The 43491-nt window shown below is 70.4% G+C and carries 46 protein-coding genes; 30 read left to right on the top strand and 16 right to left on the bottom strand.

Features of this window, described 5'->3' with window-relative positions:
• A partial coding sequence (locus tag AB0J46_RS42625) for a hypothetical protein (protein ID WP_364340773.1) occupies positions 1–602 on the bottom strand: 602 nt, incomplete at its 3' end.
• A 1903-nt stretch (positions 603–2505) separates the two neighbouring features.
• Between AB0J46_RS42625 and AB0J46_RS42620 the strand changes: the two genes are divergently transcribed.
• From AB0J46_RS42620 to AB0J46_RS42590, 7 genes are all read left to right on the top strand, one after another.
• Complete coding sequence (locus AB0J46_RS42620) at positions 2506–2697, top strand: hypothetical protein (protein WP_352356176.1); 192 nt, start codon at positions 2506–2508, stop codon at positions 2695–2697.
• A gap of 240 nt (positions 2698–2937) precedes the next feature.
• Entirely contained in the window at positions 2938–3381 is a 444-nt protein-coding gene (locus tag AB0J46_RS42615) for a S26 family signal peptidase (RefSeq protein ID WP_364340771.1), read from the top strand.
• 51 nt (positions 3382–3432) lie between these two features.
• Positions 3433–4305, top strand: coding sequence for a winged helix-turn-helix domain-containing protein (locus AB0J46_RS42610; protein ID WP_364340769.1), 873 nt, complete (start codon positions 3433–3435; stop codon positions 4303–4305).
• Between the two features lie 96 nt (positions 4306–4401).
• A complete protein-coding gene (locus AB0J46_RS42605; RefSeq protein ID WP_125645566.1) occupies positions 4402–4581 on the top strand; it encodes a hypothetical protein in 180 nt (59 codons plus the stop codon).
• Between the two features lie 67 nt (positions 4582–4648).
• The gene (locus tag AB0J46_RS42600; protein ID WP_364340767.1) at positions 4649–5146 is read left to right on the top strand and encodes a MauE/DoxX family redox-associated membrane protein; all 498 of its coding nucleotides are present in this window, start codon (positions 4649–4651) and stop codon (positions 5144–5146) included.
• Entirely contained in the window at positions 5146–5631 is a 486-nt protein-coding gene (locus AB0J46_RS42595) for a hypothetical protein (protein WP_364340765.1), read from the top strand. Before AB0J46_RS42600 ends, AB0J46_RS42595 begins: the two co-directional genes overlap by 1 nt.
• Positions 5628–7427, top strand: a complete 1800-nt coding sequence (locus AB0J46_RS42590) for an ABC transporter ATP-binding protein (protein ID WP_364340763.1) — start codon at positions 5628–5630, stop codon at positions 7425–7427. Before AB0J46_RS42595 ends, AB0J46_RS42590 begins: the two co-directional genes overlap by 4 nt.
• Before the next feature lie 126 nt (positions 7428–7553).
• Here AB0J46_RS42590 and AB0J46_RS42585 read toward each other — a convergent pair whose 3' ends face one another.
• On the bottom strand, positions 7554–8342 hold the full coding sequence (locus AB0J46_RS42585) for a helix-turn-helix domain-containing protein (protein ID WP_364340761.1): 789 nt from the start codon (positions 8340–8342) through the stop codon (positions 7554–7556).
• Positions 8343–8514: 172 nt separating this feature from the next.
• On the opposite strand from AB0J46_RS42585, the gene AB0J46_RS42580 reads away from it, so the two are divergent.
• Both AB0J46_RS42580 and AB0J46_RS42575 read left to right on the top strand, forming a co-directional pair.
• Positions 8515–8916, top strand: coding sequence for a hypothetical protein (locus AB0J46_RS42580; protein WP_364340759.1), 402 nt, complete (start codon positions 8515–8517; stop codon positions 8914–8916).
• Between the two features lie 730 nt (positions 8917–9646).
• Positions 9647–9901, top strand: a complete 255-nt coding sequence (locus AB0J46_RS42575; protein WP_357971564.1) for a MerR family transcriptional regulator — start codon at positions 9647–9649, stop codon at positions 9899–9901.
• Between the two features lie 151 nt (positions 9902–10052).
• Here AB0J46_RS42575 and AB0J46_RS42570 read toward each other — a convergent pair whose 3' ends face one another.
• Entirely contained in the window at positions 10053–11729 is a 1677-nt protein-coding gene (locus tag AB0J46_RS42570; RefSeq protein WP_364340757.1) for a protein kinase, read from the bottom strand.
• Positions 11730–11923: 194 nt separating this feature from the next.
• Here AB0J46_RS42570 and AB0J46_RS42565 point away from each other — a divergent pair, with 194 nt between their 5' ends.
• Both AB0J46_RS42565 and AB0J46_RS42560 read left to right on the top strand, forming a co-directional pair.
• Positions 11924–13108 (top strand): histidine kinase, encoded by a 1185-nt coding sequence (locus AB0J46_RS42565; protein WP_364340755.1) that lies wholly within the window; start codon positions 11924–11926, stop codon positions 13106–13108.
• Positions 13105–13794: a response regulator transcription factor gene (locus tag AB0J46_RS42560; protein WP_364340753.1), complete on the top strand. Its 690-nt coding sequence runs from the start codon at positions 13105–13107 to the stop codon at positions 13792–13794. Before AB0J46_RS42565 ends, AB0J46_RS42560 begins: the two co-directional genes overlap by 4 nt.
• An 8-nt stretch (positions 13795–13802) precedes the next feature.
• On the opposite strand, the gene AB0J46_RS42555 is transcribed toward AB0J46_RS42560, so the two are convergent.
• Positions 13803–14699: a type II CAAX endopeptidase family protein gene (locus tag AB0J46_RS42555; RefSeq protein ID WP_364340751.1), complete on the bottom strand. Its 897-nt coding sequence runs from the start codon at positions 14697–14699 to the stop codon at positions 13803–13805.
• A gap of 638 nt (positions 14700–15337) precedes the next feature.
• Here AB0J46_RS42555 and AB0J46_RS42550 point away from each other — a divergent pair.
• Complete coding sequence (locus tag AB0J46_RS42550; protein WP_364340749.1) at positions 15338–16819, top strand: alpha/beta fold hydrolase; 1482 nt, start codon at positions 15338–15340, stop codon at positions 16817–16819.
• Positions 16820–16968: 149 nt separating this feature from the next.
• Here the strand turns inward: AB0J46_RS42550 and AB0J46_RS42545 are convergent, their stop codons facing one another.
• The gene (locus tag AB0J46_RS42545) at positions 16969–17811 is read right to left on the bottom strand and encodes a helix-turn-helix transcriptional regulator (RefSeq protein ID WP_364340747.1); all 843 of its coding nucleotides are present in this window, start codon (positions 17809–17811) and stop codon (positions 16969–16971) included.
• A 181-nt stretch (positions 17812–17992) separates the two neighbouring features.
• Here AB0J46_RS42545 and AB0J46_RS42540 point away from each other — a divergent pair, with 181 nt between their 5' ends.
• Positions 17993–18760, top strand: coding sequence for an SDR family oxidoreductase (locus AB0J46_RS42540; RefSeq protein WP_364340746.1), 768 nt, complete (start codon positions 17993–17995; stop codon positions 18758–18760).
• A 106-nt stretch (positions 18761–18866) separates the two neighbouring features.
• Here the strand turns inward: AB0J46_RS42540 and AB0J46_RS42535 are convergent, their stop codons facing one another.
• From AB0J46_RS42535 to AB0J46_RS42525, 3 genes are all read right to left on the bottom strand, one after another.
• On the bottom strand, positions 18867–19751 hold the full coding sequence (locus AB0J46_RS42535; protein WP_364340745.1) for an NAD(P)-binding domain-containing protein: 885 nt from the start codon (positions 19749–19751) through the stop codon (positions 18867–18869).
• Between the two features lie 35 nt (positions 19752–19786).
• Positions 19787–21235: an MFS transporter gene (locus AB0J46_RS42530; protein ID WP_364340744.1), complete on the bottom strand. Its 1449-nt coding sequence runs from the start codon at positions 21233–21235 to the stop codon at positions 19787–19789.
• A gap of 69 nt (positions 21236–21304) precedes the next feature.
• A complete protein-coding gene (locus AB0J46_RS42525; protein ID WP_364340743.1) occupies positions 21305–21751 on the bottom strand; it encodes a carboxymuconolactone decarboxylase family protein in 447 nt (148 codons plus the stop codon).
• Positions 21752–21879: 128 nt separating this feature from the next.
• On the opposite strand from AB0J46_RS42525, the gene AB0J46_RS42520 reads away from it, so the two are divergent.
• The 3 genes from AB0J46_RS42520 to AB0J46_RS42510 are packed head-to-tail and all read left to right on the top strand — an operon-like array spanning position 21880 to position 23337.
• Positions 21880–22827 (top strand): LysR family transcriptional regulator, encoded by a 948-nt coding sequence (locus AB0J46_RS42520; protein WP_364340742.1) that lies wholly within the window; start codon positions 21880–21882, stop codon positions 22825–22827.
• 46 nt (positions 22828–22873) lie between these two features.
• Entirely contained in the window at positions 22874–23056 is a 183-nt protein-coding gene (locus tag AB0J46_RS42515) for a hypothetical protein (RefSeq protein ID WP_364340741.1), read from the top strand.
• Complete coding sequence (locus tag AB0J46_RS42510; RefSeq protein WP_364340740.1) at positions 23032–23337, top strand: hypothetical protein; 306 nt, start codon at positions 23032–23034, stop codon at positions 23335–23337. The genes AB0J46_RS42515 and AB0J46_RS42510 overlap by 25 nt, the downstream gene beginning before the upstream one ends.
• Here AB0J46_RS42510 and AB0J46_RS42505 read toward each other — a convergent pair.
• Both AB0J46_RS42505 and AB0J46_RS42500 read right to left on the bottom strand, forming a co-directional pair.
• A complete protein-coding gene (locus tag AB0J46_RS42505; protein WP_364340739.1) occupies positions 23329–24387 on the bottom strand; it encodes an FAD-dependent monooxygenase in 1059 nt (352 codons plus the stop codon). The genes AB0J46_RS42510 and AB0J46_RS42505 overlap by 9 nt on opposite strands.
• A 281-nt stretch (positions 24388–24668) precedes the next feature.
• Positions 24669–25007: a hypothetical protein gene (locus tag AB0J46_RS42500; protein WP_364340738.1), complete on the bottom strand. Its 339-nt coding sequence runs from the start codon at positions 25005–25007 to the stop codon at positions 24669–24671.
• 540 nt (positions 25008–25547) lie between these two features.
• On the opposite strand from AB0J46_RS42500, the gene AB0J46_RS42495 reads away from it, so the two are divergent.
• Positions 25548–26246, top strand: a complete 699-nt coding sequence (locus tag AB0J46_RS42495) for a hypothetical protein (RefSeq protein ID WP_364340737.1) — start codon at positions 25548–25550, stop codon at positions 26244–26246.
• A 149-nt stretch (positions 26247–26395) separates the two neighbouring features.
• Here AB0J46_RS42495 and AB0J46_RS42490 read toward each other — a convergent pair whose 3' ends face one another.
• On the bottom strand, positions 26396–27913 hold the full coding sequence (locus tag AB0J46_RS42490) for an RtcB family protein (RefSeq protein ID WP_364340735.1): 1518 nt from the start codon (positions 27911–27913) through the stop codon (positions 26396–26398).
• A 261-nt stretch (positions 27914–28174) separates the two neighbouring features.
• Here AB0J46_RS42490 and AB0J46_RS42485 point away from each other — a divergent pair, with 261 nt between their 5' ends.
• Positions 28175–28768, top strand: a complete 594-nt coding sequence (locus AB0J46_RS42485) for a DUF6461 domain-containing protein (RefSeq protein ID WP_364340733.1) — start codon at positions 28175–28177, stop codon at positions 28766–28768.
• A gap of 127 nt (positions 28769–28895) precedes the next feature.
• On the opposite strand, the gene AB0J46_RS42480 is transcribed toward AB0J46_RS42485, so the two are convergent.
• Positions 28896–29621, bottom strand: coding sequence for an alpha/beta hydrolase (locus tag AB0J46_RS42480; RefSeq protein WP_364340731.1), 726 nt, complete (start codon positions 29619–29621; stop codon positions 28896–28898).
• A gap of 138 nt (positions 29622–29759) precedes the next feature.
• Between AB0J46_RS42480 and AB0J46_RS42475 the strand changes: the two genes are divergently transcribed.
• Positions 29760–30617: a helix-turn-helix transcriptional regulator gene (locus AB0J46_RS42475; RefSeq protein ID WP_364340729.1), complete on the top strand. Its 858-nt coding sequence runs from the start codon at positions 29760–29762 to the stop codon at positions 30615–30617.
• A 1-nt stretch (position 30618) separates the two neighbouring features.
• Here the strand turns inward: AB0J46_RS42475 and AB0J46_RS42470 are convergent, their stop codons facing one another.
• A complete protein-coding gene (locus AB0J46_RS42470; RefSeq protein ID WP_364340727.1) occupies positions 30619–31392 on the bottom strand; it encodes an IclR family transcriptional regulator in 774 nt (257 codons plus the stop codon).
• Between the two features lie 125 nt (positions 31393–31517).
• Here AB0J46_RS42470 and AB0J46_RS42465 point away from each other — a divergent pair, with 125 nt between their 5' ends.
• From AB0J46_RS42465 to AB0J46_RS42425, 9 genes are read left to right on the top strand one after another with little or no spacing between them, the layout of a single operon-like run.
• Entirely contained in the window at positions 31518–32492 is a 975-nt protein-coding gene (locus AB0J46_RS42465; protein ID WP_364340725.1) for an ABC transporter substrate-binding protein, read from the top strand.
• Positions 32485–33480, top strand: a complete 996-nt coding sequence (locus tag AB0J46_RS42460; protein ID WP_364340723.1) for an ABC transporter substrate-binding protein — start codon at positions 32485–32487, stop codon at positions 33478–33480. The genes AB0J46_RS42465 and AB0J46_RS42460 overlap by 8 nt, the downstream gene beginning before the upstream one ends.
• Positions 33477–34316, top strand: a complete 840-nt coding sequence (locus tag AB0J46_RS42455; protein WP_364340721.1) for an ABC transporter permease subunit — start codon at positions 33477–33479, stop codon at positions 34314–34316. Before AB0J46_RS42460 ends, AB0J46_RS42455 begins: the two co-directional genes overlap by 4 nt.
• Positions 34313–35023 (top strand): ABC transporter ATP-binding protein, encoded by a 711-nt coding sequence (locus AB0J46_RS42450; protein WP_125629991.1) that lies wholly within the window; start codon positions 34313–34315, stop codon positions 35021–35023. Before AB0J46_RS42455 ends, AB0J46_RS42450 begins: the two co-directional genes overlap by 4 nt.
• Positions 35024–35043: 20 nt before the next feature.
• Positions 35044–36168 (top strand): hypothetical protein, encoded by a 1125-nt coding sequence (locus tag AB0J46_RS42445; RefSeq protein WP_364340719.1) that lies wholly within the window; start codon positions 35044–35046, stop codon positions 36166–36168.
• 20 nt (positions 36169–36188) lie between these two features.
• A complete protein-coding gene (gene ssuE / locus AB0J46_RS42440) occupies positions 36189–36686 on the top strand; it encodes an NADPH-dependent FMN reductase (protein WP_364340717.1) in 498 nt (165 codons plus the stop codon).
• A complete protein-coding gene (locus AB0J46_RS42435) occupies positions 36683–37471 on the top strand; it encodes an LLM class flavin-dependent oxidoreductase (protein WP_364340715.1) in 789 nt (262 codons plus the stop codon). Before ssuE ends, AB0J46_RS42435 begins: the two co-directional genes overlap by 4 nt.
• Positions 37461–38558: an LLM class flavin-dependent oxidoreductase gene (locus tag AB0J46_RS42430; RefSeq protein WP_364340713.1), complete on the top strand. Its 1098-nt coding sequence runs from the start codon at positions 37461–37463 to the stop codon at positions 38556–38558. Before AB0J46_RS42435 ends, AB0J46_RS42430 begins: the two co-directional genes overlap by 11 nt.
• Positions 38558–39439 (top strand): ABC transporter substrate-binding protein, encoded by an 882-nt coding sequence (locus AB0J46_RS42425; protein WP_364340711.1) that lies wholly within the window; start codon positions 38558–38560, stop codon positions 39437–39439. The genes AB0J46_RS42430 and AB0J46_RS42425 overlap by 1 nt, the downstream gene beginning before the upstream one ends.
• Before the next feature lie 47 nt (positions 39440–39486).
• Here the strand turns inward: AB0J46_RS42425 and AB0J46_RS42420 are convergent, their stop codons facing one another.
• The 3 genes from AB0J46_RS42420 to AB0J46_RS42410 all read right to left on the bottom strand — a co-directional run bounded on the left by AB0J46_RS42420 (position 39487) and on the right by AB0J46_RS42410 (position 42018).
• Positions 39487–40014 (bottom strand): ferritin-like domain-containing protein, encoded by a 528-nt coding sequence (locus AB0J46_RS42420; protein WP_364340709.1) that lies wholly within the window; start codon positions 40012–40014, stop codon positions 39487–39489.
• A gap of 17 nt (positions 40015–40031) precedes the next feature.
• Entirely contained in the window at positions 40032–41459 is a 1428-nt protein-coding gene (locus tag AB0J46_RS42415) for a DEAD/DEAH box helicase (RefSeq protein ID WP_364340780.1), read from the bottom strand.
• A 352-nt stretch (positions 41460–41811) separates the two neighbouring features.
• Positions 41812–42018 (bottom strand): cold-shock protein, encoded by a 207-nt coding sequence (locus tag AB0J46_RS42410; RefSeq protein ID WP_020545593.1) that lies wholly within the window; start codon positions 42016–42018, stop codon positions 41812–41814.
• A gap of 536 nt (positions 42019–42554) precedes the next feature.
• Here AB0J46_RS42410 and AB0J46_RS42405 point away from each other — a divergent pair.
• Entirely contained in the window at positions 42555–43025 is a 471-nt protein-coding gene (locus AB0J46_RS42405; RefSeq protein ID WP_364340707.1) for a sortase, read from the top strand.
• 152 nt (positions 43026–43177) lie between these two features.
• Positions 43178–43459 carry a hypothetical protein gene (locus AB0J46_RS42400; RefSeq protein WP_364340705.1) on the top strand — a complete coding sequence of 94 codons (282 nt, stop codon included), beginning with the start codon at positions 43178–43180 and terminating at the stop codon, positions 43457–43459.
• The last annotated feature ends 32 nt before the right edge of the window (positions 43460–43491 follow it).

Genomic DNA, 43491 nt, shown 5'->3' with positions numbered 1-43491 from the left:
CGCGCCGCCTGCCACTCCGACCACGGACCGGCCACATCCGAGGAAGTGGATGCCCTGACACGCCAACGGACCAGCCAACCATCCTTCAGCTTGCCAGACGTGACCGCAGGCGTCTGCAACCAGCACTTCGTCGTGGTGTAACAACCACTCGACGACACCTCACCGCTACCGGACCAGATCAGCCCAGTACCCTGATCAGTCTTCCCCGGATCGTGCTCAACCTGCGCCTCCAACCGCAACGGCCGAGAATCAGAATCCCCGCCATAGGCCGAGAACGACGGCTGGGTGGATGCCAGCGTCCACAGCCCCGACGCCAATTGTCCTAGGGAGGCCGACGCCTCCGACACCACCGGCTTGGAGGTGTCCACCCTCGTGGCCTGCCATGCCGACCACGCGCCCGCCACCCCTGAAGAGGTCAGCACGCGTACCCGCCAGCGGACCAGCCAACCGTCCTTCAGCTTGCCGGACGCGACCGCAGGCGTCTCCAGCCAGCACTTCGTGGTGGTGTAACAACCACTCGACGAGACCTCGCCGCTACCGGACCAGATCAGCCCAATACCCTGATCGCTCTTACCCGGATCGTGCTCGACCTGCGCCTCCAACCGCAACGGACGCGAATCCGCATCCCCGCCATAGGCAGAGAAGGAAGGCTGAGTCGACGGCAACGTCCACAACCCGGACGTCGCCTGCCCCGGAGATGCCGATACCCCCGACACCACGGGAAGTGCGGCGGCTATAGCGGCCGGCACGGTCGACGCCTGAGTGAAGGATGCCGCTGTCGCCTTCGTACCACCAGATGCCGCGTTTCCTCGGCCGTTCGTCACCGGTGTTGATGCAGAGGCATCGGGGGACGACCCCCATTTCAACGGCGGTGGGCTGTTCAGCCCGTTCGTGGCCGGCTCGCCAACCACCTCGCGCGGCTTCTCCAACGGAAGCGACCCTATGGGCCGCTTGCCGACCCCGCTGGTCTTGCCCTCACCTCTTGGCTGGGTCGCGTCTGGCCCAACGAGGTGCGGCAGGTTCGCCGCCGACCCCGAACTCTGGACAGGGGCCCTGTTGGCGGAGCCTGCCGATGGTGAACCGGGAATCGTCAGCCGGCTCGGAGAGAGGGATGCGGCGAACGCTTGCACCCCCAGATCGAGGACACCTGGCATGAGAGCCACAGTCACCGCCAAGGCGACACGACTCGCCCACCTCGATGGCGCACTCCGTCCGAGCCCCAACCGGCTCCGACCCAGCACCCTTGCACCTGCTTGAGCACGCCTCATGGCCACGCCCGCACTTCCCCGTAGACCGAAACACCAGGGCCTTGGGCGCAACCCCGTAAGCGCCACATAAGAACGTCACAGATATACACAGACGAGACGAACCAGAAATAGATCTTGACAATCTGGATAGTGCTGGTGCAGGAGGCTGGTCGGATCGAATCGATTCAGCTGTCCTAGCAGCTCACGCGCCTGCAACACCCGCGAACCGAACAAAAGTGTGTGACGCAGATCACATAGGAATTCTTGATTACCCAATCCACTCCGGAGTCAATACTTCATGAGCCGATTCTTCGGCGCGTAAGAAGGGGGGCGACAGGTGCGCCGCATCGGCAATTTCATCGACGTTCCCCGGGGAATCGAGGGACGCACCCGAATAGATGTTTGCGGATACGGTTGCGTTGACAGCATCAAGCACAAAGAGCGCCACCATGACTCTGGGCGCCAGGAGGTAAAAAGAGGGCCTGATAGCGCCGTTAAGGCCGAATATTCGATTGTAATGGCGGTTGACCTGCGATGATCAGATCGCCACACCCGATGGTGATATGACGACCTACACGCCACGCGATAACCGGAAATGCGACGCGGCCGTAATACCCAGGCGATACTCGCCGCATCATCATGAAGACTTTCCGAGGAATCGCGGCCGACCTCTTCAATCTGGCGATGCACCACTGGACCCGAACTCAAGCGTCATGGCCACCCATCGGACACGAGTAGTGGATCACGAAACTGTCCGGCCCGGAGAATCCCTTACGCGCCCTGCCTCGAAACCACGGTTCCGTACTGTCAGCTGGCATGTTCCTGGGCAATCAGGGCGGGGTCTGCAACCGTCGCGAATTGTTGTCGCCTGGCTACCCGTTGTTGAGGTGTTTGTTCGAACTGCAACAGTGCCACTTGGTCCTAGGACGTTCAGGTCACCCAGCGCGCACCTCACCTGTAGGGCACGAGTGGACCTTCTCCGATCGGCCGCGTCCGGGACGGCGTGGCACCCGGCGACCGGCCTGTGACCGTCGGCCGCTTCCCGGTTGGTTCACTCGTCGGAGGTATCCGATCGCGGCATTGGAGATCCGGCACACGACCGGCCTCGATTTCCCGGCTCGCCGGGCCGCCTCCGTCTCCCGTATGTCAGCCCCACCGGCGAGCCCGTCACCCCCGTGTCGAACAATCTGCGGGCATGGATTCCGCATGACGCCCTGTCACCACGGACGTCCTGACCATGCCGACCTACGCTGCCCGCATGGCTTTTGTTATCCCAGAGATCAAGGTCGGCCTGGCCGAACTCGGCGGCGGGCCGGACGCCTGGTGCTCGAAGTGCGGCAAGCGTGCGACCTTGTATGCCGTTGACCCGGCGACCGGAAGGCCCACGTACGTCTGCACGGCCGACGCCGGTTCCGAGGTGGAGGCAATGCTCCTGCGCTCCCCCGACTAGCCGGATCACCACCGCGATGTCACCCTCGCGAGCCTCCGCGCTGAAGGAACGAGGCATTCCTCGACGCCGCGGAACCGCGCCCGTCCCCATGAGTGTTCGCCCCCGAGGAACGGGCGCCCCACGCCGTCCGAGCGTCGCTCTCCCCGGGTGACGGCGTTCGCCGCAGACAGGACTGCAACCCCTCCCGTCCGACCGGACGAGTTTCTTGAGCCCCACAGGCCGGACGTTTACGCTCGCGCCATGCCGATGATCGCCGTATTCGCCGGATTCGCCGCCCTGCTGGTCGTGGTCGCGTTCGTCGCCAGGCGCCGGCTGGCGGTGGTGACCGTACGGGGGGAGAGCATGGTGCCGGCGTTGCGGCCCGGCGACCGGTTGCTGGTGCTGCGCGGAAAGGCGGTCCGGCGCGGGCAGATCGTGGTGCTCGAACCGATCGGGCCGGGGATGCGGTGGCGGGACGGGCCGCTGCCCGAGGTCGCGGCCGCCGACTGGGTGGTCAAGCGGGTCGCGGCGCTGCCGGGTGAACCGGTGCCGCCGCAGTGCCCCGAACTGCCCGCCACGGTGCCGCCCGGACAGCTCGTGGTGCTGGGCGACGGGGAGGTCAGCGCGGACTCGCGGTTGTGGGGGCTCGTCCCGGCCGATCGGGTTCTGGGGGTCGTCCTACGCACCCTTGTTAGTACGTCCTAACAGCCGCATACTCCAATATGTCCGGACATTTCCTGACAACGGGGCTGGGATATGCGTCTGGTCTTTTCTGCCGCAGGACTGGCCGCGACCACCTTCACCATCTCCCCGCTGCACCACACCCTGTTCGCCGCCCTGTGCCTGCATCATCCCGGCTTCGCCGTACCCGGATCGCCGTGGCGGGATCTGGCACGCAGGACGCCCGCCAGAGCCATGCCGTTCGTCCGGCGTGTCCACCACGCGCCGCACAGCGTGTCCGGCTTCCTCTGGGCCGACCTGCCGCTGCCGCCCGGCGCGGGCACGCTCAACGACGAGCTCGACGTCCAGCCCGCTCTCGGTGACGTCGCCGACGCGCTCCGCGCCTTCTACGTCAGCTGCGTGGCCCCCGAGTGGGACGCGATCCGCCGCCGCCTGAACGCCCACGTGAACCGCTACTCCGAGCTGATCTGCGTGCGGGGGTTCGGCCGTACGCTGCCCAGGCTCACCCCCAGGCTGAGCTGGTACGGCTGCGCCCTGCAGATCGACACCTCGGACCTGTGCCCGTCGCCGGTGGAGCTCGGCGACGGCGGCGTGGCGTTCTCGCCGCTGATGTGCGCCAGCCGCTGCTTCCTCGCGCTGTCGCCGCCCCGCGGCGACAGCAGGGCCGTCATCGCCTATCCGGCCGGCGACGAGGGCGCCCGGCGTCCCGCGTCGGTGGACGCCCTGGCCCAGGTCGTCGGGCAGGCCCGCGCCAGGGTGCTGCGCTCGATCGGCGGCGGCTCGGCGACCGGCGAGCTGGCCAGGTCGCTGGCGGTGAGCGCCTCCACGGTGTCCGAGCACGTGACGGCGTTGCGGCTGGCGGGGCTCGTGAACACCTACCGCGAAGGCCGGGCCGTGCGGCACGTGCTCACCTCGCTGGGACACGAGCTCCTCGAATACAGCGCCTGATTTGTCGCATTTCGGTGGCGGTCCGAAAGGATTGCCCCTCCCCTGACCCGATGGTGATGATCAGGTGAATACAGCCCCTCTCACCCAGGAGGTCGGATGACTCGCACACTCAAGGCGTTGGGCGACCGGATGCTCGGCGCCCTGCTGCCCGCCAGCACCGCGGACGCCAGGGGGTGCCCCTACGAGTGCTGGTGCTACCACTGGCTCGACCACACCGCGTGGACCTGCGTGCGGCCGGACTGCACGACCTACGTGTCCTGCTACGAGTGCTGCTGACCCTCCACACCCCGCCCACGCCCCCTTCGCAGGGGGTCGTGGGCGGCCCCACCCGTGAAGGAGCGCCATGCCGTACCTAGAGCTGGGCTGCAGGGCCGTGCTCTGCCTGGTCTTCCTGGCCGCGCTGGCGGGCAAGGCCACCGGCTGGCGCGGCTTCGTGTCCTCCGTCCCCGATCTGGCTCCCGGGCTGCCCGCCGCGCCGGTCGCGGTGGCCGTGCTGGCCGGCGAGAGCGCCGCCGTGGCGCTGCTCGTCCTGGGCGAGCGCGCCGGGTTCGTGCTGGCCGCCGTGCTGCTCGCGGCCTTCGCCGCCGCGATTCTGCTGGCCCTGCGCCGCGGCTCCGCCGCCGCCTGCCGGTGCTTCGGCGTCACCGCCGCTCCGCTGAGCCGCGCCCAGATCGTGCGCAACCTGCTGCTGATCGCGGTCGCGGTCGCCGGCTGGGTGACGCCGGGCGGGCGCGTCGAACTCGCCGGGGTGGCGCTGGCGCTGGTCGCCGCCGCGGTGCTCGCCGCCGTGCTGGTGCTCTTCGACGACCTCGCCGACCTTCTCCTGGAGAGGAACCTCTGATGCCGTACGTCATCGCAGCCCTGGTCATCGTGGGCGTCATGAGCGCGCTCAACCTGGTGCTGACGTTCGCGGTGATCCGCCGGGTGCGCCACACCGAGCAGCACGCCGCTCCCTCGGGGCCGCCGTTGCTGCCGGTGGGCTCGACCGTCCCGGACGTGCGCGGGATCGGGCGGCCATCGGTGATCGGCTTCTTCGACACCGAGTGCCAGGCCTGCCCCGGGCAACTGCCGCCGTTCCTCCAGCTCGTCGCCAACGCGGGCTACTCCCCCTCGCAGGTGCTCGCCGTCGTGTCCGGCCCCGGCGGGGAGAACTACGCGGACGCGCTGCGCGGCAGCGCCACCGTGATCGCCGAGCCCGCCAACGGGCCGGTCTGCCTGGCCTTCCCCAACTCCGCCTTCCCCGCCTTCTACCTGCTCGACGACTCCGGCCGGGTCAGGTCGCGCGCGGTCACCGTGGCCGGGCTCGGCGCTCCCGTCACCGCATGACCCACGACGTCTCGCCCGGTGTGTTGCGGCTGGCCGGGCGAGCCGTGACAGTGTGGGGGCTGGCCTGGCGGGCCGCCCCGGTCGCCGCCGTCTGCTCGGTGCTCGCCGTCCTCGCCGGCGGCACGACGCCGGTGGCCGCCGCCTGGTGCACCAAGCTGATCCTGGACGGCCTGGCGGGCGGCCGGGCCGTACTGATGCCGACGGTCATGCTCGGCGTGGTCGGCCTGGTCGCCGCGCTGCTGCCGCACCTCACCGAACACACCGACGGACGGCTGCGCCGCGGCCTGGGCCTGCTGACCCGCGAGCGCCTGTTCACCTCGGTCAACGCGTTCGTCGGCCTCGGCCCGTTCGAGAACCCCCGCTTCCGCGACCGGCTCAGGCTGGCCGAGCAGGCCGGGACCGGCGCGGCCAACCAGATCCTGGCCCCCAGCCTGTCGCTGGTGCGCGGGCTGGTCACGCTGGCCGGGTTCGTCGCCGCGCTCACGGCGCTGAGCCCGGTCATGACGGCGATCGTCCTGCTGTCGGCGCTGCCGTCGCTGGGCGTGCAGTTGTCGCTGAGCAGGCGCAAGGTGGGTCTCGAATGGCAGATCAGCCCGGCGATGCGCCGCCAGATCTTCTACGCCGACCTGCTCACCGAGGTCGAGCCGGCCAAGGAGGTGCGGCTGTTCGGGCTTGGCGCGTACCTGCGCGACCGTCTCCTCGGCGAGATCCGCGCGGTCAACCGCCAGGAACAGGCCCTGGAACAGCGCGCGCTGGCGGGACACGGGCTGCTCGCCCTGCTCGGCGCCGCCATCGGCGGCGCCGGACTGATCTGGGCGATCGCCGGCGGCCGGCTCGGCGTGGGCGACGTGGCCGTCTTCGCCGCCGCCGTCGCCGGAGTGCAGGGCGCGCTGTCGGGCGGGGTCACCCAGCTCGCCCGGCTGCACCAGGCGCTGCTGGTCTTCGGGCACTACCGCGCCGTCGTCTCCGCCGCCCCGGACCTTCCCGTACGCCGTCCGCCCCGCCCGCTGCCCGCCCTCCGCTCCGGGATCGAGATGCGGGACGTCTGGTTCCGTTACGGCGAGGGACGACCGTGGGTGTTGCGCGGAGTGGATCTCACCATCCCGCACGGCGCCTGCGTCGCGCTCGTGGGGCTCAACGGCGCCGGCAAGTCGACGCTGGTCAAACTGCTGTGCCGGTTCTACGACCCGTCGCGCGGCGCGGTCCGCTGGGACGGGACGGACCTCCGCGACGCCGACCCCGCCGAACTGCGCTCCCGGCTGACCGCCGTCTTCCAGGACTACGTGGCCTACGACTTCACGGCGGCGGAGAACATCTCACTAGGCTCGCTCGGCGCCTCGCCCGAGCAGGTCAGGACGGCGGCCCGGCTGGCCGGGGTGGACAAGGCGCTGAACGCCCTGCCGCACGGCTACGACACGTTGCTCAGCAACCGCTTCCTCGACGCCGCCGAGACCTCCGGCGTCGTGCTGTCCGGCGGCCAGTGGCAGCGGCTCGCCCTGGCCAGAGCGTTGATCAGAGGCGAACGCGACCTGCTCGTCCTGGACGAGCCGAGCGCCGGGCTCGACGCGGAGGCCGAGCACGCCATCCACCACAGGTTGCGCGAGCATCGGGCCGGCCGCACCAGCCTGCTGATCTCCCACCGGCTGAGCGCGGTCAAGGACGCCGACCTCATCGTGGTGCTGGCGGAGGGCAGAATCGCCGAACAGGGCACCCACACCACCCTCATGGCCGCCGGCGGCGAATACGCCCGCCTGTTCACCCTCCAGGCCAGCGGCTACACCGTCGAGCACGCCTGAAGCCGCCTCAGGCCAGATGCATACGATGGCAGACTCATTCAGGTCGTGTGGATACGTCGCCGACCGCACGGCCCGGCCGTCGACGAGCAGCCGTTTCCCGGCGGTGAGGACGGAACGGGGGCTCAGTCACTTCGCCGTCGGACTCTGAGTCGGGGCTGGCTTGGGGTGGATGACGACCGGCATGCCGGCCCGCACCACGCCGGAGCCATGGATGGATCGGCCGTCGTGATCCTTCCAGAACTCCAGGTGGTGGGTGCCCGCCGGCACACTCGCCCACTTGTAGTACTGCCAGGAGTCGCAGCTGAACCGCGCGGTCGCGCCTGCGGGCCGGAGCGCCACCCAATAGGTGGTGGTGCCGTCCGGGCAGGAGTTGTTCCACCACAACTCGACGTCGCCGGCTGAGGTCTGCGTCCACTCCCGCGAAAGGACGCGGAAGGCCATGCTGTCGATCCGCGTGGCGAACCCGTAACGGGGATCAGGTGCGGGCGGCGGGGTGTCCATGGCGACGGCCTCCTGCTCTCCCGGAGCCTGCAGAAGGACGACCCCGAGGCCGGCCACCAGGACACCCCCCGCACCAGCGGCGAGGACGAGCCGCCACCCCGGCCTTCGTGAGCCCGCCGCCTCCCCTGCCGGGCGTTTCTGATCTTCGGGGTCAGGCCGGCTGAGCACGCGCCAGCGTTCCTCCCACGGCCCGCTCTCGGCCCCGCACGCCTTGACGTAGGACTCCACGAACTGCCACGCGGGCAGCTCCGTCGGGTTCAGGCGCCGCGAAACGGTGCTGGAGTGGTAGCCCATCCGACGGCCGATCTCCTGCAAGGAGATCCCGCCCCGCAGCCTGCGCAGGTCGTCCACGAACTCGGCGGTCGGCCCCTGCGACCGGTCGATGGGCTGATCCTTGCGGCCGCCCCGCGCCATCCGAATCCCCTTTCACCCGCCGGACGTCGTTGCGATCGTTGCTGCCTTTGTTGCTGCCTTTGTTGCGCAGCTCGAAGCCGGTGACATGGAGCTCGGCAGGATGTCAGCCTCTGGTTGCGACACGACTGCGGTCGCCATCTCCCCACTTCCCTCTCGCGAAAGAGGATCATCCATGTCCGTACTCTCGTACGCCGCCCGTGCGGCCTCCGTCATGGCCATGACCGTGGGCTTGGCCCTGGCCGGCGCCGCCGTGCCGACCAGCGCTCACGCCGCCGCCAAGACGCTGCCGTTCTCCTTCAAATACCGGCTCGAAAGCTCAACGTGGGTGCAGAAGTCCGGCACGACCGTCCTCTCCATCACAAAGTGCAACGTCTGGACCGGAAAGCTTCACGTCGGACTCGTCCGCTCGCGCTGGGGACGCGATACGCGCATGGACGGCCGCACCCTGACGTGCGCCAAGGGGCAGCGGACCACCTTCAACGTACCCATGGACGGCACGTACTACTTCGTCTTCACCAAGCTCGACGACGACAGGTACTACACAGGAAGCGCCACCATCAACTACCCCGCCTGAACCCCCCGCCCCCCCAGGCCCTTGGACCTCGCGCCGAGACGGGTTCTTACCCTGATGCGAAAGGAAATCTGTAGTCGCCACGGTAGACATTCGCGCCAAGGAGAGCTAGAGTTCCTGACATCGCAAGAGACGAATCCACGAGGGCAGCGCAAGCACCACGATGGGGCTGCCCGGACGGACGTGGACAGCAGTACAGAACGAGGTAGGGCAGAAGGTCGGACTGCCGCGGCCAGCATGGTTGAGCAAGACGGGCCGGGGCGGTGGACGCGCTGCCGCTTACAGGAAGTCGGCGCCGGCAATCGGGGCGCCGAGGTACGGATAACCGGAAAGGAGTGTTGAACGCCATCAGGATCGCCCGTCGCCGGCCGCATGTCGCCGCACGGGTACCGCAGCTCCACGAACAGGACGGTGGTCTACGGTCACGCTTACGCGATCCCCGCACCCCCGCATCGGGCGGCTGGTGCGGCATAAGTGAACCGCCCCTGCAGCACGCAGGCAGGGCCGGTCGATGGTGTTAAACCTCTGGGCCCCGGCGCTTCATGGCGCCGGGGCCCCTGTTCGCATTCGGGAAGGTTGAATGGATCAAGCACCTCAGGCAACAGTCACCGCGTCCAGGCGGGAGCGGCCCGGCCCCACCGGCGATCACCCAGCCGATCACCCGGTTCAGGACGTCGAAGCGGCCGGCAGTCTCGGGCAGCGGCTCGATGACGAGGACTATCCCGCCTACAGCATGGGCCGGGCCGCCGAGCTCCTCGGCGTCACCCCGGCGTTCCTGCGCAGCCTCGGCGCCGCCAAGCTGATCGAACCGCTACGCAGCGAGGGCGGGCACCGCCGTTTCTCCCGCTACCAGCTGCGCCTGGCCGCCCGCGCCCGCGAACTCGTCGACGCCGGCACCCAGCTGGAAGCGGCCTGCCGCATCATCATCCTGGAAGACCAGCTCGCCGAGGCGCTGCGCATCAACGAAGAACTCCGCCGGCGCCACTGACCGCTTTCCGCCCCCGGCCACACCCGGGGGCCTCAGGACCGGCCGCGCGAGCAGCTCTACGACAGCGAGGCCCGCGCGGCGTCGGCCGTCGCAGCTGACCGCCCTTCTTCGGCAAGGACGTCCCGTCCCCGACGTGCTGGGGGCTCGGTCGTCAGCGGTCGAGTCTGGCCGCCTGCATGGCGCTCAGCCGCCGCACGAACAGGGCGGTGACGATCGCCGTCGGTACGACCAGCATGTGCACGGCCACGCTGGCCCAGGTCGCCCACGTGAATGCGTACCTCAGGCCAAGGGTGTCCTCGTACGTCTCGGAGTCGTAGTCCTTGGCGAAGAGTGTCGTCCACTCGATCCAGAAGAGGGGCCAGGTCAGGAAGGTGACCAGCCACAGGGCCCACCATGTGTGCAGGAGACCGGCCGGGGCTGTGGTGCCGCTGCGTCCGGGAGGGCTGGAGGCGTGCCAGATGTCGTCGGCGATCTGCTTGGGCAGCCACAGGTTGCCGATCGGGATGAGCCAGCCGAATACGGCCATGGAGGGCCGGTAGCGCAGCCGGCCGGGCGCGAGCCGTTCGGCGACGACTCGTACCCGGAAGAACCAGAGCAGCCAGCACGCCGTCAGTCCCACGCCGGAGACGACCTGGGCCACCAGCATGATTTGGCCGACCGTCTCAATTTCGTCGTAGCTCTCCACCGGGTGCCACCGTCTCGCGTCGTCTGCAACGTCGAGTTGGTACACCACGGTGCTCACGGAGATCAGGGCGAAGAGGGCAAGCAGCACATAGGCGGCGATCTGGTAGCCGGTGGCGGAGTGCAGGGGGCCACGGCCGCGCATATGGCGGCGTTCAGTGACCAGCAAGGGCTGGGGTGCCCCCGGCGGATTCGCGTGGCCGGACGGTGGTGGTGCCATCGTTCGGGGGCCGCCACCGTCGGTCGCGGTGGCCGGGTCGTGCAGGGCGGTCAGCGCCAGGGTCCGGCGGTCGGCGATGACCTGGGTGAGCGCCTCAGGCAGCCATCGTCCCTGGTCGGGCGAAGCGAGCGCGGTGAGCCGGGTCAGCACCTGCTCCAGGGTGGGCCGGGCGGCGGGGTCCTTGGCCAGGCAGGCCGCCACCACAGCGGCCAGGGGGGCGGGCACTCCCTGAAGATCCGGGTCGGCGTGCACCACGCGGAAGACGACCGCGTGGACGGGCCCCGTCCCGAAGGGGCTGCGGCCGGTCACGGTGAAGGCGAGCATGCAGCCGAGCGAGAACACGTCCGAGGGCGGCCCGACCTCCCGGCCCATGGCCTGTTCTGGGGACATGAACGCGGCGGTGCCCAGCACGGTGGAGGTCTGGGTGTGGCTGGTGGCGTCCAGGGCGCGGGCGATGCCGAAGTCGATCAGGCGAGGCCCGTCCTCGGCGAGGATGACGTTGCCGGGTTTGAGGTCGCGGTGCACCATCCCGCACGCGTGCACGGCGGCGAGCCCTTCGGCCAGCCCGGCGCCGAGCACCGCGGCCGACTCCAAAGGGAGCGGACCGTGCTCGTCGACGGCTTGGTGCAGGGAGGGGCCGGGGATGTAGGCGGTGGCCAGCCACGGCCGGACGGCGTCGGTGTCGGCGTCCACGACCTGGGCGGTGTAGAACCCGCCGACCTTGCGGGCGGCGTCCACCTCGGAAGTGAAGCGGCGCCGGAATTCGCTGTTGCCGGCCAGCTCCGGGCGCACCACTTTGACGGCGACCAGGCGCCCGCCCGGGGAGCGGCCCAGGAACACCTCTCCCATCCCGCCCCCACCGAGCCTTGCGTGCAGCCGGTAGGAGCCGATGTGAGCCGGGTCGCCGTCGCGTAGGGGGTCGGTCATGGTGACTCATTCCTCGTCGAGATCATCGCCGGTCGGTGTCGATGATTCCAAAAGAGGGCCACCGGAACATGGCAAAACGGGCCGCGCCGGGTCCGCTGACCGAACTGGCAGGTGCGCCCGTCCGTCGTCGGCAGCGCCGTCGGCCAGGTCCCTGAGTACCGCAGGTACGGGCAGCGGGCCGTTAGACTACACCGGTGTTCGCGCGCGTTCCCCTGGCCGTCCGCTCATGGCCGGCCTGGTGGAGAGCCCGGCCGTCCTTGGTCAAGGACGGCGCGCTCGCGGCGACGCTCACTGCGCTGGCATTCGTGCCGACGCTGTCCGTCATCGGGGCCCAGCTCAGTGACCTGCCGAAGCGACCGGCCGACGCCTTGGCGGTGGTGCTGACCGTGGCGCAGTCGGCGCCGCTGGCGTTCCGCAGCCGTCACCCGGCGGCATGCCTGGCCGTCATCGGCGCCGCCTTCGCCGTTCATCAGGCGCTCTGCTATCCGCAGACGTTCGCCAGCGTCGGCTTCTACCTGGCCCTGTATACGGCCGGAGCCCAACAGCCCCGGCACCGTCGCACGCTCGCGGCGGCGGTGAGCGCCGGCTACGCCGCACTCGCGATCGTCCTGAGCCAGCTGGGATCCCCCAACCGGATCCCGGACTTCGTCGCTTTCTACCTGGTTCTGGTCGTGATCTGGATGGCCGGAGCCGGGATGCGCCGGTGGCGGGCCGAGGAGGCCGAACGGCGGCGGCTCGCCGCGCTGGCGGCCGGCGCCGACGAACGTGCCCGCATCGCCCGTGAGCTGCACGACGTGGTCACCCATCACGTGACCGCCATCGTGGTGCAGGCCGACGCCGCACAGTTCCTGGTCGGCACCGCACCGGAACGCGCAGGGCAAGGGCTGGCCGCCATCGGCGACACCGGCCGGCGGGCGCTGACGGAGCTCCGGCATCTGCTCGGTGTGCTGGAGGCGACCGGCGACGACGCGCTCACGGCCCGTACGCCGGGCCTTGACAGTATTGCCGACCTGGTCGAACAGGCCCGCGTCTCCGGCCAGTCCGTCGAACTGACCGAGCACGGCGAGCGCCGGCCTCAGCCGGTCGACGTCGAGCTGGCCGCGTATCGGGTGGTTCAGGAAGCCCTCACGAACGCCATCAAGCACGCGACCGGCCGGCCCACCAGGGTCACGGTCCACCACCGCGCCGGCCACATCGACATCGAGGTGACCACCGACGGGTCCGCTCTGGTGGAAGGTCCCGCCGTGCCGTCCGGGGGGCGCGGGCTGGACGGGCTGCGCCGCCGTGTCCAGATGCTGAACGGTGAGCTGACCGCCGGCGCCCGGCCCGGGGGCGGGTTCAGCGTCCGGGCTCTCATCCCCTTCAGGAGCACCGCATGACCAGTACGCCGATCCGGGTGCTCATCTGTGAGGACCATGAGCTGGTGCGCACCGGCTACACCACGATCTTCTCCGCCCAGCCCGACATGGAGGTCGTCGGGGACGCCGCGGACGGCCGCGCGGCGCTCGAGGCCGCCCGACGGCTGCTGCCGGACGTCGTCGTCATGGACATCCGGATGCCCGTCCTGGACGGCATCGAGGTCACCAGGCGACTGGCCGGGCCAGGCGTCGCCGCTCCGGTGAAGGTACTGGTGGTGACCACGTTCAACGTCGACGAGTACGCCTACGAAGCACTCAGGGCAGGCGCCAGCGGCTTCCTGCTCAAGGACGCCCGGCCGAAGGAACTGGTGGACGGCGTACGCACGATCGCGCGCGGCGACTCCCTGCTCGCGCCCGCCGTCACCCGGGCCCTCATCGGCCACTTCGCCGAGCGCCTGCGCCCCACCGACTCCGCCCGGCCGGCCCTGCAGGAGGTCGTGCGGGCGCTGACCCAGCGGGAGCTGGAAGTCCTCGAACAGCTCGCCGAGGGCCTGTCCAACTCGGAGATCGCCGCACGACTGTCCATCAGCATCGAGACCGTCAAGACGTACGTGTCGCGGATCCTGACGAAACTCGACCTGCGCGACCGTGTACAGGCGGTCGTGCTCGCCTACCGGGTGGGATTGGTGGCCGCCGATCAGGGTTGACACGGCGGTCAGGCGGAGAGCTCGGCGCGGCCCGGCCGAGGCCGGATCCGGCCGGCGCGGGCGGCCCGCCGCAGCAGCAGAATCGTGGGCACCAAGCAGACCAGCACCGCGAAAAGGCTGGCCTCAGGGCCGAAGACGCCGCCGGTCAGCGCGGTTGGGCCGGACAGCGTGACGTTCAGCAGGCCCTCGGGCGGCACGGCCGATCCGGAGACCGTGACCCCGAAGATCCCGGCTTGGGCGAAGTTCCACGCGAAGTGCAGGCCGATGGGCAGCCACAGCGACCGGGTGGCGACGTAGGCGGCGGCCAGCATGGCTCCGCCCGTCAAGGCGATCGCGAACACGCCCCACAGGGTGGCGTTGCCGTTGACCAGGTGCATCGCACCGAACAGCAGCATGGATACGACCAGGGCGATCACAGTGCCGGTACGTTCCTCCATGATGCGGAACACCACCCCGCGAAACAGCAGTTCCTCGGCCACGGCGACGCCGGCCATCAGCCCCGCGGCGCCGAGGAAGCCGCCGAAGGAACCCCAGGACAGCTCCTGCCAGCCACCGAACACCGCGATCAGCGCCATCACCCCGGCGAACAGGCCCGACCCGAGCAACATCCCGCGCCACAGCTGGGACCATCGCCGCGTCTTCCCGACTTCGGGGACGTCCGGACGCAGCTCGACGACCCGGCACAACCAGCGGTAGCAAATGACAGCGACGATGGCCAGGCCGCCCCCCACCGGCAGGGCGAGGATCGGCACGGGCGAGACGAACTGGTTGATCCCGGTCGTCACCGACATCACACCGAACAACGCGACCAGCAGAACGGGGAACCGGAACCTGCGCAACCGGTCACGGGCCGTGGCCGAACCGGCGTGCGAAGGGGTGGTTCTCGGATGCTCAGGGGACGCCACGATCGCGATCCTTTCGATCAGATGTCCGCGGTGTTTTCCGCGGCTTAGGCGAGGCTAGGGATCGGAGCCGGGCATGCCATCCCCCTGGAACGGACACAGCGGTAGCTCTCAGGAGGGACCAGGAACCGCCCCGGTTTCTGTCCCCCCGCCTCGCCGGCCTGCGCACCGGCAGCGACCGGATGAAGGCCGCCGACATCGTCCTGGTCGGGCCCCCCCTCCTGGCCGCGACGTACAGGGCATGTGAGCCACTCCTGAGAGCACTCAAGAACAGCCCACACGGAAGAGGTCACCCCAGCGCACCGTCTACGCAAGCGACGTACCACGTCGAGAGGGGCGTCGGCGGCCGGCATGATACGCAGCTGACGCCGACCGGCCCTAGAGCGGCAGCCTCCCTTGCCCAGGCGAGCCATGTTCGGTGCCGCGACGGGCGATCAGCGGGCGGATCTGCGGTTCGCGCACCAAACGGCGGTACGTGCCGTGGTCGTGGCCCGTCTGTTGAAGCGGCTCGTCCGCGAGCCGCGATGACCGCCTACATGCCTTGGTTCACCCTGGAGATTAGGACCGGGGTCCTGGATCGTCGCTGCTGGACCGTCTCAAGGCAGGACGAAATCGGCCGCCCGCGACGGCACGCTGGGATCATGATCACGATACGCGCACGGAACCCTGGTGAGCGCCGCGGCGGCGAACGCCGTAGGAGCAGGTGGCCGGTCATCGCCGTAGCCGCGGCGATGCTGATCGGGATGGCCCCGGCGGCGTCGGCTGCCGGGATTGACGGACCGCTGAGATGGCAGGACTGCGGGAGCGAGGGCGTGCCCGCGGGCATGCAGTGCGCTGCGATCGATGTCCCCGCGGACTGGGCGAAGCCGCAGGGACGGCAGATCACCCTGGAGCTGGCCCGGTTGCCGGCCACTGAGCCGCCACGCCGGCTCGGCAGCGTCCTGGGCATCTCCAGCGGTTACGGGATCCAGGACCTGACCCGTTCCGCGGCGGATCTCACCGAGCTGCGGCGCACGTTCGATCTGGTCGGCTACAACGCGCGTACCACCACGTGGATCGCGCACATGCCCCAGGCATGCACGCAGCCGGGGGCGTCCCCGCATGATCCGCGCAACGCGAAGGAGCTCGCGGCGCTGGCCGCGGCGATGAACGACGCGTTCAAGGAGTGTCAGAAGGCGGACACGACGGGGCTGTTCGCGCACCTGGATGCCTTGTCGATCGCCAGGGACACCGAGGCGATCCGCGAGGCGCTGGGCGAAGAGCGGCTGAGCTTCATGGCCAGCGGCATCGGCGGGTCCGCGGCCGCCGCGTATGCCCGGCTGTTTCCTCAGCACATCCGGGCCATGTACCTCGATGGAGTGAACAACCAGACCGACGGCTGGCCCGCGCAGCGGCTGCTGAGTCTGCCGGTCATGCAGCGGATGTTCACCAGGTTCGCCGACTGGTGCGCGGAGACTCCCGCCTGCGCGCTGCACGGCCAGGACGTCGAGGCGGTGTGGCGCAGGCTCCTGCGGGATGCCGATCGCCATCCGATCTCGGTCACCTCGTCCCAGTACGGCGAGGGGAAGCTCACCGGATGGCTGTTGACCTCCACCCTCCCCCTCGACCCGGGGCCGGAGAACGCCAACTGGCTGACCTTCGCGGCCGCGGTGGACAAGGCGCGGAGCGGGGACGGGTCAGGGTTCGCCGATCAGGCGCTCTTCAACGCGCGGTATTCGGCAACGCCCGGGGCCCAGGTGATGAGCTGCGGGGACGACCGCGGCTACACCAGCTATGCCCAGCTTGAGGACTTCCGCAGGAAAGCGCGGAAGATCGCACCTGAGTACGCGGGAGCGGCCATCGACGCGCTCGGCTGCACAGGCTGGCCATTGCCGGTCGCCAATCCGTCCCGCCCGCTGCTCACGCGGGGTCTGCCGCCCTTCCTGGGGGTGGGCACCACGTGGTTCGACCACACCTCGACCAAGAGCTTCGCCAGCATGATCCCGGGATCGGTGACCATCGCCTATGACGGACCCGGTCACGTCATGTACCTGTCAGGCAAGAAGTGCCCGATCAGGCACGCCACCAGATACCTGACCGACCTGACACTCCCAGACCCGGGCACAGTCTGCCCCACCGAATGATCAACGCTCAGAGCGAGGTCAGGGTGGCATCCGCAAGATCCTTCAGTGTCAGGGGGTGCCGAGCTCTGACGACGCGTGACGGGGCGTACGAGCGCGACGAACCCGGTCTTCGATCTCTGCATGGTGGCCCGTCTGATCGGGTTGCTCCGTCAAGGTGCGGCGGTGGGCGCCACCCAGCTGCTGAGGAGCCGGAGCGCCTGCGCGGTCGGGGAGCCCGGCTCGACGTTGTAGACGCACAAGGTCTGGTCGGGGTCGCCCGGAGGCTGGAAGGACTCGTAGTGGAAGTGCAGCTCGCCGACGAGGGGATGGCGATAGTGCTTGGTGCCGTGCGTGCGGCGCAGCACGCGGTGGTCGTTCCACCAGGAGCTGAACTCCGGTGAGCGCAGGGTGAGCTCGCCGACGAGGTCAGCGAGCCGGCGATCCTGGGGATGGCGACCGGCTTCCAGGCGGAGCATGGCGACGGTCTCCGCGGCGACGCGTTCCCAGTCGCCGGTACGGATCCGGGCTTCGGGGTCGAGCAGGTAGTAGCGGGCCAGGTTGCGCTGAGGCACGGCAAGGGCCTCGAAATCGGTCAGCACCTCGCGGGCCAGGCGGTTGGCGGCCAGGACGTCCGTACGGCGGCCGAGGATGAAGGCGGGCACGTCATGAAGGGTCTGGAGCATCAGATGGAGGCCGGGCCTGACCTGCTGGGGGCTGACGGGGGCGTGGCGGGCAGGGCGAGCCAGCAGGTCGGTGAGATGCTCGCGTTCGGCGGGGTCGAGCTGAAGGGCCCGCGCGAGCGCCTCGACGACCTCGGGCGAGGGGTGACCGGCGCGGCCCTGTTCGAGCCGGGTGTAGTACTCGGTGCTGACCCCGGCCAGCCTGGCGACCTCGCCGCGGCGCAGGCCGGACACGCGACGCCCGCGGCCGTCGGCGGGCAGCCCGGCCTGGTCCGGGGTGATCCGGGCACGGCGTGAGCGCAGGAAGTCGGCGAGTTCGCGACTGCGGTCCATGTCCTCCAGTGTGCAGGGACGGGCGAGCGGCCAGGTGCACGGAGGTGGCCCTGCCAGTACCTGCCTCGCGGGTACCTGCCCGGGCAGGGCCCGTTCGGGCGCCCCGGGAAGGGGACGTGGACTGGTGTGCTGGTGAGGGACCGCGGCGATGGGCCGCGGATGAACTCGGAAGGCTTGCACCATGAACGCAGCAACCCCTCTCGCCGGCCGCGTGGCCGTCGTCACCGGCGCGTCCAGCGGGATCGGCGAGGCCTCGGCCGAGCTACTGGCCGCGCTGGGCGCACGTGTGGTCGTCGTGGCGCGGCGTGTGGAACGGCTGGACGACCTCGTCGTCCGGATCGGTGAGGCCGGTGGTCAGGCTTCGGCACTGGCGGCCGACGTCACCGACGCGGCGGCGGCACGGGCCGCCGCCGAGCGGGTCGCGGCCGAGCTGGGCGGGGCCGACCTGCTGTTGAACAACGCGGGCGTCATGCTGCCCGCCCCCATCGAGGAGCTGACCGCCGATCAGTGGCAGCGCCAGATCGACCTCAACATCACGGGCCTGATGAACGTGATCGGCGCGTTCGTCCCCCAGCTGGTCGAGGCAGCGGGTACGCGCGGCGTGGCCGACCTGATCAACACCTCCTCCATTGCGGCGCAGAACATCTTCCCGAACTTCGCCGTCTACTCCGCGACCAAGGCGTACGTCACTCATCTGTCCCGGCACCTGCGGGCCGAGCTGGGGGCCAAGAACGTGCGGGTCTCGGCGATCGAGCCGGGGATCGTCGGCACCGAGCTGCAGAGTCACGTCACCGACGAGGGCGCGCGGGCGTGGCTGGAGGGCTCCAAGGAGACGATGGAGTGGCTCACGCCGCAGGATGTCGCGCAGACCGTCGGGTTCATCGCCAGTCTGCCGCCTCGGGCGAACCTCCAGCAGGTCACCATCATGCCCACCGGCCAGCCCAGCTGACCGCCTCCGCCGAGACCGGCTTGCCGCGATGGCACCCGTTCGGACGAAATGCTCCCGTGGGCGGCCACGACTGCACGAGGGAGTGGATACGGCGCCCCTCCCCCTCTCAGCCGGAGGGTGAGGTCGGCCTGCCGAGCACCTCGGTGAGAGCGGAGATGCTGTGGTCGCCGTGGCCGGCCTCGGCGGCTCGCCTCAGCAGGTCGTTCAGCGGGCCGAGCCATGCCACGTCGACGTTCGTCTCCCGCGCGAGGTCTTCGTCGTGGGCCGCTCCGGCCAGGAACAGGTTCACGGAGGAGGCGGCGTCGCTGTAGTCACCGCTGTCGATCTCCCTGGCATACACCGGGAGCAGGGACTTGATCATGTCCAGCCACTTGCCGGTGAAGCGCACCATGCTGCCCGCGTCCAGCCCGCGCGCCCGGAGGGCGGCGGCGCCCTGGAAGAAGCCGACGAGCGTGGGCAGCAGGAGGGCGCCCACCGCCATCTCGTACAGGGCGGCCAGGTCGACCTCGTCGCCCAGGTGGACGGTGTCGCCGCCCAGTGTCGTCAGCGTCGGCTCGCAGGCGTCGAAGACAGCCTTGTCCCCGCTGTAGTAGAGCAGGGTGTCCGGCGCCCCCACGGCTGCGGGCACGTTCTTGACCGCGCCGTCGAGGTAGCGGGCCCCGTGGGAGCCGGCCCAGGCGGCCGTCTCCCTGGCACCGGCCGGGGACCCGCTGTTCAGGGTGACCAGGGTGCGCCCCGACAGGGCGGCGGCGACCGGCTGCAGGATCTGGCGGGTGTCTTCGTACGTGGTCAGGCAGGTGACGATCAACGGGCTCGCGGCCACGGCGTCCTCGATCGCCTCCGCGTGGATCGCGCCCCTGGCGGCGAGGATTGCGGCCTTGCGCGGCGTACGGTTCCACACCGTCGTGGGGTGTCCTGCCCTGATGAACGCCTCGGCGATGGCCGTACCCATCGAGCCCAGCCCGATGACGGTCACGTTGTCGTCTGTCATTGCGTGTTCCTTGGTGATGTGTGGTGGTCGGGTCATTAGTGGTGAACGGGCACCGAGTGCTTGCCGGCGCCCTGTGAGGACGTCTTCCTGTCCCGGTGCAGCAGCAGGAGCAGCGCCGTCGCGAGCCCGGCCAGCGCGAAGACGGCGGTGGCCAGGAAGCCCGCCTGGAACCCGTCGTTCAGGCCCTCGGCGTCGGCGCCCGTCGTGGCGGCGAAGGCGACCGACGAGGCGATCGCGATGCCGAGCGCGGCTCCGATCTGGAAGACGGCGTTGTTGATGCCGGAGACCAGGCCGGACTCCTCGGGCTTGGCGCCGGTGAGCGAGGCGATGGAGGCTGCGACGTTGGTGCTGCCGATTCCGGAGCCGAAGACGACCAGGCCGAAGAACAGGTCGCTCCAGTAGCCGCCGTCAGGGTCGATCCGGGTCAGCAGCAGCAGGCCGCCGGCCAGCAGCGTCATGCCTGCGATCGCGATGGGCTTGTAGCCGACCTTGGCGACCAGCCGGGCGCTGACGTTCGCGCCGATGATCGACATGACCGCGTAGATCGCGGTGCTGAGCCCGAACTTCACCGCGCTGTAGCCGAGGACCTGCTGGGCGTAGAGCGAGGTGATGAGCGCCCCGCCGTACACCGTCATGGCGACGATGAGCATCAGGATGTTGCCGCCGACCACGGTCGGCGAGCGGAAGATCCGCAGCGGCACCAGCGGGGCCTGCGACCGGTTCTCGATCACGGTGAAGATCACGAGCAGTACGGCGGCGCCGATGAGCATGCCGACGGTCTGGCCGCTGCCCCAGCCGACCAGCGGCGCCTCGGAGACGGCGTAGACCAGCAGGGCGATGGCGGCGGTGATGGTCACCGCGCCCGCCGGGTCGAAGCGGCGGCGGCCGTCCTGGACCGGCGTCGTCTTGAGCAGACGGGGGCCGAGGACCAGGACCGCCACGACGACCGGGACATTGATGTAGAAGATCCACTCCCAGCCGAGCCCGTCGGTGATCGGGCCGCCGATGAGCAGCGCCGCGGTCGCGCCGAAGGCGCCGACGCCGGTCCAGATGCCCAGCGCCTTGTTGCGCTCGGGCCCCTCGGCGAAGGTGTGCATGAGCACCGCCATCGCGGTCGGTGTCATGATCGCGGCGGCGACGCCCTGGACGACCCTGGCAGTGATCAGCACCGAGTCGTTCCAGGCCAGGCCGCACAGCACTGAGGCGAGGCCGAACAGGGCGGTGCCGAACAGGAACATCCGGCGGCCGCCGAGCAGGTCGGCGGTGCGCCCGCCGAACATCAGCAGGCCGCCGAAGCTCAGCAGGTACGCGCTCATCACCCACTGGACGCCGCCCGGGGAGAAGCCGAGTTCGCTCTCGATGGAGGGCAGGGCCAGCATGACGATCTGGGAGTCGACGATGACCATGAAGAAGGACGCCACCAAGAGGGTCAGCGCCAGCCATCTCCGAGGGTCGGGGGCCGCCAGGGGTTCGCGAGGTGTCATCTTTTCCTCTTCTGGGATGTATCAGGGCAGCGCGAAGCCGCCCCGTGGGGATGTCAGGCCCGGTGAGGCCTAGTGGGGAGGGGAGACCCTCGCGGTCAGGCACATGCGGTCGAGCGCGTTCGCGACGGACACGGCCATGATCAGATTCGCGAGGTTGTAGGGACCGAGCAGGTTCTCCGCCGCGCCGTACACGTCATCGGGCACGCCGTCGGCCGGAAGCCTGGTCATCGTCTCGGCGAGAGCCAGGGCGGCACGTTCGGAGTCGGTGAACCGGCGCGAGTCGCGCCAGCCCGCCAGCTCGTTGAGCCGCTCCTGCCGCTCGCCCAGGCGGATCGCCTCCGCGGAACGCAGGGCCAGGAAGTACGCGCAGCCGTTGAGCTGGGCGACCCGGATGCGCGCCAGTTCGCGCAACCGGTCATCGCACAACCCCTCGCGCCGCAGCACGTCCTCCAGGTCGGTGATCAGGCTGACGGCTCGTGGCGACGCTGCCGCCAGTTCGATGCGCTGCCTGGTCATCGTGTGGTTCAGCCCTTCGTCGCGGTCGGTGGTCGTCTGCCTGAAGAAGTGTGAATCCGGCAGATGGTCACGAACAACGGCAAAGTTCTCACCGCTCGGTAAGGTGCCCTTACCGAAAGGGGGTGCCGGTGAACTGGCAGGAGCTGGAGACGTTCCTGGTGCTGGCCGAAGAGCTGCATTTCGGCCGCACGGCCGACCGCCTGCACGTGTCACGCGCCCGGGTCAGCCAGATGACCCAGGCGCTGGAACGCCGGATCGGCGGCCCGCTGTTCGAGCGCACCAGCCGCCGGGTGGCCCTGACCCCCTTGGGCAGGCAACTGCGCGAAGACCTCGGTCCGCACTGCCACGGAATTCTCGAAGCCGTGGCCAAAGCGTCGAACACCGCGCGCGGCACCGGCGAGGTGCTGCGCGTGGGCTTCTCCAGCCCGCTGGCCAGCGAGCGGGTCATGACCGTGGTCGAGGCGTTCCGAGCCTCGCATCCGCGGTGTGAGGTGCAGATCCGCGAAGTCCACCTGTCAGACAGGTACAGCGCGCTGCGACGGGGCGAGCTGGACCTCCAGGTGATCGAACTGCCCGTGGACGAGCCCGATCTGACCGTGGGCCCGGTGCTCGTGCGCGACCGGACCATGCTCGCCGTCTCCGCCTCGCACCGCCTGGCCGGCCGTACGTCGATCTCCATCGAGGATCTCGGAGGCGAGAACCTGCGGCTCATCGACGGCCTGCCGGGCTATTTCCAGGCGCGTCACATGCCTGATCGCACCCCGGCCGGGCGGCCCATCCATCACTCGACGACCACGAAGTACTGGCAGGAACTGCTCGCTCTCGTCGCGGCGGGCGAGGGCGTCACGATCGCCGCCGCCCAGGGCACCCGTTACTATCCACGGCCCAACCTGGTCTACGTCCCGTTCCACGACGTCGGGCCGTTCGAGTACGCGCTGATATGGCGTACGGCGAGCGTCTCCGCCAAGGCCCTGGCCTTCGCCAGGGTGGCAGTGGAGAAGCACGCCTCAAGGCCTGAGTCACTTGATCAACAAGCGCACATGTCGGCAGGCGCGGTGGCGCGCGATCGGTGGTGACAAGGCGCGGCGTCCGGCGATGACCTGAGGGAGCCGAGGAGCCGGCATGGGTGTTTCCGATCGGGTACGACGGACCCTCTACCGAGCGGTCAAGCCGCGTCTCCTCCACGTGTTCCACCACCTGGGCCCCGAGACGGGCCTCTCGCTCGCGCTCGCCGAGCTGGCCGGGAGCGGCCTCGGCGGCGAGGAGACGGTACGCTGCCCATGCTGGCCGCGCAGCTCGACCTGATGCGCGCTGATGTCGTGCTCCGGCTGTCCGACGTGCAGCGCGCGATCGACCACGTGGGCGCAGCCGAGGCCGTGCTCGCCCTTTTCGGTGCCGTCCCCAACACCGACCACCTGCCGGCCTGGGATCACGCCGGCGACCGCCGCTTCCGTGAAGAGGCGGACAGGAGCGGTCGTGACCACCTGGTCGTCGATGTCGACCATCAGGAGGTGTGGGTGGCCGCGCACGGTCCGCTCCGTCATCGGCCGCCTCGTCCGGGACCTGCGCTGACCCCGTCAGCGTGACAAGGACTGCAGTGACGACCCGGCGATCCAGTGCCCGGCCCAGCGCTTGATCTTGCGCAGCGCCTCCAGCCGGCTCGCCGCCCGGTCGAGCCGGTAGTACAGCCGCGGCGGCAGGTACGACAGCAGCGGCGAGTGCCGCTGGCCGAGCAGCGCGAACATCTGCGCGGGCTCCAGGCGCAGGTAGCGCGGCAGGTCCTCGTAGAACCGCGCGCTGTAGCGGGCGGCGCTCTGGACCGGCAACAGCGCGGCCTTGCGCTCCCGCGCGTAGGCCGCGAGCGCGGGCGCCAGGGCGGGGTGGCGCTCGATCGCGCCGGCCAGCGCGATGGCGTCCTCGATCGCGAGCGTGGTCCCGGCGCCGATGGAGTAGTGCGTGGTGTGCGCGGCGTCGCCGAGCAGGACGAGATTGCCGCGGTGCCAGGAGCGGTTCTTCACGGTCTGGAAGCGCAGCCACTGCGCGACGCCCTGCCCGCGCCCGACGAGCCGGTGCCCGTCGAGCAGGTCGACGAACAGCTTGTCCAGCAGCTCCAGGTTGCCCGCCTCGTCGGCGCGGTCGAGCCCGAGCCCGCGCCACGTGGCGGGCGCGCACTCGATCACGCAGGTGCTGCGCTCGTCGTCGAAGGGGTAGCCGTAGCACCAGATCCAGCCGTGCTCGGTCTCCACGAAGGCGAAGGTGAAGGCGTCGAAGACCTTGCTGGTCCCGAGCCAGATGTAGACGTTGCCCCCAGTGGCGACCTCGGTACCGAAGTCGTGGCGTCCGCGCAGCGGGCTGTTCACCCCGTCGGCGGCCACCACCAGGTCGGCGTCGGGGACCTCGCCGAGGATCTCGCGCTCGAACTCCACCCGCACGCCGAGTGCGATCGCCCGGTCGGCCAGGATGCCGAGCAGCCGGTGGCGGCCGATGCCGAAGCCCTCGTCGCCGCGGTGCGTGGTGGTGCGGCCGCCGACGAGGGCCATCCCGTCATGCCACCGCACGGACGCCTCGCCGATGGCGCGGGCCGACTCGGGATCGCTCTCGTACAGCCGGTCGAGCAGGCTGCCCCAGTACGTCACGCCCCAGCCGTACGTCGAACCCGCCGGATCGCGCTCGAAAACGGATATGTCACACGAAGGATCGCGCAGCTTCATCAGGATCGCGAAATACAGGCCAGCGGGTCCGCCGCCGACACAAATCACTTTCTGTACTTCATTTGGCACAGAGTAGTTATACGCATACAGTGCGCTACCACGTGCGCTACGCCACGCCGAGCCCGAGCCGGCTGTTCGCACGCATCGACGATGCAGCAGTCGGGGCGGTGGCGTTCTACGCCCGCCGAAAGTTGCATCCATGCAGTTCAAGCGGCATGTGAGTACTCGCGAAGGACGCCGCCGAGCCGGTCTCGTCGCCATATGTTCAGGTCGATGATTTGCTCTGGGTCCGTGAGCGGATCGGGGACAGTGCGCAGCGGCGCCGCTCGGTCCAGGGCTTGGCCGGCACGATGGTGGTTGTAGAAGTGTTCGTATTCCCATCCCTGTCTCGATTCAGAAAGCGCGCCCGACGACCAGCATTGTCCGGATCCATCACCAAATTCCTGGCGCTGCCCGTTCAAAGTGATGGTGTCTCGCTCGGGAAACACGATTTCGTACTGTGAGCTCGGGTTTTGCTGCACGGTCAGAGCGGCGGTTGCGACCACCCCAAGGATGTTGTCATCGCTGGTCCACGGTTGGTGAGGGCCTCGAGAACCAGGTACTCCGCCGTCAACTCCGTGGCCGGCCACGGTGGGATCACGCCGACCGACTCTGGCTTGCGCCGTCGATGGGTGGAAGTCTTCCACGTCACCCCAGCAACGAGCTTGCGCCGGCGCCGCAACCTGGTAGCGCGTAAGTGGGCCTTCACCGACGAGCGACGCCCGGGGCGGCCCGGCACCCACCAGGGTTTGATTGCGGCTGCTCCAAACCGGGCGGCCACAATCAGTAATCCGCTCACGCGCAAAGGGTCACCACATGCATCCTTCGGACGTGCCATTCGCCGAACTTCTCGCAGCCGGCCTACCAGGACAACTGTGCCTCACCTGGTGCCAGAGCGACGATTTAGAGGGGGTCGCGCGTAGATTCGGCGCGGACCTGCTCAGCGGGGACTGGCCCGGTGACGACTGAGCGTCCACTGGAACGTCGAACTGGACAGCTCGGTCGGCTACGCCGTAGACGGAGAGATCAAGATGGTGTTCCCTCTGGTGGACATCGAGACCCGCTACGGAGCAGACCCGGCCGTGCTGGACCCGGTGCTGCGGGAGGTTGGCCTGAACAGCGGGCTACCGATCGAAGCGCGTAAGGCACGCAGCCTGGCACTAGGTGAAAGAGTCAGCGTACGGCCCCTGACACCGGACCGGCTACATTCGCCGTGGTTCGTCTTCACGATCACGGACCCACTGCCTGACCTGCCCGTGTCCCCCTTCAAGCCTCGGCCGTCCTTTCTTGACGAACCGGAGTTTGTGCGCATTCTGACCGAGCCAGCTCCCATGGCAGCTCCGTCCATCGTCCAGATGGTCGGATCCATCGCCGTCGGAGTGGCCCTGCTACAGGATGAGTTGGCAGAGGAGATCACCGCGCTGCTCGACCACGGAGAGCGCTACCCGGGCCGGCGCGAAGCCATCCAGACGCGACTGGCCGAGCACAGAGACGCGACCTGGCAACAAGCCAGGAGACTGCGCGCCGAGGTCCCCCTGGGCCGCGCAGAGGGAGCGTCGGAGCTTGAACGGGCCAGCAGCGCCACGCGCATCCTCATAGCGGCCCTGCACCCAGACCCGATCGAGGCGGCCCTCTCAGCCACATCCCAAGGAGTGAATCTGCCCCTGCCTTCGCTCGAGCACGAACGCATGCGGATCCTCGACAAGGTGGGGCGTCGCATTGAGTACGATCTGCGACATTCCTAAGCATGGCTCTGTCGGGAATCTTGCACCATTCGGCATGTCCCGAAGGGCGACTGATCAGTAACTGTGAGGCTTTTGGGGTCGGCGAAGTCGGTCATTCCCCCGAGGTATGACTCAACACCCGAGCGGCACATCATGCGCGGGGAAGGCGGTCAGCCCTTGACGGTGAGGAGCGGGCGCAGCTCGGCCACCGGGTCCGCCACGCCTCCCGCCTGCAGGCTCGACACCACGGGCCCGATGTCCTTGTACGCCCACGGAGCTTCCTGCTTGAGGTCGCGCCGCCAGGCCGCCATCACGTCCGCGCGGCGCGCCACGGCCGGATCGCGGTGGTCCAGCGGCGTGACCACGCGGAACTCCCGGAGGAACGCGTCGAGGTCGCGGTCGCCGGCCCGCGCGGTGGCCCCGCGCGGGACTCGCCGTCCGGCGCCGTGGCAGGCGCTGGCCAACGTGCGGGCGTTGCCGTGGCCCCGCAGCAGGTAGCTGGACGCCCCCATCGACCCGGGCACGATCACGGGCTCGCCCCAGATCGCGTACGGGCCGCCGCTCATCTGCTCGTGACCACCCGCCGGCGTCGCGCCTTTGCGGTGGACGACACGGTCCTCCTCCTGCCAGAACAGGTTGTGCGGCGCGTCGTAGACCAGGCGCGTCGTCATCTGACCGCATTCGGCGGCGAGCCCGGCGCGCATGGTGAGGGCGAGGAAGAACCGATTGCCTGAGGCGAAGTTGGCGGCGTTGCCGAAGGCGTCCAGGTAGCGGCGCCGGGCGGCGGCCGTGCGCTCGTTCAGCAGGAACGGCAGGATCTGGTTGCGGGGTCGCGACAACCCCGGCGGCCAGGTCTGGCGCAGCCGGTCCAGCGCCGTGGCGTTGGCCTGGTGTCCCAGCGCCAGTGAGCCGCTGTGCACCATCAGGACGACCGCGCCCGCCGTCAGGCCCCACGCGTACGCGGCGGCGGGATCGTGGACCCGTGCCACGTACTGCAGTTCGGCGAAGTGGTTGCCGCCGCCGATGCTGCCGATGAGGCTGTCATGACTGGCGGCCTCGGCGCCGCCCGCGCTGGTGATCCAGTCGGCGAACGCGTCGGCGGTGCCGGTCGGGTGCGCCGGAGCGTGCATGCGGTCCAGGCAGTCCTCGGTGTCGGTCGGCTGGTGACCTTGCCAGGGGGCGTCGCCGGTGAGCAGGAGCCCCGGGAGCCCGTCGCGCAGGAGTGCCTCCCGCTGGGCGGGGGTGAGGGCGATGCGGCGGCCGCCCTCGAAGAACAGGTGCCGCAGCCGCCGTTCCAGGGCGTCCAGGCGCGGCCGTACCTGCTCCACGGTGAGTGAGGTCACCTCCAGCCGCATGCCGCAGTTGACGTCGTTGCCGACCGCCTGCGGGAGCAGCGCGCCCTCGGTCTCGATGACGGTGCCGATCGGGACGCCCGCGCCCTTGTGGAAGTCAGGGGTGAGGACGAGGCGGACCAGGCGGGGCAGCGGACCGTCGTGCCCGGGTACGGCCTCGGCGAGGCGGTCGAGGGTGTCGGCGGTCTCCAGGACGGACAGCACTTCGTCGACGGCGGCCGGTTCGAGCGGCACACGTTCGTCGGCACAGATGTCGACGGGGATGTCCCAAGGGTTCGGGAGGGTGAGCCACTGCTCGTCGCGGCGCAGGAGACGGCGGTCCTGACGGATGCGCATGATGGTGAAGTCCTTCGGGCTGCTGAAAGCGATGCAAGGGGCGGGCGCGACCGAAACGCGCCGAAGAAGGCGACGGACCGGAGCCGCCGCCGCGGGCCTCGTGGTTCAGCAGCCGCGAGGTGAAGGCGTGCGCGACTGTAGTACGGCACGCGCCGCCCCCACCACGGATTTACTCCTCCACCGAGGAGGCCCGGAACACGGGGAGTACGTCAACCTGAAGTGGATCCTCTACAACAACGCCTCTGATCGCGGAGAGATCACATGCCAAAACCCACCGACCTCTACGACCAGCTGGCCACCCGCGGGTTCGACGGTGCGGCCGAATATCCGGGTTTCCACATCGTGTGGGCCGAAGGGATGGGTGGCAACGAGCTGGCCCGGCGGCTCGGCGCCGATCCGGCCAGCGCGTACCGGTGCGGCCTGGACGGTATGGCGGGCCTCGGTGGCGGCCGTGCGAGCATGTGGGCCGGCGCTGCCGGCGGATGGGTGCAGGCCTTCATGTTCGACTGGTTTCCGAATGACTTCTCCTGGATCCAGGAGGCGTCGCGCGGAACGCGCCTGCTGAACATTCAATGCGCCGGCGGTCATCGTCTGGACTGGGCCGTCGACGGCGTCACGGTGGTCGGGCTCAACCTCGTCTGGCCGAGTGAGCGGTTCGGGGCCGACCCCACCGCGCTCGACCAGCTCATGCGAGACCTGCACTTCCAACTGGACGAACCAGCGGACATCTTCAACGAAGACCCCACCACGGTCGAGGTAGGCGTGACATCGGCCCTCCGGCTGGCAGGTCGCCTCACCGGGCGGGAGATCGACGCAGGGTGGCTGGACCGCACCCACAGCCTGTACCTGTTCTGACCTCAGCACTGACGCGTCCCCGGTTCGCGATGGGCGTCAAACCAGGCCCAAGGGCTTGACCTGCGTCAGGCGGGCGACGACGTGCCCGGCGAACATCCCCGGGTGGCCGACTCGGGGCGCCACCGGGTCACGCGAGCTTGAGCAGCAGTTCGGTGAGTTCGGCCGGCATGGTGATCATGCAGTCGTGGCCCGTCGGCAGCTCCCACACCTGTGCGGGGCTGCCGTTGGGCTGCGTCGCCGGAACGGGCCGCCGCGTGATGCCCTCCGGTACGCCCGCGACGCAGTGGATGTGCGTCCGCGGGATCGCGTGCGTGGCGGGGTTGTCCAGCCGGACCGGCTGCTGGAGGCAGAGCACCGGCTGGTCCGACAGCATCGCCCGCAGCCAGGCCACGTCCGCCGGGTCGGTGACCCCGAACAGGCCCAGGGGCGTCGGCAGCTCGGGCATCGGCGGGATCCGCCAGCCGGTCCCGGACTGCGCGGCGCGGTCGATGAGGGCCTGGGTGACGGGTTGCACGTCCACCGCGCTCTCGCCGTCCTCCGGGACCATCGCGTCGAGGTAGACCAGGTGGGCGATGCGTTCCGGGATGCGGTTGGCGGCGGAGGAGATGACCAGCCCGGCGTAGCTGTGGCCGACCAGGATCACGTCGGTGAGGTCGTTCCCGGTGATCAGCTCGACGATGTCGCCGGCGTGGGTGTCCAGTCCCACCCCGGGGCCGAGCAGACGGGCCTTGTCGCCGTAGCCGGTCAGCGACGGCGCGGCCGCCCGATGCCCGGCCGAGGTCAGGAGCGGCACCACCCGCTCCCAGCATCGTCCGCTGTGCCAGGCTCCGTGTACCAGCACGTACGTTGACATGTGCGGCTCCTTGCTCATCAAAGGGGTGTTCGTTCCCGAGTGAGGTTTCCGCTCGTCCGCCGGCGCAGCCAGAGCCCTCGCGATCCTGGGGGTGGGGGGGCCAGGCACGCGCCGCGGTGCGCCGTTACCGTGGGGCGCATGAGCGGCGAATCCAACCTTCTGGGCGAATACGTACGCGCCCGCCGGGAACTCGTCACTCCTGAGCAGGCCGGCATCCCTTCCTTGGGCGTACGGCGGGTGCCGGGCCTGCGCCGGGAGGAGGTCGCGATGCTCGCCGGCATCAGCGCCGACTACTACCTGCGCCTGGAGCAGGGCCGCGACCGCAACCCGTCCGGGCAGGTGCTGGTGTCCCTCGCGCGCGTGCTGCAGCTCGACGACGACGCGACGGCCCATCTGCTGCGCCTCGGGGCGGGCGACCCCCGGCGGCGACGGCGGCGGCCCCGCAAGGAGAGCGTTCCCACGGGCATCGCCAAGCTCGTCGCCGCGCTCACGCTGCCTGCGTACGTGGAGGGCCGCTCCTTCGACGTCCTGGCCGCCAACGCGCCGGCGACCGCCCTGTCGCCGCGGCTCGTGGCGGGACGCAACCGCCTGCGGGACGTGTTCCTCGACCCCGCCGAGCAGGCTCTCTACCCGGACTGGGAGGACGGCGCGCAGGGCATGGTCGCCGGCTTCCGCAAGTCCGTCGGCGCCGACATCGACGATCCCCGGTTCGTCGAACTCGTCGGCGAGCTCTCCCTCGCCAGCCCGCTGTTCAGCAGGCTCTGGGCCCGCCACGACGTGAACACGTGCGAAGGCGCGCCCAAACGCCTCGACCATCCCCAGGTCGGCGAGCTGTGGCTGAACCGGGAGAGGCTGGGCGTGAGCGGCGCGGCGGGCCAGACGCTCATCGTCCTGCACCCGGACCCCGGCACCGGCAGCGCCGAGAAGCTGGCGCTCCTCGCCTCCGTCACGCCTTCCGCCGAATCCAGCCACGGCAGGAGCCGGCGGAAGGCGTGACTCAGGCGGAGGGGCGCAGGCGGCGCTCGGCCGGTGGGATCAGCAGCACCTCCAGCGCGCGGGCGCAGGCCCGCGCGTGCGCGGCGAACCAGTCGATCCGCGCGTCGCTGATGACCAGCGGCGTGGAGCGCACGGCCAGCGCGTAGCGGACGTGGTTGTGCCGGTCGAGCACCGGCACCGCGACGGTGCGGATGCCGTCGCCCGACTCCCCGTCGTTGAGCGCGTACCCGGACTCGCGCACGCGGACCAGCTCCTCGCGCAGTTCGCGGTGGTCCACGATGGTGCGGCCGGTCAGCGCCGGCAGCGGGCCGAGCGCCTCCAGGTCGGCGCTGCCCTCCGGGTCCCAGGCCAGCAGCACCTTGCCCAGCGCCGTGGAGTGCAGGGGGCGGCGCAGCCCGGCGCCGCTGTCGGGGTTGAGCGAGCCGCCGCTCAGGATGACCGCGTGCCGGTCGTTGCGGACGGCCAGGTCCACGGTGGCGGAGGTGATGCGGGCCAGTTCGGCCAGTTCGGGGGCGACGCGGTGCAGGCCACGCCGGTGGAAGGAGAGCTGCCCCAGCTCCGTGATGGACGGCCCCAGCCGGTAGCGGCCGGTGCGCGCCTCCTGCTCCAGGAAGCCCGTGGCGGCCAGCGTCCTGGCCAGGCGGTGGGTGGTCGAGGTGGACAGCCCCATCCTGCGCGCCAGGTCGGACAGGCCGAGTGAGGCGTCACCGCCTCCGAAGCAGCCGAGCAGGCCGATCGCCCTGCGCACCGACTGGACGCTGTCGTCTGCTGCCATGCGGGAAACTCCGTCTGCCGAGTAGGGAGATCGGGGACCAGGTAGGAGCCGGTCCAGCCGGGAACGCTTCCCGCATCGCGGGACAATCTTTGCATTTCCTACCAATTTACAAGCAAACTCTGCCCATGACCACAGTCGCACTCGACGCCATCTGGTTCACCCGCTGTCCCGTCCCCACCGCCACAGGCATCGCGGCCGACCAGGGCTGGCTGGCGGGAGAGTTCGCCGGCGACGGGATCGAGGTCCGCTCGCTGCAGGACGACGACCCCGGCGTGCCCCGCGAGACCCACTACACCCACGCCCTGACCGGCCTGTTCCGCGAGGGCGGCAACGTGCCGGCGCTGTGGGCGCGCTCGCGCGGCGAGGCGACCAGGCTCATCGGGCTCACCTGGATCGAGGAGCGGCAGGTCGTGCTGGTGCGCGGCGGCACCGCCCTGGAGAGCCCCGAGCAGCTCAAGGGCCTGCGGCTGGCGGCGCCCCGGCATCGCATCGCCATCGACTTCTGGCGGGCCATGGCCCTGCGCGGCTTCCACGGCGCGCTCTCCCTGGCCGGGCTCGGGCTCGGTGACGCCGAACTGGTGGACGTCGAGGCCGAGCCGGACGGCGGCCAGTGGGAGGCGGAGCTGGCCGCGCTGGCCGCCGGCCGGGTGGACGCGGTCTACGTCAAGGGCGCGCTCGCCGTCGAGGCCGCCCTGCGCCACGGCGCGGAGGTGGGCATCGACCTGGACGCCGTGCCGGACCGGCGCGCGCGGATCAACAACGGCTCCCCCCGCCCGATCACCGTCCACCAGCGCCTGCTGGACGAGCATCCGCAGGTGGTCACCCGCTTCCTGGCCGTCCTGCTGCGCGCCGCGGACTGGGCCGCCGCGCACCCGTCCGAGGTGGCCAGGATCCTGGGCGCGGAGACCGGCGCCGGCGCGACCGGCGTGGCCGCGGCCTACCGCCCCGGCGCCTCGCTCCACCTCGACCTGTCCGCCGAACGCCTCGACCTGCTGGCCGAGCAGGAGCGCTTCCTGCGCGGCCACGGCTTCCTCGAATCACCCGTGGACGTCGCCGCCTGGGCCGACCACACCCCGCTCCAAGGAGTCACCCATGCGTAAGCTGCTGCTCGCCCTTCCGCTCGCCCTCCTGGCCACGGCCTGCGGCGGCCCGGACACCACCACCACCGCCGCCGGCCAGGAGCAGGTCGTCGTGCGCATCTCCGACCCCGGCAACAGCGGCTTCCTGGCCGTCGCGAAGAAGGACGGCAGCCTGGACGCGGCCCTGGCCAAGGTCAACGCCAAGGTCAGGTGGGCCGGTGACTTCTCCGTGTTCGCCCCGGCCGCCCAGGCCATCAACGCGGGCTCGCTCGACATCGCCACCGGCTCGATCACCTCGGGCGTCACCGCGCTGGCCGTCAAGCCCAGCTTCAAGATCTTCGCCACCGTCCCGCCCGACCTGGCCGGGGAGGGCATCGTGGTGAAGAAGGACTCGCCGATCAGGTCCGTGGCCGATCTGGCCGGGCGCAGCGTGGCCGTCGGGCATGGCGGCACCAGCGAGTACCTGCTGCTCAAGGCGTTGCAGACGTTCGACGTGCCGGTCGAGAAGGTCAAGCGGGTCTACCTGCCGCCGCCGCAGACCGCGCCGGTCTTCGGCTCGGGCAAGGTGGACGCCTGGTCCACCTTCTCCACCTTCCTCATCCCCGCCGTCACCGATCTGGACGCGCGCGTCCTGGCCGACGGCGAGGCGATCAAGTCGGACAACTACGTGATCTACGTGGCCGCCAACAAGCTGCTGCAGGAGCATCCCGAGGTGGTCAAGGCGCTGTTCGCGTTCATCAAGGAGGGCAGCGCCAAGGAGATCGCCGATCCGGCGGCGTACCTGAACGTCTTCACCCAGACCGGCCCGCAGGCCGTGCAGGGCGAGCAGAAGGAGCTCGTGGCCGGCATCCAGAAGAAGGGCAGGCCCGTCCAGGCCGTCACCGCCGCCGAGATCACGAAATATCAGGATGTGGCGAGGTTCTTTCTCGACCAGAAAGTGCTCACCGCGCCGCTGGACGTCTCCCAGCACGTCGTGGACGTGAACACGCTCGGGAGCGCGCGATCATGAGCGTGGCCACTCACGCGGAGGCCGGCGTCGAAGGGCTCGTCGCGCCCCAGCCGCCGCGCTCGTCCGGCCGCCACCCGGCCGTCACGCTCGCGCTGCGCGCCACCGGCCCCGTCCTGCTGCTCGCCGCCTGGTACGCGGCCACCGCCACCGGCGCCCTCACCCAGGACGTGCTCGCCGGCCCTCAAGATGTCGTCAACACCTTCGGCGAGCTGTGGGCCGACGGCCAGCTCCCCGAGGCGCTGCGCGTGTCGGTCACCAGGGCCGGGCTCGGCCTGCTGCTGGGCGCCTCCACGGGGCTGGCGCTGGGCGTCGTCGCCGGCTTCACCCGGCTCGGCGAGGAGCTCGTCGACTCCTCGATGCAGGCCCTGCGCGCCATCCCGTTCCTGGCGCTGACCTCGCTGTTCATCGTCTGGTTCGGGATCGAGGAGGCGTCCAAGATCCTGCTGATCGGGGTGGCCTGCACGTTCCCCATGTACGTCAACGTCTCCAGCGGGGTGCGCAACGTGGACCGCAAGGTCGTCGAGGCGGCCCGCTCGTTCGGACTGGGCCGGCTGGCCGTCGCCCGCGAGGTCGTGCTGCCGGGCGCGCTGCCGTCGATCTTCGCCGGGCTGCGGTTGTCCACCACGCTCAGCGTGATCGCGCTCATCGCCGCCGAGGAGATCAACGTGACGGCCGGGCTCGGCTACCTCATGGCCCGGGCCACCGACTACCTGCGCACCGACATCCTCGCTCTGTGCGTGCTGCTGTACGCGGTGATCGGGCTCGCCGCCGACCTGGCCCTGCGGCTGGCCGAGCGGGTCACGATGCCCTGGCGCAGGGCGGTGACGATCCGATGAGCCTCGCCGTACGCACCCGGGGGCTGCGCAAGGTCTTCGGCGAGCGGGCCGTGCTCGACGGGGTCGACCTGGACGTGCGGCGCGGCGAGTTCCTGGCGCTGCTCGGCGCGAGCGGCACCGGCAAGACCACGCTCCTGCGCATCCTGGCCGGGCTGGACGCGGCCGGCGGCGGGAGCGTGCTGGTGCCGCCGGTGCGCACCGTCGTCTTCCAGGAGCCGCGGCTCGTCCCGTCCAAGCGCGCCCTCGCCAACGTGATCATCGGGCAGGGCCGCGCCGCCCGCGCCAAGGGCCTGGCGGCCCTGGCCGAGGTGGGGCTGAGCAGCCATGCCGACGCCTGGCCCGCGACGCTGTCCGGCGGCGAGGCCCAGCGGGTCGCGCTGGCCAGGGCCCTGGTACGCGAGCCGGAGCTGCTGCTGCTCGACGAGCCGTTCGCCGCGCTGGACGCCCTGACCCGGCTGCACATGCAGGACCTGATCGCCGAGCTGTGCGCCCGGCACCGCCCGGCCGTGGTGCTGGTCACGCATGACGTCGAGGAGGCGATCCTGCTCGCCGACCGGATCGCGGTGCTGCGCGCGGGCACGTTCGTCACCGATGTGCGGGTCGAGCTCGACCGGCCGCGCGACCGCACCGACCCCGACTTCGTCGAGCTGCGCCGCCGGCTCCTCGCCGACCTCGGCGTGGACGCCCACGCGGGAGCGGCGCCATGACGGCGCCCGGGAGCAGTGCCGTGAGCAGGGCCATGACGGCGGCGGGCTGGATCGCCGGGAACGCCGCCGCGCTGACCGGGCTCGCCGACCGGATCTGGGCCTACGCCGAGCCGTCGCTGCGCGAATGGCGCTCGGCGGCGGCCACCGCCGCGCTCCTGCGCGCTCACGGCTTCACGATCGCGTGGGGCACGGCCGGCCTGCCTGCCGCGTTCGTCGCCACCCACGGCGACCGCGGGCCGGTGCTGGGCTTCAACGTCGAGTACGACGCCCTGCCCGGCCTGTCCCAGCGGGCCGGCACGGCCATCGCCGCCGCCACGGCACTGGGGAGCCGGGCCACGATCAAGGTGTTCGCGTCCACCGGCGAGGAGCACCTGGTCGGGAAGGCGTACGCGGTGCGCGACGGCGCCTACGACGGGCTGGACGCCTTCCTCGACTGGCACCCCGCCCCCGTCACCGGCACCGGCTGGGACGTCACCAGCGCCCTGTACTCGGCCACGTTCTCCTTCCTCGGCTCGCCCGGCCACGGCTCGAGCCCGCTGGGCACCCGCAGCGGCCTGGACGGCGCGCTGCTGCTGACGGAGATGGTCGAGCGCCTGCGCGCCGGCCACGTCTCCCCCGCCGGCCGCGTCAGTTACACGATCAGCGGTGGCGGCGCCCCCAACGTCACCCCCGACCTGCGGACGGTCTGGGTCTACGTTCGCGAGTCCACGGCCGCCGCCGCCAGGACCCTCTACGACCAGGTCGTGACCTGCGCCCACGCCGCCGCCGCCGGCAGCGGGACCCGGCTGGAGCACCGCCTGGTCACCGCCATCAGGCAGGGGCTCGGCAACCGGGCGGGCGCCGAGCTGCTGCACCACACGATGAGCGAGCTGGGGCCGCCGGCGTTCACCGACGCCGACCACGCGTTCGCGCGGCGGCTGCAGGCGGCGATCGGCCGCCGCCCGCTACCTGGCCACGGCGGCGGTCACGCTGGTCGAGCAGCCCGAGACGCTCGCGGCGGTCAGCGCGGAGTTCGACTCCCGCGAACGGGAGCCCGCGCTCCTGCCGGCCGGCGCCGAGCCGCCGTACCACCTGCCGCCGCCCGGCTTCCTCGACGAGACGGGCCAGTCGCCGCGGCCGACCCGGACGCCGCCCGTTTCCGCTGAACCCCTAGGAAAGATCTGACATGTCCGTCCTGCTCATCTCCGGCAGCCCATCGGCCGCCTCGCGCACCGTACGCCTGCTCGACCACCTGGCCGGGCGGCTGGGCCGGCCCGCCACCGTACTGCGCCTTCGTGACCTGCCCGCCGAGGCCCTGCTGCGCGGCGACACCGCCCATCCCGAGCTGGCCCACGCCACCGCGCAGGTGGCCGCGGCCGACACGATCGTCGTCGCCACCCCGATCTACAAGGCGTCCTACACCGGGCTGCTGAAGGCGTTCCTGGACGTCCTGCCGCAGGGCGCGTTCGCCGGCAAGACGGTGGTGCCGATCGCCACCGGCGGCACCCCGGCCCACCTGCTGGCCGTGGACTACGCCCTGCGCCCGGTGCTGAGCGTGCTCGGCGCGCGGCACGTCACGCGCGGCCTGTTCGTGCTGGACACCCAGATCGAGCCGCTGGCCGGGGAGCTGCTCCCGCGCATCGACGCCCTGCTGGAAGAGGTCCCGCTGGGGGCGGCGGCATGACGGCGCACCGCACCGGCCGCTTCCACCTGGCCCTGCCCACCCGGAGCCCCGACCCCGCCCCGTTGCCGGGCTTCGTCACCGACGTGCGGCCGGCGCTCACCGACCCCGCCGGGCGGGCCGCCGTGGCCGCGGACCTGTCCGGATGGGCGGGCGCGCTCTCGCCCTTCGACCCCGCCGGCCAGGAATCCCTCGCCGTCGCCGCCAACGCCCTGCGCCGCACCCGCCACCTGCGGGTCGTGGCCGAGTTCCACCCGGCCGTGGCCACCCCGGTCTACGCGGCCAAGCTCTCGGCGTCCCTGCAGCGTTTCTCCGCCGGACGGCTCGGCTGGCGGCTCGCGGTGGATCTGGACCCGGCCGTGGCCAGGGCGCAGGGCGACTTCCTGACCGGCGCCGCCCGGTTCGCCCGCGCCGACGAGTTCCTCACCGTGGCCAAGGGCGTCTGGGGCGGCGGCCCGTTCGACTTCGCCGGGAACTTCTACGAGGTGGTCAAGGGCGGCTTCGGCGCGCCGCTGTCGTCCCCGCCCTTCCCCGAGGTGCACCTGTCGGGCGACTCGCCCGAGGCCCTGGAGCTGTCGCGCCGCCACGCCGACGTGCACGTCTTCGCGGCCGGTGACGACCTGGCGGCCCTCATCCCCGAGCTGCCCGGCCTGCGCTACGGCGTGCACCTGCCCTCGATCGAGGCCGCCGACGAGTACGCCGCGCTCGGCGTCACCGAGTTCTTCCTCCAGACCGAGGACGTCTACCGCCTCGGCGAGCACGTGAAGGAGCGGTCTGTTGACCGTTGACATCTACTGGCGCATTCACATGGAGGGCGACCAGCCCTCGCTGCGCCGCCGCGTCCGCAGCCGAGGCGGTTTCGCCCCCGGCGGCACCGCCCCCGGCACCAGAGACGGCCGGGACGACGGCTACAGCCACGCCGACTACATGGCCGAGGTCGCCAGGGCCGCCGAGGACAGCGGCTTCACCGGCGGGCTGCTGCCGAACTTCCCGCACACCGACGACCCGTGGGCCGCCGCCGCGACGCTGGCCCGCGAGACCACGTCGTACCGCTTCATGGTGGCCTTCCAGCCCGGCTTCCTGCACCCCGTCCAGGCCGCCCGGATGACGGCCACGCTGCAACGGGCCACCGGCGGCCGGATCGTCTACAACGTCATCTCCGGCGGCGGCGGCCCGGCGCAGCTGTGGTGGGGCGACAAGGTGGACCACGACGACCGCTACGCGCGCACCTCGGAGTTCCTGGACGTGCTCAAGGGCGTCTGGCAGGGCGGGCACACCCACCGGGGCCGCTTCTACCAGGTGGAGAACGCCGGGCTGGCGGAGGAGCTGGCCGGGCAGCCGTTCCCCGAGATCTTCTTCTCCGGCTCCTCCCCAGCCGCCATCGACGCCGCCGGCCGGCACGCCGACTACTACCTGTCCTGGCTGGAGCCGTTCGAGGCGCTGGAGGAGAAGTTCGACGCGGTGCGCGCGCACAGTGCCACGCCGCCCCGGTTCGCCGTGCGGGTGGACCTGCTGGCCCGGGAGAGCGAGGAGGAGGCGTGGGCGGAGATCGAGGCCGGCTGGCGGTCCCGGCCGCGCGAGAGCGACGCCGGCGAGGGCGACTCCGTCGGCGTGCGACGCAGCCGCGCCTTCCTCGCCGGAGCCGGTGACGACCCCCGCGCCCTGGAGGTCGCCCCCCACGTGTGGGGCGGGTTCAGCCAGCTGCGCGACGGCCCGGCCTTCGGCCTGGTCGGCGACTACCACCAGGTCGCCGACCGCCTCGACCGGCTGCTGGACCTCGGGGTGGACGCCCTCATCCTGGCCGGGATCCCCCATCTCGAAGAGGCCCGCCGCGTGGGCCGCCACGTTCTGCCGCTACTGAAAGGACGCTCCTGATGACCACCAAGGTCGGCTTCTTCCCGCAGAACAACACGCTCTGGGTGGCCCGCCACCTGGACCTGCTGCCCGGCGTCGAATGGGTGGACCTGAACGCCCTCGGCCGGGGCGAGCTCGTCGATCCCACCCGGGCCCTGCCGTCCGCCCACGGCGACCACCTGTTCGACGGCGGGTACGACTTCATCGGCACCGGCTCCACGCCCCCGGTCACCGCCCAGGCCAAGGGGCACGACATCGTGTACGTGGCGATCTCGGGGCCGCGGGTCGAGAACGGCCGCCTGGTGGTGCGGGACGACTCCCCGATCGGCTCGGTGGCCGAGCTGAAGGGCAGGCGGGTGGCGCTCGGGCACGGCTCCTGGCAGACCACCCTGCTGCTGCTGGCGCTGGAGCGGGCCGGGCTCGGGTGGGGCGACATCGTCCCGGTGGACGCCTACGGCAACGCCGCCGAGCTGCTGGTGAACGGCGACGTGGACGCCTGGGTGGGCTCCTACCCGTACCTGACGCCGGTCGAGTCGCGCACCCGGACACTGGTGGAGACCGAGGGCCTGTTCAGCCACCGCTCGCTCTGGTTCACCCGCCGCGACTTCGCCCAGGAACGGCCGGAGGAGCTGGCCAGGATCGTCACCGCGCTGCAGCGGGCGGACAGCTGGACGGAGGAGCACCCGCGCGAGGCCGCGGCCCTGTTCGACGGCGACCTCGACGCGTGGGAGCACGCGCTGCGCACCCGCCCATGGGGGCTGCACCCGGTCAGCGCGGAGTTCGTCGCCGAGCAGCAGCACGTCGCCGACCTGTTCCACGCCAACGGGCTCATCGAGCGGAAGATCACGGTCGCGGACGCCGTCCTCCCCGAGATCGGCGAGCTGGTGACGCGAACCCGGTGACTCCCGTCCTCTCCGCCGCCCACGCGGCAGCGGAGAGGTCTCATGGATCAGCCGCGTGCTTCGGGCGGCACGTAGGCGAAGGTGGGACCGGCGCCGCCGGGCAGCGCCATCAGGGCCTGCGCCTGGGCCCTGAGCGTGAACATGGTGCGGGTGGCGTCCGTGAGCCGCTTCGGGTCGCCGTTGAACGCCTGCTCCAGCAGGTTCAGCAGGGTGCTGTAGGTGGTGTCGAACAGATCCTGCGCCGCCCGTACGGCACTGCCCGGCTCGGCGGGCCGCGGGTCGGGTGTCATCGGCAGCACGCCGTCCGGGTCGACGCCGACCTTCTCACCGGTCGGGCCGGTCTTCGGGGTGTCGCCCCGCTGGTAACGGCGGCCGAGCTTGAGCTCCTGAAAGCGGTAGTAGTGGGCGACCTCTTTCCGCTCGGGGTGGAGGACGTCCTGGTCGCCGTCCCAGACCTCGCCGTGGGCGTTGCCCTCCCCCTGCTCGACGATCTCCTTCAGCGCGCCGAGCGCGGACTCCAGATCCTCGACGGCGAACAGCGATCCGGCAGTGTGACGGAAGTGGGCGCCGCTCACCTGGTCCCCATCCGCTGCTACCGGAATCGTCTGCCGTTCCGTCCCGACCGGCGACTGGCAACCGGTGCGGTGATGGTCACGGGGATGCCTGAGGGAGCCTGGGCGCCCGTGATACGCCTCAGCTCGGCCTCGCCCGAACGGACCTCGCTGGTCTGCGGGACGATACCGGCGTCGGCCATCAAGCGGGTCATGTCACGGCGCTGATTGGGCAGCACCAGGGTGACGACGCTGCCGGACTCGCCGGCGCGGGCGGTGCGGCCGCCGCGGTGCAGGTAGTCCTTGTGGTCGCTCGGCGGGTCGACGTTGACGACGAGGTCCAGGTCGTCGACGTGGATGCCGCGGGCCGCGACGTTGGTCGCCACCAGCGCCGTGACGTGGCCGCTCTTGAACTCGGCGAGGGTGCGCGTGCGCTGGGGCTGGGACTTGCCTCCGTGCAGCGCGGCGGCGCGCACTCCGCTGTTCAGCAACTGTTCGGTGAGCCGGTCCACAGCGTGCTTGGTGTCCAGGAACATGATCACCCGACCGTCGCGAGCAGCGATCTCCACAGTGGTGGCCTGCTTGTCGGCACCCTGGATGTGCAGCACGTGGTGCTCCATCGTGGTGACCGCGCCCGCCGAGGGGTCGACCGAATGGACCACCGGGTCGCTCAGATAGCGGCGGACCAGCAGATCGACGTTGCGGTCCAAAGTGGCGGAGAACAGCATCCGCTGGCCATCTGGGCGCACCTGGTCGAGCAGGTGGGTGATCTGCGGCATGAAGCCCATGTCGGCCATCTGGTCGGCCTCATCCAGCACGGTGATGCCGACCTGGTCCAGGCGGCAGTCGCCGCGCTCGATGAGATCTCTGAGCCGTCCCGGGGTCGCGATGACGACCTCGGCACCGTTGCGCAGCGCATGGGCCTGGCGGCTGATCGACATGCCGCCGACGACCGTGGCCAGCCGCAGCTTCAGTGCTTGGGCGTACGGCGTGAGCGCATCGGTGACCTGCTGGGCCAGTTCCCTGGTGGGGACGAGGATCAGGGCGAGCGGTCGCCGCGATTGTGCGCGCTGTCCGGAGGTGCGGACGAGCAGGGCCAGGCCGAAGGCGAGTGTCTTGCCCGACCCGGTGCGCCCCCGTCCCAGGACGTCCCGGCCGGCCAGGGAGTTCGGCAGCGTGGCCGCCTGGATGGGGAACGGTTCGTTCACGCCCAGGCCGCTGAGCACCTTGAGCAGTGCGGGCGGCATGCTCAGCTCAGCGAATGTCGCGGCTGCCGGCAGGGCCGGGGTTACGGTGACCGGCAGCGCGAAGTCTGTCTGGAGCGCGGCGGGACGCCGCCCGTTGCCGGACCGGTTGGAGGCGCCTGAACGGCCCTGAGCCGGAGAGCTGAATCGGCCGCCCCTGCTTCGGGCGGAGCCGCCCGTACGGGGCGAAGAGTTGCGATCGTGCGCGCGAGTTGCGTGGTTCATGCAGAACCTTCCTCGATGCGGCACGTGTCAGGATCCTCGGCGCGATGAGCGGCACAAGAACGGCTAGCACGAGCCGAAGAAAGACGAGTCGAGCCGGCGGAAACAGCCTGGGCTCGTACGTCGAAATGGTCGGCTTTCGCCGGGAAGAACGCGGCCGTGATGCCGCGCCGTGGAACTGGATCGGGCCTATGCCCGAACCGGAGCCATCGGTGGTGCATCCGGTGTGCGGCGGAAGTACAGACACGCTGTGCTTCTCGGGTCGTGAGGTCATCACGGCACGATGGATGCCACAAAAGCAACGCGCCGGGGACCGCGCCCTGCGGCGCGGGCCCCGGCTACGTGGTGCGCAGTGTCAGGCGGGAACGATGTTCTCGGCCTGCGGGCCCTTCTGGCCCTGCGTGACGTCGAAGGCCACCTTCTGGCCCTCGCGCAGCTCACGGTAGCCGCCGTTGGCGACGATGTTGGAGTAGTGCGCGAAGACGTCGGCGCCGCCGCCGTCCTGCTCGATGAAGCCGAAGCCCTTTTCCGCGTTGAACCACTTCACGGTGCCAGAAGCCATGTTGATCTCCTTTGATGGGTGCAAAGCCGAAATCCGCATCGAACGGATTCCGCGTCGCCGCGATAGGACCACACACCCGGAAATGACCGGAGAACAAAAAATGCACCTGAGGCTACATACCGTCAGGTGCACACAAGTCTTTATGGGTACCACAACTGCAACTGATCTCAATCTAGCACATGTGCCGTCGGGCTGCGCACGCCCCCGCCGACGCCGGCCTCATCCGCGCGCCTTCACCGCCTTGACCTGCAAGTTCCCGGCTCAACGGCGCTGTTGCCCGCGCCGCGCCAGCCAAGGCAACGGCCTCATCTCGTCCGGCGCCTCAACCTCGACAACACAAGGTTCCACCGGCTCCATCACAGTTCCCAGCGGCAAACTGACCGACGGCTGGAAACTGCGCCGGAGAGCGCGTGCCGCCGCCGGCGTCAACGGCGCCTGGACAAACTGGAACGCCTCACCGTCGACATCCGGTCCGGAACGGCCGTAAGCAGGGCCGCCGCGCCCGATGACGACCCCTACGACAGAATCAAGGACGAATGGGAGTGCTGGGAGCACCAGGAACCGCTTCTCCTGATGCACCACATATGACGGCGTCCTCGCACGGAAAAAAGGGACGCCAACGGGAAGAGAGTAATCACCGACGCAGTCTCCTTCCCCACCACAATGATCGGACGGACCTTCAGGGCCCCTTCCCGGGCGAGGTTGGCCCGGCCGTCCTGCTCGGACACGTGGACACGCGTACCGGACCAGCTGTTCTCGCCCGCCTGCGAGAGCTCCGCCCGCAGGACCTGATCACCACCACGCACTCGGACGGCACTCACGAGAAGTTTCTCGTCCAGCGAGTCGAGAAGGTCGCCAAGACCTCGTTCCCGACGGCCGAGGTCTACGGCGCGACCGGGCATGCGGAGTTGCGCATCATCACCTGCGGCGGGGCATTCGACCATCAGGCCCGCAGCTATGCGGACAATGTGATCGTGTACGCGAGCCTTCAGCAGACCGGCACTTGAGTGCCGCAGTGAGCGACGACAGATGGACTCCCCCGGTTCAGGCGGCCACGCGGACCTGAAGGGTGTCAATACTCTGTTCACGGTGGTGAGCTGCGGGTTTGTCTCGGCTTCCCGGCCGAAGCAGTGGCCTGGGTCAGGCATGCTCGAGGCGCGTGACGCTCCGTCTCTTCTACATGATCTTCTGCCGCATCGTGGGCTGGCTGACGCTGCCGGCCCGTGGCGACGCGTCCAAGGACATGGAGATCCTCGTCCTGCGGCACGAGCTCGCCGTGCTGCGCCGTCGGGTTCGCCGTCCAAGGCTGTCATGGGCGGATCGAGCGGTGCTGTCCGCGCCGGCCCAGAGACTGCCCCAGGCGCTGCGCGCCCATCGACGTGACCTGGACAGGTCGACCGCTTTCTGCTCCTCCAAAGTGCGCCGGCAGAAGTCGCCGTAGTCGTCGTCGCCGAACGTGGCGTCCGGCGACGT

Source organism: Nonomuraea sp. NPDC049758, assembly GCF_040674635.1.
GTDB lineage: Bacteria > Actinomycetota > Actinomycetes > Streptosporangiales > Streptosporangiaceae > Nonomuraea.
Note: the sequence above shows the minus strand (reverse complement) of the source record. Positions and strands in the feature narration are given on the sequence as shown.

Bases quoted from the DNA above. Each gene is read 5' to 3' on its own strand.
- AB0J46_RS42535 (WP_364340745.1), bottom strand. From the start codon at position 19,751: ATGACAGACGACAACGTGACCGTCATCGGGCTGGGCTCGATGGGTACG.
- AB0J46_RS42605 (WP_125645566.1), top strand. From the start codon at position 4,402: ATGACTCGCACACTCAAGGCGTTGGGCGACCGGATGCTCGGCGCCCTG.
- AB0J46_RS42570 (WP_364340757.1), bottom strand. From the start codon at position 11,729: ATGACCGACCCCCTACGCGACGGCGACCCGGCTCACATCGGCTCCTAC.
- AB0J46_RS42460 (WP_364340723.1), top strand. From the start codon at position 32,485: ATGCGTAAGCTGCTGCTCGCCCTTCCGCTCGCCCTCCTGGCCACGGCC.
- AB0J46_RS42620 (WP_352356176.1), top strand. From the start codon at position 2,506: ATGGCTTTTGTTATCCCAGAGATCAAGGTCGGCCTGGCCGAACTCGGC.
- AB0J46_RS42470 (WP_364340727.1), bottom strand. From the start codon at position 31,392: ATGGCAGCAGACGACAGCGTCCAGTCGGTGCGCAGGGCGATCGGCCTG.
- AB0J46_RS42530 (WP_364340744.1), bottom strand. From the start codon at position 21,235: ATGACACCTCGCGAACCCCTGGCGGCCCCCGACCCTCGGAGATGGCTG.
- AB0J46_RS42405 (WP_364340707.1), top strand. From the start codon at position 42,555: ATGGGAGTGCTGGGAGCACCAGGAACCGCTTCTCCTGATGCACCACAT.
- AB0J46_RS42525 (WP_364340743.1), bottom strand. From the start codon at position 21,751: ATGACCAGGCAGCGCATCGAACTGGCGGCAGCGTCGCCACGAGCCGTC.
- AB0J46_RS42425 (WP_364340711.1), top strand. From the start codon at position 38,558: ATGACCACCAAGGTCGGCTTCTTCCCGCAGAACAACACGCTCTGGGTG.
- AB0J46_RS42485 (WP_364340733.1), top strand. From the start codon at position 28,175: ATGCCAAAACCCACCGACCTCTACGACCAGCTGGCCACCCGCGGGTTC.
- AB0J46_RS42580 (WP_364340759.1), top strand. From the start codon at position 8,515: ATGTCCGTACTCTCGTACGCCGCCCGTGCGGCCTCCGTCATGGCCATG.
- AB0J46_RS42415 (WP_364340780.1), bottom strand. From the start codon at position 41,459: ATGAACCACGCAACTCGCGCGCACGATCGCAACTCTTCGCCCCGTACG.
- AB0J46_RS42455 (WP_364340721.1), top strand. From the start codon at position 33,477: ATGAGCGTGGCCACTCACGCGGAGGCCGGCGTCGAAGGGCTCGTCGCG.
- AB0J46_RS42510 (WP_364340740.1), top strand. From the start codon at position 23,032: ATGCTGGCCGCGCAGCTCGACCTGATGCGCGCTGATGTCGTGCTCCGG.
- AB0J46_RS42410 (WP_020545593.1), bottom strand. From the start codon at position 42,018: ATGGCTTCTGGCACCGTGAAGTGGTTCAACGCGGAAAAGGGCTTCGGC.
- AB0J46_RS42590 (WP_364340763.1), top strand. From the start codon at position 5,628: ATGACCCACGACGTCTCGCCCGGTGTGTTGCGGCTGGCCGGGCGAGCC.
- AB0J46_RS42540 (WP_364340746.1), top strand. From the start codon at position 17,993: ATGAACGCAGCAACCCCTCTCGCCGGCCGCGTGGCCGTCGTCACCGGC.
- AB0J46_RS42515 (WP_364340741.1), top strand. From the start codon at position 22,874: ATGGGTGTTTCCGATCGGGTACGACGGACCCTCTACCGAGCGGTCAAG.
- AB0J46_RS42595 (WP_364340765.1), top strand. From the start codon at position 5,146: ATGCCGTACGTCATCGCAGCCCTGGTCATCGTGGGCGTCATGAGCGCG.
- AB0J46_RS42475 (WP_364340729.1), top strand. From the start codon at position 29,760: ATGAGCGGCGAATCCAACCTTCTGGGCGAATACGTACGCGCCCGCCGG.
- AB0J46_RS42545 (WP_364340747.1), bottom strand. From the start codon at position 17,811: ATGGACCGCAGTCGCGAACTCGCCGACTTCCTGCGCTCACGCCGTGCC.
- AB0J46_RS42480 (WP_364340731.1), bottom strand. From the start codon at position 29,621: ATGTCAACGTACGTGCTGGTACACGGAGCCTGGCACAGCGGACGATGC.
- AB0J46_RS42615 (WP_364340771.1), top strand. From the start codon at position 2,938: ATGCCGATGATCGCCGTATTCGCCGGATTCGCCGCCCTGCTGGTCGTG.
- AB0J46_RS42610 (WP_364340769.1), top strand. From the start codon at position 3,433: ATGCGTCTGGTCTTTTCTGCCGCAGGACTGGCCGCGACCACCTTCACC.
- AB0J46_RS42575 (WP_357971564.1), top strand. From the start codon at position 9,647: ATGGGCCGGGCCGCCGAGCTCCTCGGCGTCACCCCGGCGTTCCTGCGC.
- ssuE (WP_364340717.1), top strand. From the start codon at position 36,189: ATGTCCGTCCTGCTCATCTCCGGCAGCCCATCGGCCGCCTCGCGCACC.
- AB0J46_RS42600 (WP_364340767.1), top strand. From the start codon at position 4,649: ATGCCGTACCTAGAGCTGGGCTGCAGGGCCGTGCTCTGCCTGGTCTTC.
- AB0J46_RS42490 (WP_364340735.1), bottom strand. From the start codon at position 27,913: ATGCGCATCCGTCAGGACCGCCGTCTCCTGCGCCGCGACGAGCAGTGG.
- AB0J46_RS42465 (WP_364340725.1), top strand. From the start codon at position 31,518: ATGACCACAGTCGCACTCGACGCCATCTGGTTCACCCGCTGTCCCGTC.
- AB0J46_RS42550 (WP_364340749.1), top strand. From the start codon at position 15,338: ATGATCACGATACGCGCACGGAACCCTGGTGAGCGCCGCGGCGGCGAA.
- AB0J46_RS42585 (WP_364340761.1), bottom strand. From the start codon at position 8,342: ATGGCGCGGGGCGGCCGCAAGGATCAGCCCATCGACCGGTCGCAGGGG.
- AB0J46_RS42560 (WP_364340753.1), top strand. From the start codon at position 13,105: ATGACCAGTACGCCGATCCGGGTGCTCATCTGTGAGGACCATGAGCTG.
- AB0J46_RS42450 (WP_125629991.1), top strand. From the start codon at position 34,313: ATGAGCCTCGCCGTACGCACCCGGGGGCTGCGCAAGGTCTTCGGCGAG.
- AB0J46_RS42435 (WP_364340715.1), top strand. From the start codon at position 36,683: ATGACGGCGCACCGCACCGGCCGCTTCCACCTGGCCCTGCCCACCCGG.